The organism is Klebsiella sp. YJ (assembly GCF_002108615.1).
GTDB lineage: Bacteria > Pseudomonadota > Gammaproteobacteria > Enterobacterales > Enterobacteriaceae > Klebsiella > Klebsiella planticola.
The window spans coordinates 1-57,671 of record NZ_MTEG01000011.1 but is presented as its reverse complement, the minus strand read 5'-3'; the positions used below and the strand labels follow the sequence as shown (position 1 = coordinate 57,671).

Genomic DNA, 57,671 nt, shown 5'->3' with positions numbered 1-57,671 from the left:
GGATCATAAAGGTGGCCGTTCCGTGGTTGAAGCATTCCGCAAGGTTTGGGCAAGAAGCTTCTTCGCACACGGAGTGCAAACCGTTCTTACGCATCGCTGCTTTGATTCCCTGGATACGGGACGAGTCAGCCGGAAGTTTGATTTTCATCCATTCCGGTTTTCTGAGCAGAGCTTCACGCTCAGTTGCCACGTTTTTCACCGGGATAAGGGCCATTTTATCGGCGTCGCGGTACTTAACACCGCGTTCCATCACAATGGGTTTACTCATAGCGTGCGTGTTCCAGTTGCGAGTCACGAAGGAAAGCGAATCAATTCAAGGAAATGTTGTAATTATCAACTATTTTTGAATTAAGGACAGGCAGTATACCATTGATATGGGACAGAAAGCAGCCTACCTGTTCGGCAAATTGTAAAATAGTTGTTGTTTTATGCTTATCCTCACGTGCTTTATTGTTTAAACAACTGGCAAACCACCGCGATGACCTGATTCAGCAACGGTTCCTGCGCGCTCAGCCGGTAACATCTCAATGCGCTCTTCGGGTCATTCAGCGTCTCGAGCCTTGCCAGCGACCCCGTTCGCGCCAGCAAAAAAACATCCGCTCCGGCATCAGCCCGAACATATCGCTTTGGCTCACCAGCGGCGCCGCGCATGACATTTAATTGCAGAGATAAGGGCTTAACTAGCGATAATGCGGATGTCGCGCCCCTGTGACAGGGGCGCGAGCCGGCGGGAGTTAAGCGGCGGCAATCATCTCGTGAGGCGGGTTACCGAGTAGGGCCAGCAGGTTGGCTACCAGATGAGGCGCCACCATCTGCGGTTGAATATCCGGCTGCCACTGGCGCATTTGGGCCATCTCCATTCCGGCATAGCCGCAGGGGTTGATCCGCAGGAACGGCGACAGGTCCATCGCAATATTCAGCGCCAGCCCGTGAAACGAACAACCTTTCCGGATACGCAAACCCAGAGAGCAGATTTTTTGCTCGCCAACATAGACACCGGGCGCATCGGCGCGTGGATGTGATTCAATCGCGTATTCCGCCAGCGTATTAACCACGGTCTGTTCCAGCAGTGTCACCAGTTCGCGCACGCCCAGTTTCCGGCGCTTGAGGTTCAGCAGAACATACATCACCTGTTGCCCTGGCCCGTGGTAGGTCACCTGGCCGCCGCGATCGCTTTGAATGACCGGAATATCTCCCGGAACCAGCACGTGTTCGGCTTTTCCCGCCTGGCCTTGAGTAAAGACCGGAGGGTGTTCTACCAGCCAGATTTCGTCCAGCGTGCTGTCGTCGCGGGTATCGGTAAATTCATGCATCGCCTGCGAGACCGGTTCGTAAGGTTGCAGGCCAAGTTGACGGATAAGGATTTTGTTATGCTGCAAAACAACGTCTCCGCAGAGAGAGAAGTGACTTGAGGGGGGAGTATATCACAGCACAGCGGGGAGAGATGACCCGGCGCAGGACCGGGTCTGGGAATGGGTTACAGCACCATCCGGACGATATCGATATTGCCCAGCTCTTCGTACAGGGTTTCGACCTGCTCGATATGGGTTGCGTTGATGGTGATAGAAACTGAGTGGTAGTTCCCTTTGCTGCTCGGTTTTACCTGTGGAGAGTAATCACCCGGCGCATGGCGCTGTACCACTTCCACCACCTGATCAACCAGCTCAGGCAACGCCTGCCCCATTACTTTGTAAGTAAATGGAGTAGGGAATTCAAGCAGTTCGTTAAGTTTGGTTTTCATGTCAGCTCCGGTGTTACGACAAAAAATAATAACTCCCACGAAGCGTGGGAGTTATCAGGTTACTTTGATGATTAGTATATGGGGATGTAAATCACACTTTCAAGCGTTCGATTTTTAACCAAACCAGTGGTGGAACATTAACTTGATGTAATCAATCATTTTTCCGAAGAAATTGCCTTCAGGAATTTCTTGCAGGACCACCAGAGGGCGCTGATCGATGGTTTTACCATCCAGCTGGAAGTTAATGGTGCCGACAACCTGGTTTTTCTGCAGCGGGGCGTGCAGTTCGGTATTGTTCAGCACATAGCTGGCTTTCAGATCTTTCATGCGGCCACGAGGGATAGTCAGATAAACGTCTTTATCGACACCCAGCGAAGCGCGATCGCTGTCGCCAAACCAGGCCGGTTCGGAAGAGAACTCTTTCCCGGCTTTTAGCGGATTGACGGTTTCGAAGAAGCGGAAGCCCCAGGTCAGCAGCTTTTTGCTTTCGGATTCGCGACCTTTATAGGTGCGGCCGCCCATGACGGCGGAGATCAGACGCATCTGGCCTTCGGTCGCCGAGGCCACGAGGTTATAGCCCGCTTTGTCGGTATGCCCGGTTTTAATCCCGTCGACGTTCAGGCTGTTATCCCACAGCAGACCATTACGGTTCAACTGACGAATGCCGTTAAAGGTGAACTCTTTTTCTTTATAGATGGTGTATTCGTTCGGTACATCGCGGATCAGCGCCTGGCCAATCAGCGCCATATCGCGCGCAGAACTGTACTGGCCGTCGGCATCAAGGCCGTGAACGGTCTGGAAGTGGCTGTTTTTCAGGCCCAGCGCATTGACGTAGCTGTTCATCAGGCTGACGAAGGCATCCTGGCTGCCAGCAACATAGTCGGCCATGGCGACGCAGGCATCGTTACCTGACTGCAGGTTGATGCCGCGGATCAGCTGAGAAACCGGAACCTGCATACCCGGCTTGAGGAACATCAGTGAAGAGCCTTTAAACACCGGGTTACCGGTTGCCCACGCATCGTTACCCACCGTCACCAGGTCGGTTTCTTTAAATTTTCCCGCTTTCATGGCCTGACCGATGACGTAGCTGGTCATCATTTTGGTCAGACTCGCCGGGTCGCGGCGGGAATCAGCGTTATTCTCCGCCAGCACTTTGCCCGAATTGTAATCAATAATAATCCAGGATTCGGCATCAATCTGCGGCGCGCCTGGGATCATGGTTTTGAGATTCAGGTCATCGGCGTGGGCAGCGGAGGAGAGCGCTGCAACGGAGAGGGCCGTAACGAGTAAACGTGCGGTGAAAGAGGTCTTCATGGTCAGAACAACGGCATCCGTGATGGAGTTAAAAAAAGTGCCTTACTATAACAAATGCTCTGTGGACCGGCATCCGACATTGCGCATGACTTTGTTAATGACTTTTTCATGCGCATCACAGTACGGACCACGACCCTGGCTGTTTAGTTGGCGTGAGTAATAAATGATTGCAGCTGAGCTTCGCTTTGCAGGCGCTGTTGTACCGTGCTGGCCTGCGATTTACTGGCGAACGGCCCGAGCTGAATGCGCCACACTGCGCCGTTCTGCACGACGCGGCCAGGCACGGAAAACTGCTGGCTCAGACGCTGCTGATATTGCTGCGCGCGGGCCCGATCGCTGACGGCACCGACCTGGACGACAAAATCGCCGCTGGCGCTTGCCGAAGAAGCGGCGACAGCCGCGGTCGCAGCAGCAGCCGGCGCTGCCGGCGTGACGCTGCCTTGTACAGAACCAGGCGCGGTAACCGGCGCGCTTTGGGTAGCAGTCTGCACCGCAGGCTCGCTGCTTTCCAGCACGCCGCTATTCAGGGGCGTCGGCGCGCCGAGGAAGCCGCTGCTGTTCACCGGGGCGCCAACGTTGTCTTCCGGTTTCAGCGTGGCATTGCTGATCGGGCGAACGTCGGTTTGCGCCGTCGGTTCGCTGGAAACACCCGCGCCGCCGTCAAGATCCGGACGGGCAGGTAGCGCATAGGTTTGTTTGGCGACGGTAGTACAGGCCATACCCGGGCCGGAAAGCGACCCGTCCGCTGCGACGATGATCGGATCGATACGCACTTTGGTGTTATTGGAGGTGTTCAGGCGATCGGCAGAGGCGCGAGAAAGCGAAATCACGCGATCGGTGCCGTACGGGCCGCGATCGTTAATGCGCACGACGATCATGCGGCCATTCGCCACGTTCGTCACGCGCACGTAGCTTGGAATCGGCAGCGTCGGGTGCGCTGCGGTAAGCTGCGTCGGGTCGAAGGCTTCGCCGGATGCCGTCAGGTTGCTGTTGGGTTCCGCATCATAAATGGCGGCCAGACCGGTCTGAGTAAAGTTAGACGGATCCTGGACGATTTTATAACTTTTACCATCGCGCTCGTAATCCTGATTCGCCGTGGCATTTGGCGTCTCATAATGCGGATCGGCGCCGCTGATTTCCACGCTTGGGCCATTACAGACGGCCGGCTGTGGAGTGCTGACCGTCTTCTGTTGCACGTCTTCACCCGAACATGCCGCCAGCAGCCCCGCTGCTATGCAGATCCCCAGCCATTGCTTACGCATCGCGAACCCCTTAAACGCTTTTCGACAACATTTTTCTGTGGGTGTGGATCGACATCACGATACCAAACCCGGCCATCAATACGATCAGGGCTGAGCCCCCGTAGCTGACCAGCGGCAACGGTACCCCCACCACTGGTAAAATACCACTCACCATACCAATATTTACGAAGACATAAACGAATAAAATCAACATTAAACCACCGGCCATCACGCGACCGAAGGTGGTCTGCGCCTGGGCGGCGATCCACAGCCCGCGCATGATGAGCAAAATATAGAGCGCCAGCAGAATCAGCACGCCAATCAGGCCGAGCTCTTCTGCCAGGACCGCAAAGATAAAGTCGGTATGGCGTTCCGGCAGGAATTCCAGCTGCGACTGGGTGCCGTGCAGCCAGCCTTTACCGCGTAATCCGCCGGAGCCAATGGCGATTTTCGACTGGATAATATGATAGCCGGCGCCCAGCGGATCGGTCTCCGGGTCGAGCAACATCATGACGCGCTGACGCTGATAATCATGCATCAGGAAGAACCATAAAATCGGAATAAACGCCGCAACCAGCACCACCGCCACGCCGATAAGACGCCAGCTCAGCCCGGAAAGGAACAGCACGAACAGGCCAGACAACGCAATCAGAATCGATGTCCCGAGGTCGGGCTGGGCGGCAACCAGCAGGGTTGGCAGGAAAATCAGCACCAGCGCAATGGCGGTATTCTTCAGCGAGGGTGGGCAAACGTCGCGGTTGATAAAGCGCGCGACCATCAGCGGGACGGCGATTTTGGCAATTTCCGACGGCTGAAAGCGCACGACGCCAAGATCCAGCCAGCGCTGGGCGCCTTTGGAAATCGCGCCGAAAGCGTCAACCGCCACCAGCAAAATGATACAGAAGATATAGAGATAGGGCGCCCAGCCTTCATACACCCGCGGCGGGATTTGCGCCATCACGATCATGATCACCACGCCCATGGCGATCTGGCCTATTTTGCGCTCCATCATCCCGATGTCCTGGCCGCTGGCGCTCCAGATAACCAGCGCGCTGTAGGTCAGCAGCGCCAGCAGAATCAGCACCATGGTCGGATCGAGATGGATTTTATCCCATAGTGATTTTTTATTCGGATTATCGGTCATTATTGATCCTCACCCGCCGTGACCGCCGGGTTCTCACTCGGCAGGTTTGTGTTGTTATCACCCAGCATAATGTGGTCGAGAATCTGGCGCATAATCGTGCCGACCGCCGGGCCAGCGCCGCCGTTCTCAAGAATGATGGCAACAGCAACCTGGGGATTGTTATAAGGGGCAAACGCCGTCATGAGTTTATGGTCACGCAGACGTTCTGCGATTCGGTGCGCGTTATAGGTTTCATTGGCTTTCAGACCAAACACCTGGGCCGTACCGGATTTCGCCGCAATTTTATACGGCGCGCTGGCGAAGTATTTATGCGCGGTCCCGTTACCACGGTTGGCGACGCCGAACATCCCGTCCTTGGCGATTTCCCAGAAGCCGGAGTGAATATCGCCGACCGGCGGCTCGTGCGGTTGAACCCAGGGAACCTGCTTACCATCTTCGACGGTGCTTTGCAGCAGATGCGGCACTTTCACCAGACCGTCGTTTATCAGGATCATCAGCGCTTTGTTCATCTGAATCGGCGTTGCGGTCCAGTAGCCCTGGCCGATCCCGACCGGGATGGTGTCACCCTGGTACCAGGGCTTCTTAAAGCGTTTCAGCTTCCATTCGCGGGTCGGCATATTCCCGGAACGCTCTTCCGACAGATCGATACCGGTATAGTGGCCGTAACCGAATTTGCTCATCCATTCAGAGAGGCGGTCGATCCCCATATCATAGGCGACCTGATAGAAGTAGGTATCCGCAGACTCTTCGAGCGCTTTGGTCACATTCAGGTGCCCGTGGCCCCATTTTTTCCAGTCGCGGTAGCGTTTGTCAGAGCCCGGCAGCTGCCACCAACCCGGGTCGAACAGGCTGGTATTACGGGTGATGACGTTCGCGCTGAGGGCCGATACGGCGACATAAGGCTTGACCGTCGACGCCGGCGGGTAGACCCCCTGGGTCGCGCGATTGACCAGCGGAGTATTCGGGTCGTTCAGCAGGGCGGAGTAGTCTTTACTGGAGATGCCGTCCACAAACAGGTTCGGGTCGTAGCTCGGCGTGGAGACCAGCGCGAGGATGCTGCCGGTACGCGGGTCGGTGACGACCACGGCAGCGCGGCTGCCGGCGAGCAGGGTCTCAATGTACTGCTGAAGCTTGAGATCGAGGGTCAAATAGATATCGCGCCCGGCCTGCGGCGGCACCTCTTTGAGCTGGCGAATGACGCGGCCGCGGTTATTGACCTCGACCTCTTCATAGCCGGTCTGACCGTGCAGTACGTCTTCGTAATAGCGCTCGATTCCCAGCTTGCCAATGTCATGCGTGGAGGCATAGTTGGCCAGCTTGCCCTCTTTATCGAGGCGATCGACGTCTTTATCGTTAATTTTCGAGACGTAGCCGATAACGTGGGTCAGCGCGGAATTATAGGGGTAGTAGCGGCGTTTATAGCCTTTCACTTCGACACCGGGGAAGCGGTACTGGTTAACCGCAAAACGAGCCACCTGGACTTCGCTCAGGTTGACCTTGACGGGAATCGAGGTGAAGCGATGGGAACGCGAGCGTTCTTTCTTGAAGTTTGCAATGTCATCATCGGTCAGATCGATGACGTCGCGTAACGCATCCAGCGTTTGCTGCACGTTATCGACTTTCTCCGGCATCATCTCCAGCTGGTAGATGGTGCGGTTCAGCGCCAGCGGCGTACCGTTGCGGTCATAGATAATGCCGCGACTGGGCGGAATGGGAACCAGCTTGATACGGTTTTCGTTGGAACGCGTTTGATAGTCGGTGTAGCGAACAATCTGCACGTTATAAAGATTGGCAACCAGTATGCCGGTAAGCAGCAAAATCCCCAAAAAAGCGACCAGCGCCCGGCGCACGAACAGCGAGGATTCAGCCGTATAGTCGCGGAAAGAATTCTGTAATTTCATTCGCTGCTTAGTCTACCCTGGTCATCATTATTCACGGTGGTAAGGGTGGTTGGTGGTAATACTCCACGCACGATACAGGCTCTCAGCGACCAGTACGCGTACCAGCGGGTGAGGCAACGTGAGGGTGGAGAGTGACCAACTCTGTTCCGCTGCTGCTTTACAAGCCGGAGAGAGCCCCTCGGGACCGCCGATGAGCAGGCTGACGTCGCGGCCATCCTGTTTCCAGCGCTCCAGCTCTCGTGCCAGCTGCGGCGTATCCCACGGTTTTCCCGGAATATCCAGGGTCACGATGCGATTTTTGCCTGCGGCTGCCAGCATCATTTCCCCTTCTTTGTCGAGGATTCGTTTGATGTCGGCATTTTTACCGCGTTTACCGGCAGGGATTTCCAGCAGCTCGAACGGCATATCTTTTGGAAAACGGCGCAAATATTCACTAAAGCCGGTCTGAACCCAGTCCGGCATTTTGGTGCCAACGGCCACCAGCTGCAGCTTCACGCATTAACTCCAGAGTTTTTCCAGCTCGTACAGACGACGGCTCTCTTCCTGCATCACGTGAACCATGACGTCGCCAAGATCGACAACAATCCAGTCGGCGGCGCTTTCACCTTCAACGCCAAGCGGCAGCATGCCTGCGGCGCGAGACTCTTGTACTACGTGGTCGGCGATGGACATTACATGGCGCGTAGAGGTGCCGGTGCAAATAATCATGCAATCTGTAATGCTGGATTTGCCATGAACGTCAATGGCAACGATGTCCTGACCTTTCAGGTCATCAATTTTGTCGATAACAAAATCCTGGAGTGCTTTACCCTGCAAGAGTTCCCCCTGGGTGAGTGAAGATTGATAATAATAAACAGCCTGACAGTATACCTGAACTCGTCGAAAAGTCGGGATAAATGTCGGTCAGCAAGCGATGGCGGCGGCTATCATCCCATCCATCGCCCGTGATTGCATCGCCATTTTTGTAAAACAATTTCTGGAAACATCGTTTAGCCGATACGTCCAGGCTGCGGAGAATAACAGCCTGCTCTGACCTGTCAATGGTCTGCACGGAATTCTTGTTCCTTCTGCCAGCGCGCCTGGCTATTTAATACCCGCAGCGTGGCAAAATCAGCGTGCAGTTCGAGTTCACTCCATGTGCCATGGGCGACGGGAAAATGCCACATGGCTTCCGCCGGCAGCTTCAGCAACAGCGCGATGAGCAGACTCAGTCCACCTTTATGGCCCACGATCAGCAGATGGTCTGGCTGCGGATGGTGCGTCAGCTTCTCCGCAAACGTACGGACGCGATGGGTGAAGTGCTGAAAACTTTCGCCGTTGGTGGGCGCCGCATGCTGCCAGTCCGCGCACCAGGCGGCATAGTTTTCGGCGTCTTCGAGCCGTAAGTCCCGATGATGGCGCATTTCCCAGTCGCCAAAAAACATCTCGTTGAGTTCGGGGACAATCTGCCGGGGGATATTCCGTGTGCCGAGCAGCAGGTCGGCGGTGATGTGGGTGCGTTCCAGCTCACTGCAAAGCACGCGATCGAACGCTACCGCCTGCAGCAGCTGGCCGAGCGTTTGCGCCTGCATCATGCCGCGCTCGGTTAGCGGGGTCGGAGCGTGTCCGCTGTAAAGGCCGGCAACATTGGCCTCAGTTTCACCATGTCGAACTAACCATAATTTCACTGAATATACGCCTTCTGACATCGTCAAGGGATGGGGAGAGTATAAGCGAATCGGCGCTCTGCTATCGCATCCGGCGTCACGAACGTTGGGGCAACGGCCGGTTAACAGTAGAGTTTTTGCTGATGGATATACGTCAGTACCGCGGCCGGCAGCATGTCAGCGCAGGATTCCCCGCGTTCAAGGCGCTGGCGGATAAGCGTTGCCGAAATATCAAACCACGGAGTTTCCGCCAGATAGATGACCCCGGCGGGACGGCTGTGCAGCTGTTCGGCGTCGTGCGTTAAATGTTTGTCCAGCCACCGCTGATCCTCTTCCCGTTTCATCACCAGCGGATATCCCGGGCGTCGGCAGACGATCAGATGCGCATTATCGAGAATCGTGGCGTAATTGTGCCAGGTCGGGAAGGTGAGCAGCGAGTCCTGACCAATAATGAACGCCAGCGGCTGGTCAGGCCCTTGTTCCTGTCGCCACTCTTCAAGGGTTTGCGCGGTCCAGGAGGGCGTCTGCCGCTGCAGCTCGCGCTCATCAAGCACGAACAGGGGTTTATCGGCGATGGCCAGTTCCAGCATCTGTTTGCGCTGGGCGCTGGTCGCCTCAGGCTGCGGGCGGTGTGGCGGAACATTGTTTGGGACGATAATGACTTTGCCAAGGCCTATCTGATTCGCCAGAACCTCAACCGGTTTGAGGTGACCATAGTGCACCGGATCGAAGGTGCCACCGTACATTGCCTGCAACTGAGTCATATCAACCATCAATAAACACGTCTGCCAGCGCTTTATGGCAGAGCAACAAAGAAAGGCTCTCTAATTCCGGCCAGATGGCGCTGCCGTAATCCTGCTTAAAGGTGAGCTCCGCTCGGGTCAGCAGAGTGACGGCCTGGCGTAACTGATCCGTGCTGAGGCGCGCGAGCGCATCGCTTAACAGCTGTCGACGGTTCTGCCATACCCGATGCTTATCGAAGAGCGTACGCAGCGGCGTATGGACCGACTGGCGTTTCAGGTTAACCAGCAGCAGCAACTCCCGCTGGAGCGTACGCAGCAGAATCGCCGGTTCGCTTCCTTCCAGACGTAACTGCTGCAGGATATGCAGCACCCGTTTGCTTTTACCAGCCAGCAGCGCATCCACCCAGTGATAGGGAGTGAAGTGGGCGGCATCGTTTACCGCCTGCTCGACGCGTGGCAGCGTGAGCTTGCCGTCCGGCCACAGCAGAGAGAGACGCTCCAGTGCCTGCGCCAGCGCCAGCAGGTTGCCTTCGTAGCAGTAGCACAGCAGTTGACTGGCGGCGTCATCAAGCTGCAAATGGTGCTGTTTTGCTCGCGCCGCCAGCCAGCGCGGCAGCTGCGCATATTCCGGCGTCTGACAGCTCACCTGAACCGCGCGGCTGGCCAGGGCGGTTACCCAGGCGGCATTTTCCTGCGCTTTGGTGAGCTTATTACCGCGAACGATTAACAGCAGGTCGTCATGGAGCATGCTGACCAGGGTGGCAAGCTGTTCGTTAATCGCCGCGTTAGGGCCGTTTTCCGGCAGGACCAGAAGCAGCGTCTGACGGCTGGCGAACAGGCTCATGGCCTGGCTGAGTGAGAAGAGGGCGGGCCAGTCGGTGCTGGCGTCGAGGGTCGCGGTATGGTGTTCGGTAAAGCCCTGGGTAGCAGCGGCTTCGCGAATCGCGTCCTGACTTTCCTGCAACAGCAACGGATCGCTGCCGAGTAATAAATAGGCCGCACGCAGCCCTTCGGTGAGCTGCGCGCGGAGTTGTTCTGGGTACAGCCGAATCATCAGTTACCCAGCGTGGTGGAGACGCGATTGCCAGAGGTTGCGGAAGCGGGGGTCGGCGTGACCGTCTTCTCTTCCCCTTTCGTGGCTTCGACATCAGCAACGTGGACGCTTGGCAGCTTACGAATCAGCTGTTCAGCGGCTTTGTCATACATCTCCTGGACGATCATATCCTGCTCGGCGTCTTTCGCTAACGCTGCCTGCGGGTTATCGAAGAACGAGCGGTAGACTTTCGTCGAGATCGGATAGATATCATGACCCGGGATTAGCACGCTTGCCTGCACCGTCAGCACCATCTGATATTCAGCCGTACGACCATCCTGGAAAATAGAGGCCGTATCTTTCTGAATGGATGACGCATCCAGACGCAGGGACGGAATATCCTTGCGCAGCGTGCTGCCGTCGACGATCTCGACGCCATTCAGACGCAGCTGATTACGCACCGAACGACTTAACGGACCATTCGGATCGCTCGACTGAAAGATCATGGTTTTCATCGCGGTGGGAACCTGAGTGGTACTCCGCAGATGCCAACCGCATCCGGCGGTGATGAGCACCGCCAGAGATAACAACAATGTTGCCAGATATCGCACGCTTCCTCCTGCGCTTAGCCAACGACCAGGTTGAGCAGTTTACCCGGGACGTAAATCACTTTACGTACGGTGACACCGTCGAGATACTTCGCGACCAGATGTTCCTGACCCGCACGTGCACGAACCTGTTCTTCGGTTGCATCGACCGGAACGGTAATTTTACCACGGACTTTACCATTAACCTGAACAACAACCAGGGTGGTATTTTCAACCATGGCGCTTTCATCGGCGACCGGCCACGGCGCGTTGTCGATATCGCCTTCGCCGCCCAGCTCCTGCCACAGCGTGAAGCAGGCGTGCGGGGTGAACGGATTGAGCATACGCACAACCGCCAGCAGAGCCTCACGCATCAGCGCGCGATCCTGTTCGTTTTCCTGCGGCGCTTTCGCCAGTTTGTTCATCAGCTCCATGATCGCGGCGATCGCGGTGTTGAAGGTCTGACGACGACCGATATCATCGGTCACTTTGGCGATCGTTTTGTGCACATCGCGACGCAGCGCCTGCTGATCTTCGCTCAGGCTGGCAACGTCCAGTGCGGCAACCGGGCCCTGAGTCGTGTGCTCATAAACCAGTTTCCAGACACGTTTCAGGAAGCGGTTTGCCCCTTCAACGCCGGACTCCTGCCATTCCAGAGTCATATCTGCCGGAGAGGCGAACATCATGAACAGACGAACGGTATCCGCGCCGTAGCGTTCAACCATCACCTGCGGGTCGATGCCGTTGTTCTTCGACTTGGACATTTTGCTCATGCCGGTGTACACCAGCTCGCGACCCTGCGGATCGTAGGCTTTGACGATACGGCCTTTTTCATCGCGCTCCACGGTGGCATCAACCGGAGAAACCCAGTTGCGCTCGCCGTTTTCACCAACGTAATAGAAGGCGTCAGCCAGTACCATCCCCTGGCACAGCAGCTGTTTCGCCGGCTCGTCGGAGTTAACCATACCCGCGTCGCGCATCAGCTTATGGAAGAAGCGGAAGTACAGCAGGTGCATAATCGCATGTTCGATCCCGCCGATGTAAATATCGACCGGCAGCCAGTAGTTGGCGGCGTCTGGATCCAGCATTCCGTCATTGTACTGCGGGCAGGTATAGCGCGCGTAGTACCAGGAGGATTCCATAAAGGTATCGAAAGTGTCGGTTTCGCGCAGCGCAGGCTGACCGTTAACGGTGGTTTTTGCCCACTCCGGATCGGCCTTGATTGGGCTGGTGATGCCGTCCATGACCACATCTTCCGGCAGAATGACCGGCAGCTGATCTTCCGGTGTCGGCATGACGGTACCGTCTTCGAGGGTGACCATTGGAATCGGTGCGCCCCAGTAACGCTGACGGGAAACGCCCCAGTCGCGAAGGCGATAGTTAATTTTGCGTTCGCCAACGCCCATGGCCGCCAGTTTGTCGGCAATAGCGTTGAAGCCCGCTTCGTAGCTCAGGCCGTCGAACTCGCCGGAGTTGAACAGGGTGCCTTTTTCAGTCAGCGCCTGCTCGGACAGATCCGGTGCTGAGCCGTCTGCCGCCAGAATAACCGGCTTAATGTTCAGACCATATTTGCTGGCAAATTCGTAGTCGCGTTGATCGTGACCCGGAACGGCCATGACGGCGCCGGTGCCGTATTCCATCAGCACGAAGTTTGCCGCCCAGACCGGAATCTCTTCGCCGGTCAGCGGGTGAATCGCTTTGTAGCCGGTATCGACGCCTTTTTTCTCCATCGTCGCCATTTCTGCTTCGGCGACTTTGGTGTTACGGCATTCGTCGATAAACGCAGCCAGCTCCGGGTTGTTCGCTGCCGCCTGCTGCGCCAGCGGATGACCCGCGGCTACGGCCAGGTAGGTACAGCCCATGAAGGTGTCCGGACGGGTGGTGTAGACGGTCAGCTTGTCGGCATACTCGTTAACGTTGAAGGAGATTTCTACCCCTTCAGAACGGCCGATCCAGTTGCGCTGCATGGTCTTAACGGTATCAGGCCAGTGATCCAGCTTATCCAGATCGTTGAGCAGCTCGTCGGCGTAGGCGGTGATTTTGATAAACCACTGCGGGATCTCTTTACGCTCAACTTTGGTATCGCAGCGCCAGCAGCAACCGTCAATAACCTGTTCGTTGGCGAGAACGGTCTGGTCGTTAGGGCACCAGTTCACCGCAGACGTTTTTTTGTACACCAGGCCTTTTTTATACAGCTCGGTGAAGAACTTTTGCTCCCAGCGGTAGTATTCCGGGGTGCAGGTCGCCACTTCACGGCTCCAGTCATAGCCAAAGCCCAGCTTTTTCAGCTGGTTTTTCATGTAGGCAATATTGTCGTAGGTCCACGGGGCCGGCGCGGTGTTGTTTTTTACCGCGGCGCCTTCCGCCGGCAGACCAAACGCATCCCAGCCGATCGGCTGCAGAACGTTTTTGCCGAGCATACGCTGGTAGCGGGCAATGACGTCGCCGATGGTGTAGTTACGCACGTGACCCATGTGTAGTCGACCAGAAGGATAAGGAAGCATCGACAGGCAGTAATACTTCTCTTTGCTCTCGTCTTCAGTTACTTCAAATGTACGATGATCGTCCCAGTGAAGCTGGACTTTCGATTCTATCTCTTCCGGGCGGTATTGCTCTTGCATGGCAGCCAGTGGTCCTGTTTTCAATACAGCTACAAAATGTAGCCAATGGATGTGTTATCAGATCGGCATAGCATAGCCCAAACGCCCACGTCAAAACAGCCTTTCGCACATTAACATCGGCAAAAGCGGCGGAGACTATTTCGCGACTCTGTGGGCTAACTGGCAAAGCAGATGGCAAATAAGGTCTATTATTAGAAGAAGTTAACCACACCGGAGGCGAAATGATGAACAAGGTTGCTCAATTCTACCGTGAACTGGTGTCGACGCTCAGTGAACGGCTGCGCAATGGAGAACGCGATATTGACGCGCTGGTGGAACAGGCGCGGGTGAAAATTAGCCAGTCTGGTGAGTTAACGCAGCGCGAAGTGGAGTCGCTGACCACCGCGGTCAGACGCGATCTCGAAGAGTTCGCGCGCAGTTATGAAGAGAGTCAGGACGAACTGACGGACAGCGTGTTTATGCGGGTGATCAAAGAGAGCCTGTGGCAGGAGCTGGCGGATATTACCGATAAAACCCAGCTGGAATGGCGCGAAGTGTTCCAGGATCTCAACCACCACGGGGTTTACCATAGTGGCGAAGTGGTGGGGCTGGGAAACCTGGTGTGCGAACACTGCCATTATCACCTGGCGGTCTATACCCCGGATATTCTGCCGCGTTGCCCGAAATGCGGCCACGACCAGTTCCAGCGTCGTCCCTTTGAGCCTTGATACGCCGCGCTGAGGTGGCTGAATGAAACCCGACGCGCACCTGCTGATGCGCGTCGGCAAGGCGACCGTTAATGCAGAATTTTGGCGAGGAAGTCTTTTGCGCGATCGGATTGCGGATTGGCGAAAAAGGCTTCTTTGTCAGAGTCTTCGACAATTTTCCCTTCATCCATAAAGATCACCCGGTTGGCGACCTTCCGGGCAAAGCCCATTTCGTGCGTCACCACCATCATCGTCATGCCTTCGTTGGCCAGTTCGACCATGACATCCAGCACTTCGTTGATCATTTCCGGATCCAGCGCGGAAGTCGGTTCGTCAAACAGCATCGCAATCGGATCCATACAGAGCGCACGGGCGATAGCCACGCGCTGCTGCTGACCGCCGGAGAGTTGGGCCGGGTATTTATCGGCATGGGCGGAGAGCCCTACGCGTTCCAGCAGCTTCAGGCCTTTTGCCCGGGAAGCGGCTTTGTCGCGGTTAAGCACTTTGACCTGCGCCAGCGTCAGGTTATCGATAATCGACAGATGCGGAAACAGTTCAAAGTGCTGGAACACCATCCCGACGCGGGAGCGCAGTTTGGCAAGGTTGGTTTTTTTATCGTTGACCCGGGTACCATCTACGGTGATCTCACCCTGTTGAATAGGCTCCAGGCCGTTGACGGTTTTAATCAACGTTGATTTGCCTGAGCCGGAAGGCCCGCACACCACCACCACTTCACCTTTTTTCACTTCCGTGGAGCAATCGGTCAGCACCTGAAAGTGACCATACCATTTTGAAACGTTTTTCAGGGTAATCATTACACAGTCCTTTTCTTCAACCAGCTGACCAACAGCGATGCGCTGAGACTAATGACAAAATAAACGGCGCCTGCGAACAGGATCATCTCGACCTGGGTTCCGTCGCGCTCGCCGATGGTGGAGGCGGTACGGAAGAAGTCGGCCAGGCTCAGAACGTAAACCAGAGAGGTGTCCTGGAACAGAACGATCCCCTGGGTGAGCAGCAGCGGTACCATGGCTCGAAACGCCTGCGGCAGAATAATCAGCTTCATGGATTGCCACTGGGTCATCCCCAGCGCCAGCGCGGCGCTCGACTGGCCGCGAGAGATACTCTGGATACCCGCGCGGATAATTTCCGAATAGTACGCCGCTTCAAACATCGAAAAGGCCACCATCGCGGAGATCAAGCGGATATCGCTCTTCGGCGACAGGCCAAGAACGTTCTGCAGGAAGCCGGGAACAATCAGATAAAACCACAGCAGGACCATCACCAGCGGGATCGAGCGGAACACGTTGACGTAGGTCTTCGCAAACCACGCCAGCGGCAGGAAGCTGGACAGACGCATAACCGCCAGCAGGGTGCCCCAGACGATACCAAAAATGATGGCGGTCACGGTGATTTTCAGGGTGATAACCAGCCCGGCCAGCAGGTAGGGCATCGATGGAACGATAGAACTCCAGTCAAAATCGTACATGATTATTTGCCTCCCATATTGCCCGGCAGGCGGACCTTGCGTTCAACCACATACATCACCAGCATAATCACCGCATTAATAAACACATAGGCGAGGGTAATCGCGGTAAAGGATTCCCAGGCGTGGGCCGAGTAATCCAGCAGCTTGCCTGCCTGTGCCGCCATATCCGCCAGCCCGATGGTTGAGGCGATGGCCGAGTTTTTCACCAGGTTCATCATCTCAGAGGTCATCGGCGGCACAATCACCCGATAGGCGTTGGGCAGCAGGACGTAACGATAGGTCTGCGGCAGCGTCAGGCCCATCGCCAGCCCGGCGTTTTTCTGCCCGCGCGGCAGTGACTGAATGGCGGCGCGCACCTGTTCGCATACGCGAGCGGCGGTAAACAGCCCCAGACACATCATCGAAGAGAGGAAGAACTGAATATTCGGATCGAGCTCGGATTTAAACCACATGCCGATGTTTTCCGGCAGCAGCTCCGGCACCACCAGGTACCAGGTGAAGAACTGAACGATCAGCGGGACATTACGGAACAGTTCGACGTAGCAGGTCCCGATGCTGGATAACCAGCGGTTGGGGGCGGTGCGTAAGATGCCGAACAGCGAGCCGACGAAAAAAGCGATAATCCAGGCGCTAATCGACAGGGCGATGGTGACCTGAAAGCCGCTCCAGAGCCAACCCAGATAGGTGGTATTGCCGAACGGGGCCTGTTGCAGGAAGATTCCCCAGTTCCAGTCTATTGACATAAATGACTCCTGGAAAAAAAAGGGTAGCATCGCTACCCTCGAAGATCATTGTGCAGCCTGTTTCGGTATTCGCGGCGGCTGGGGAACGACCAGCCACCGTATAGTCTGTCCGTGCTGTCACAACAATCGGGAGGGCAGGGTGTCCTGCCCCTTGTTTTTTTAATTAGTTCAGAGCTTTGTCGTTAGGGGTCTTGAACAGCGTCTTCATGTCGTCGGAGAGTTCGAAGTTCATATTCAGATTTTTCGGCGGAATTGGGTTTTTGAACCATTTATCAAACCATTTTTCCGCTTCGCCGGAGGTCTGGGCCGTGGCGACGGTGTCATCAATCAGCTTTTTAAACTGCGGATCATCTTTACGCAGCATACAGCCGTAGGCTTCTTTCGACTGTGCCGTACCGACGATCTCCCAGTTATCCGGTTTCTTCGCTTTCGCGCGTTCGCCAGCCAGCAGCGCATCGTCCATCATAAAGGCCACCGCGCGACCGCTTTCCAGAGTACGGAAGGAGTCGCCGTGGTCTTTGGCGCTGATAATGCGCATGTTCATTTTCTTCTCGTCATTCAACTTATGCAGCAGAACTTCGGAAGTGGTACCGGAAGTGACGACAACCGCTTTGTCTTTCAGATCCGGGAAATCTTTAATCGCCCCGCCTTTTTTCACCAGCAGGCGGGTACCCACGACGAAAATGGTATCGGAGAAGGCGGCTTGCTTCTGACGTTCAAGGTTATTGGTCGTGGAGCCGCACTCGAAGTCATAAGTCCCGTTCTGCAGCAGCGGAATACGGTTTTGCGAGGTCACCGGAACCAGTTTTACCTGCAGGTCAGGCTTATTCAGCTGTTTCTTGATGGCGTCAACGATAGCGTTGGAGTAGTCCTGAGAGTAACCGACCACTTTTTGTTGATTGTCGTAGTAAGAGAACGGTACGGAGGATTCACGGTGGCCGACGACGATAACGCCGTTTTTAGCGATTTTGTCCAGTGTGCTGCCTGCTGCCGGGGCGGCATCTTCCGCATGCGCCAGACCGGCGGTCATGCCCATGACCAGCATCGCTGTGGCCAGTTTACGTAATTGCATATCCAACTCCTTATCCTCAGCGTCACTGACGCTTTTGATACCCATTGTGAATGTGTGTGTGCGTTATTATGGCTGCGACGCTGACGCGCAGCATTTGTATGTGTTTGTTAGCATTTAGTTTGGCTTAATGTAAAGATTTTGCTGCTTTATTGTTTATTTTTGCGAAGTGCTCCGCACCATTTAAAGGCAAAAATCGTCCATTGCACCAGGTTAGTGCTTGAGGCGAGCGATGCTGGTGCAACCGGGTTATACCAGCAATAAATGTCGCCGCGACCTGAGAATATTAAGCAATGGGCGTGCCAGGTTGGCGAGTGGCGAGAAGGAAGCATGGAGAGAAAGGCGGCCCCGGCGACGGCTGCCGGCCGGGGCTATGCGGATCGACACTCAGATCCGCAGGCTGTAACGATTAGCGACGACGCTGGCGCAGACTCATGATCAGCGCGCCAAAACCCAACAGCGCGGTCAGCGCCCACAGCGGCCAGTTACCGGTACGGGCGTACGGGGTCAGGCCGGACGTCGGAGTGACTTTGGTGGTCAGCACTGCACGGGTAAACTGCGGGATCATATCCTGAATTTCCCCACGCGGACCGATGACGGCGGTAATACCGTTATTGGTGCTGCGCAGCAGCGGACGCGCCAGCTCCAGGGCACGCATCCGCGCCATCTGGAAGTGCTGCCACGGACCGATGGACTTGCCAAACCAGGCATCGTTGGAGATGGTCAGCAGGTAGTCGGTATCCGGGCGGAAGTTATCCCGCACCTGCTCGCCGAGAATAATCTCGTAGCAGATAGCCGCCGTCAGCTTCATGTTATGTGCCACCAGCTGCGGCTGGACGTACGGACCGCGGCTGAATGAGGACATCGGTAAATCGAAGAACGGAGCCAGCGGGCGCAGAATGGACTCCAGCGGCACGAATTCACCAAACGGCACCAGATGATTCTTGTTGTAGCGATCTTTGGAATCGTAGCTGTAGGGATTATCTTTGCCCAGCGTAATGATGGTGTTGTAGGTATTGTAACGGTTCTGCTTGTTAAGCCGGGCGTCGACAATACCGGTAATCAACGAGCTGTCTTTCGCGCGCAGCAGGTCGTCCATCATACTCAGGAAATTCTGCTGGTTGATTTCCAGATCCGGGATCGCCGATTCTGGCCAGACGATCAGCTGGGAGGAACCCATATGCGGCTGCGTCAAATCCAGATAGGTTTTCAGCGTATTCACCAGCTGGTTTTCATCCCATTTCAGCGCCTGGGGAATATCGCCCTGCACCAAAGATACCTGGGTTGCCCGCTCCGGCAGCAGCTGATACCACTGGATGTAGCGCAGCGGGAAGGGCAGCGCAAACAGCACGATGGCGGCAACCAACGGTTTCCAGCTGCGTTGAATGAGCGCAAGAACCAGCAGGCCGCTAACCACCATCAACAGGAAGTTAATGGCTTCAACGCCCATCACGGGCGCCAGCCCTTTCAACGGGCCGTCAATCTGGCTGTAGCCAAACTGCAGCCACGGGAAGCCGGTCAGCACCCAGCCGCGCAGGAATTCGCTGATTTGCCAGACGACCGGGGCGGCGACCGCGACACGTATCCAGTTTGTTCTGGGCCACAGGCGCGACAGCAGACCGGCGAACAGTCCGGTATACAGCGACATATATGCCGCCAGCAGTACCACAAGGAATACGTTGACCGGGCCGGGCATGCCGCCGAACTGGGCAATGCTGACATAGACCCAGTTGATGCCGGAACCGAACAGCCCCATCCCCCAGAAAAAGCCGATCCAGGCGCTTTGCAGCGGACGTCGGTTAAGGGTCAACCCCTGCAGGCCGATTAACGAAACAATCGCCGCCGGCCAGATGTCATAAGGAGAAAAAGCCAGCGTTCCGCTGGCTCCGAATAATAGCGCCAGCAGCAGACGTACGCGCTGGCGTTCGATTAGAGAGGCAAATACCATTTAGGTTAATCGTCCCGTGTAATTAATCTTCCAGCTTCGGCTGCGGTGCGTCATCAGGAAGTTTGACATGTACCTGGATGATACGTCGGCTATCGGCCATGGCGACTTTGAATTGGTAACCATCGATGTCAATAGACTCACCGCGCGCCGGCAGATGGCCAAAGGCCTGCATCACCAGCCCGCCAATGGTATCCACCTCCTCATCGCTGAAGTGAGTGCCATAGGCTTCGTTGAAGTCTTCAATGGAGGCCAGGGCGCGCACCGTCCAAGTGTGGCGGCTCAGTTGACGAAAATCGATATCTTCTTCTTCATCGTATTCGTCTTCTATCTCGCCGACGATAAGCTCGAGAATGTCTTCAATGGTCACCAGACCGGAGACGCCGCCGAACTCATCGATCACGATAGCCATATGGTAACGCTGGGAGCGGAACTCTTTCAGCATGCGGTCAACCCGCTTACTTTCAGGCACGACAACCGCCGGGCGTAACACTTTTTCCATGCTGAATGCCTCGGAATCGCTGCGCATAAACGGCAGCAGGTCCTTGGCCATCAGAATCCCTTCAATGTGATCTTTATCTTCGCTGATGACCGGGAAACGCGAGTGGGCGGACTCGATGATCACATCGAGGCATTCGTCCAGGGTCTGATTGCGTTTCAGGGTAATCATCTGCGAGCGGGGGATCATGATATCGCGGACGCGCTGGTCGGCGATGTCCATTACCCCTTCGAGCATATCGCGCGTATCTTCGTCGATAAGGTCGTTTTGCCCGGAATCACGGATCAGCTCCAGCAGTTCATCACGGTTTTTCGGTTCTCCGTGAAAAAGCTGGCTGAGTAACAGGGAGAAGAATCCCTTTTTGCTGTTTACTGTGTCACTACTGTGTGAATTGTCGTCGCTCATGGCGTCGTGTGGGTTCTCATGTCAGTTAATTTGTCGCTCGTCGCGCGTGTGTTCAGCGCCGGACGGCATGGGGGCCGCTCGCCGGTTAAACCGGCGGCAGGCTATTCCTTCTCGGCAATGTACGGATCCTCATAGCCCAGAGCAAGCATTATCTCTGTTTCGAGGCCTTCCATCTCTTCCGCTTCTTCATCAATGATATGGTCATAGCCCAGCAGGTGCAGACTGCCGTGAATCACCATATGCGCCCAGTGCGCTTCCAGCGGTTTGTCTTGCTCTTTGGCTTCCTGTTCAACGACCTGACGGCAGATGATCAGGTCGCCAAGCAGCGGCAGTTCGATACCCGGCGGCGCTTCAAACGGGAACGACAGCACGTTTGTCGGCTTATCCTTGCCGCGATAGGTCAGATTCAGCTCATGGCTTTCGGCTTCGTCTACCAGGCGTACGGTCACTTCTGACTCCTCCTGGAACTGAGGAATGACGGCATCGACCCAGCGTTGAAACTGGGCTTCATCCGGCAACCCCGCGTTATCTTCGCAAGCCAGCTGTAAATCGAGAATAACCTGACTCATTTCTGCTCCTGTTCCTGGGCTTCGCGTTTGCGCTCGGCGGCCAGTTCTGCTTTACGTTTTTGGTCAGCTTCTTCCCACGCTTCATACGCATTCACGATGCGAGCTACCACCGGGTGGCGTACCACATCTTCGCTATGGAAGAAATTGAAGCTGATTTCATCAACTTCCGCCAGCACCTCAATGGCGTGGCGCAGGCCGGATTTGGTGCTGCGCGGCAGGTCTATCTGAGTGACGTCGCCGGTGATCACCGCTTTTGAGTTAAAACCGATACGGGTCAGGAACATCTTCATCTGTTCGATGGTGGTGTTCTGGCTTTCATCGAGAATAATAAACGCATCGTTCAGCGTACGGCCGCGCATATAGGCCAGCGGTGCGACTTCGATAACGTTGCGCTCAATCAGCTTCTCGACCTTCTCAAAGCCGAGCATTTCGAACAGCGCATCGTACAGCGGGCGCAGGTACGGATCGACTTTCTGACTCAGGTCGCCGGGCAGGAAACCGAGCTTTTCCCCGGCTTCGACGGCAGGGCGGGTCAGCAGAATACGGCGTACGTCCTGGCGTTCGAGCGCGTCGACCGCCGCGGCAACCGCCAGATAGGTTTTCCCGGTCCCGGCAGGGCCGACGCCGAAGGTAATATCATGATCGAGAATGTTGGCGATGTACTGCGCCTGGTTTGGCGTACGCGGCTTAATCACGCCACGCCTGGTCTTAATATTGACGGCCTTACCGTACTCCGGCACGCTCTCGGCGCTTTGTTCCAGCACCCGCGCCTCTTTAATGGCCAGATGAATCTGTTCCGGTTCAATATCCTGAATCTGTCCGCGCATCGGCGCAGTATCGACGTACAGGCTGCGCAGGATATCGGCTGCCGCGTTCACGCATATCATGCGCCCGGTCAGTTTAAAGTGATTGTCACGGCGATTAATTTCGATGCCTAATCGGCGTTCCAGCTGTTTGATGTTGTCGTCAAACGGGCCACACAGCCCCAGCAGGCGTGCGTTATCCGCTGGCTCCAGGGTAATTTCACGGGTTTCTATGTTCAAGCTGTTCCTCTTTACACGTTTTGCCGGACAGCGAACGTCTCCGGCCAGTAAGGAAATTATTCACGTCATGGGAATATGGCGCAAGCATTGCGATGAATATTGGGCCGGGGAGAGGAAATACAAGGCCTGCCGGGGGCGGCAGGCCTGAACGGATCACGGCTGATAGGTTCCGACGCCGAGGTCGTTTTCTTTGCGGGTGCGGGCGATAACGGATTCCGGAGATTCCGCGATACGCAGTCCCATTTCCTCTTCGGTACGCACAATTTTACCGCGCAGCGAGTTGGTGTAGACGTCAACGATTTCGACATCGACAAACTTACCGACCATATCCGGGGTGCCTTCGAAGTTGACTACCCGATTGTTCTCGGTGCGCCCTGAGAGCTCCATGATGCTTTTGCGGGAGGTGCCTTCAACCAGAATGCGTTGGGTAGTGCCAAGCATGCGGCGGCTCCAGGCCATAGCCTGCTGGTTGATGCGCTCCTGCAGAATATACAGGCGCTGCTTCTTGTCCTTTTCCGGGACGTCGTCGACCATATCCGCCGCCGGCGTTCCCGGACGGGCAGAGAAGATAAAGCTGTAGCTCATATCGAGATTCACATCGGCAATCAGCTTCATGGTCTTCTCGAAATCTTCGTTGGTTTCGCCAGGGAAGCCGACGATAAAGTCGGAGCTAATCTGGATATTCGGGCGCGCTTCGTACAGCTTGCGGATAATCGCTTTGTATTCCAGCGCCGTGTGGGTACGTCCCATCAGGTTCAGCACCCGGTCGGAACCGCTCTGCACCGGTAAATGCAGGAAGCTCACCAGCTCCGGCGTATCGCGATAGACATCAATGATGTCATCGGTAAACTCGATCGGGTGGCTGGTGGTAAAGCGAATGCGGTCGATACCGTCGATCGCCGCGACCAGACGCAGCAGATCGGCAAAACTGCCGGTCGTTCCGTCGTAGTTCTCGCCGCGCCAGGCATTGACGTTTTGACCCAGCAGGTTGACTTCACGGACCCCCTGAGCGGCCAGCTGAGCGATTTCAAACAGAATATCGTCGCAGGGGCGGCTGACTTCTTCACCGCGGGTGTAAGGCACCACGCAGTAAGTACAGTATTTATTGCAGCCTTCCATAATCGAGACGAATGCCGTTGGGCCTTCGGCGCGCGGTTCCGGCAGACGATCGAATTTTTCGATTTCGGGGAAACTGACGTCCACCACCGGACTGCGGTTGCCGCGAACGGAGTTGATCATCTCCGGCAGACGATGCAGCGTCTGCGGCCCGAAAATAATATCGACGTAGTGGGCGCGTTGGCGAATATGGTGGCCTTCCTGAGAGGCGACACAACCGCCGACGCCAATAATCAGGTCGGGGTTCTTCTCTTTCAGTAGCTTCCAGCGGCCTAACTGATGGAAGACTTTTTCCTGAGCCTTCTCACGGATTGAGCAGGTATTGAGCAGCAGCACATCCGCTTCTTCCGCCACTTCGGTCAGTTGATACCCGTGCGTGGCATCCAGCAGATCGGCCATCTTTGATGAATCATATTCGTTCATCTGACAGCCCCAGGTTTTAATATGGAGTTTTTTTGTCATCGACTTGCTCATGCTTAAGTATATATACCCAAAGCTATTTTCTTCACCGGGAATGACTCTGCAATGTGAAGGATAGCGGGTATAAAGCCAGGATTGCAGGGCGCGTATTGTAATGCTTTGGTCGCGCCCTGACCAGTGCGAGCGTTATCACCCCGAGGTGGGGAAAAATCCGGTAAACTTAACGGATTCAGGTTTAAGGATAATTGCCATGACAATTCATGCAACAGATGTCGCCATTGTGGGTGGCGGAATGGTTGGCGGAGCCCTGGCGCTGGGGCTGGCGCAGCACGGTTTTACGGTAACGGTCATCGAGCCATCGGCACCGCCGGCATTTGCGCCTTCAGCGCCGCCGGATGTCCGTATTTCGGCGATTAGCGCCGCTTCCGTCGGGTTACTGAAAAGCCTTGGCGTCTGGGATGCGGTGCGCGCCATGCGTGCGCATCCCTATCGCCGGCTGGAGACCTGGGAATGGGAGGACGCGCATGTGACCTTTGATGCCGTCGAGCTGAAGCTGCCTGAGCTGGGTTATATGGTGGAGAACAATGTTCTGCAGCTCGCCCTATGGCAGGCGCTGACGGCGCATGAGGCCGTCAAGCTGCAGGTTGGCGCCTCGTTACAGGAGATGCAGCGGGGGGAGACCTGCACGACGTTGCGTCTGACCAATGGCGGCGAGTGTGCGGCCAGCCTGGTTATCGGCGCGGATGGCGCCAACTCGCAGGTGCGCCAGTTGGCAGGCATTGGCGTTCACGCGTGGCAGTATCAGCAATCCTGCATGTTGATTAGCGTGCAGTGCGTGCAGGAGCCTGGCAACAGCACCTGGCAGCAGTTTACGCCATCGGGCCCGCGCGCGTTTCTGCCGCTGTTCGACAAGTGGGCATCGCTGGTGTGGTATGACACGCCCGCGCGTATTCGCCAGCTGCAGGGCATGAGTATGCCGCAGCTACAGCAGGAGATTGCGCGCCACTTCCCGTCCCGACTGGGTCAGGTCACGCCGCTGAGTGCCGGGGCGTTTCCACTGACCCGTCGCCATGCGCTGCAGTATGTACAGCCGGGACTGGCGCTGGTGGGGGATGCCGCGCATACCATTCATCCGCTGGCGGGGCAGGGGGTGAATCTGGGTTATCGCGATGTTGACGCGCTGCTGGATATTTTGAGCGAGGCGAAAAGCCAGGGGGAAGCATGGGCAAGCCTGCCGGTGCTGAAACGCTACCAGGCGCGACGCAGAGCGGATAATTTTATTATGCAGTCGGGTATGGATCTGTTTTATGCCGGTTTCAGCAACGATCTGGCGCCGGTGCGCGTGCTGCGCAATATCGGCTTAATGGCTGCGGCACATGCGGGCGTTTTAAAGCGCCAGGCGCTGAAATACGCCTTGGGATTGTAAACCCGGTTCCCGGCTGGCGCGCCGCTTAGCCGGGATATCACCGCAGCGCCTTGTACATCGCCTGAATATGACGTTAACACCGTGATGCGAATTGAAGCGAATGCAGAAAACAAAAAAGCTCGCCGAAGCGAGCTTTTTTGTTATTGAGTGGCTGGGGTACGAGGATTCGAACCTCGGAATGCTGGTATCAGAAACCAGAGCCTTACCGCTTGGCGATACCCCAACGGGTGCGTCCACAGTGTGAACGACTTTTTAAAATTGGCTGGGGTACGAGGATTCGAACCTCGGAATGCCGGAATCAGAATCCGGTGCCTTACCGCTTGGCGATACCCCAACAATTCTTTCTGGATTTATCGAAATGAATCAATAAGTCCTTTATATGGTGGCTACGACGGGATTCGAACCTGTGACCCCATCATTATGAGTGATGTGCTCTAACCAGCTGAGCTACGTAGCCAAGTTTATCATGTTCTTCGATGGCTGGGGTACCTGGATTCGAACCAGGGAATGCCGGTATCAAAAACCGGTGCCTTACCGCTTGGCGATACCCCAATAACCGTCGCGGTGAACCGCAAACATCGAAGAAAATGGCTGGGGTACCTGGATTCGAACCAGGGAATGCCGGTATCAAAAACCGGTGCCTTACCGCTTGGCGATACCCCAACAAAAAATCTTTTACTTCCAGATGAGGTTATCTACAAACTTATTACGGCAGCCTTAATGGCTATCTTACAGCCTAGATATACCCCATCCGTGCAACGCTTTGGGTGAATGGTGCGGGAGGCGAGACTTGAACTCGCACACCTTGCGGCGCCAGAACCTAAATCTGGTGCGTCTACCAATTTCGCCACTCCCGCAAAAAAAGATGGTGGCTACGACGGGATTCGAACCTGTGACCCCATCATTATGAGTGATGTGCTCTAACCAGCTGAGCTACGTAGCCATCTTTTTTTCGCGTTACCTTATCGGCGTTGCGGGGCGCATTATGCGTATTGGGCCTGCGAGCGTCAACCCCTTTTTCAATGAAAATCGCCGGAATGTGACTGTTTGGTTAGGTTGCGAACAGCGTGATGGAATAATCGGCAATTATTGGTTATTTATCGCTTTTCTGCAGTAAAAAAAGCAATAAAAAAACGGACCCCGAGGGGTCCGCCGATCGTACAAAGTGATTATTTATAAGCTGACTGGTGAACGCCCACGGCGCGTCCTGACGGATCGTTCATGGTTTTGAACGCTTCGTCCCACTCAATCGCCTTAGCCGATGAACAGGCGACTGACGGGCCGCCAGGTACGCATTCGGCAGCGCTAGGAACCGGGAACAGCTCCTCGAAGATTTCACGATACAGATACGCTTCTTTGGAAGACGGCGTGTTGTACGGGAAACGGAAGCTGGCGGTTTCCAGCTGCTGGTCGGAGACCTGTTTTGCCGCCACCTCTTTTAACGTATCGATCCAGCTGTAGCCTACGCCGTCAGAGAACTGCTCTTTCTGGCGCCATGCGACGCTGGCCGGCAGATAGGATTCAAAACATTCACGCAGTATATGTTTTTCCATTTTGCCGTTACCACACATTTTGTCCTGCGGGTTAATACGCATCGCAACGTCAAGGAACTGCTTGTCGAGGAACGGGACGCGCGCTTCCACACCCCAGGCTGACATGGCTTTGTTTGCCCGGGCGCAGTCAAACATATGCAGCGCCTGCAGCTTACGAACGGTCTCTTCATGCAGCTCTTTAGCGTTTGGCGCTTTATGGAAATAGAGATAGCCGCCGAACACCTCATCAGAACCTTCGCCTGACAACACCATTTTGATACCCATCGCTTTGATTTTACGCGACATTAAATACATCGGCGTCGAGGCGCGGATGGTGGTCACATCGTAGGTTTCGATGTGATAGATAACGTCGCGGATGGCATCAAGGCCTTCCTGCACGGTGAAGTGGATCTCGTGGTGGACGGTACCCAGATGGTTCGCCACTTCCTGCGCGGCTTTCAGATCCGGCGAGCCCTGCAGGCCGACGGCAAAAGAGTGCAGCTGCGGCCACCAGGCTTCGCTGCGTTCCTGATCTTCAACCCGGCGAGCGGCGAATTTTTTGGTGATGGCGGAGATAACCGACGAATCGAGACCACCGGACAGCAGCACGCCATAAGGCACATCAGACATCAGATGGCTTTTGACGGACTCTTCCAGTGCCTGACGCAGTTCGTTTTTATCCGTGACGTTGTCTTTAACCGCATCATAGTCGAACCAGTCACGCTGATAGTACTGACGGATCTCGCCGTCTTTGCTCCACAGGTAGCTACCTGCCGGGAATTCTTTGATTGTGCGGCAGACCGGTACCAGCGCTTTCATTTCTGAGGCGACGTAGAAGTTGCCGTGCTCGTCGTGACCCATATACAGCGGAATGATGCCGATATGGTCGCGACCAATCAGATACGCGTCCTGCTCGCTATCGTACAGGGCGAAGGCGAACATCCCCTGCAGATCGTCGAGGAATGCCGGGCCTTTTTCCTGGTACAGGGCGAGGATAACTTCGCAGTCGGAGCCGGTCTGGAAGGTATAGCGGTCGCCATATTCCGCACGCAGCGCCTGATGGTTGTAAATTTCGCCGTTTACCGCCAGCGCGTGGGTTTTTTGCGCGTTGTACAACGGCTGGGCCCCGGCGTTCACGTCGACGATAGACAGACGCTCATGGACCAAAATGGCTTTATCGCTGGCGTAGACGCCGGACCAGTCCGGACCGCGGTGGCGCATCAGGCGGGAAAGTTCCAGTGCCTTTTTACGCAGCTCGACCGCGTCAGTTTTAATATCCAGTACGCCGAAAATTGAACACATAACCTTCTCCATTACCCTGTCGTGTTGTGATGTTGTGCAGACGTCGTCTTATCGCGAGGTCTCAGTGCATGTCTAAGAAAATGCCGCAAAGGAGAGGGAGGCGCAAGAGATTTACGGTCAGTAAAAGAAAAAACGCAATGGCGATTGCTGAATATTAAAAAAAGAACATGTTTTGAGCATCTTTATTGATGAATATGCAGTGACATGGCGTTTTTATTAGATGCGTCTCTTTTTTGAAGTGCGATAAATGAAAAACCACGTCCTGGGACGTGGTTTTGTTCAGAAAATATCAATTTCGGCAACGGACGGATAGATCCACGAAGGGCGGAACGGCAGGCTGTCGATATCGTCGAGCGTCGACACGCCGGAGAGAACCAAAATGGTTTCCAGACCGGCCTGGAAACCGGCCAGGATATCGGTACGCAGGTTGTCGCCGACGATAACCGTCTGCTCGGAGTGCGCCTGCATCTTATTCAGCGCAGAACGGATAATCCACGGGCTGGGTTTTCCCACGTAGAACGGCTTGCGGCCGGAGATCTTCTCAATTCCGGCACAGAGAGCGCCGCAGGCCGGATAGAAGCCGCGGCCGTGAGTATCCGGATTGGTGGCAATGAAGCGCGCGCCGTTGGCGACAAAGAAGGCTGCTTTATGCATCATCTCCCAGTTAAAGGAGCGGGTTTCACCGACGATAACAAAATCCGGGTTGACGTCGGTAATGGTAAAGCCGGCTTTATAAAGCTCGTGAATCAGCGCGCCTTCCCCGACCACGTAGGCTTTCTTGCCTTCCTGGCGGCGCAGGAAATCAGCGGTGGCCATCGCGGAGGTATAAAAGGCGCTATCCGGCACGTCGATCCCGGCGGTCGCAAAGCGGTTTGCCAGGTCCTGCCCGGTCTGGGAAGGGTAGTTGGTCAACATCACCAACGGCATATCTTTCTCAAGAATGCGTTTGATAAATTCAGCAGCGCCCGGCACGGCCACATTGTCGTGCATCAGCACGCCGTCAATATCACAGATTACGTTTTGAATGGTCATGGACAGTCCGACATCGTTGAAGAAAGGCGAAACTATATAGCCGCGTTAGCTTTCCAGCAAACGCTGGAGCAGTATACCGTTGAGCATGGCGCGTTTCACCAGCGCAAAAGCGCCGATTGCGGAGCGGTGATCTAACGTGGAGCGAACGACCGGCAGATTCTTGCGAAACGCCTTCAGTGCCTGAGCGTTAATGCAGCCTTCAATCGCCGGTAACAGCACCTTCTCTGCTTCGACAATTTCGCCGGCGATCACCACTTTTTGTGGATTAAACAGGTTAATGGCGATAGCAATGGTTTTACCCAGGTGACGTCCCACATATTCGATGACCTCGCAGGCCAGGGCGTCGCCTTTGTTAGCGGCTTTGCAGATAGCTTTGATCGTGCACTCATCCGCAGTCAGTTTACTCTGGTAGCCCTGTTCAAGAAGGTGGCGCACGCGTTGTTCGATGGCGGCGTTCGCCGCGACGGTCTCCAGGCAGCCAAAATTCCCGCAGTGACAGCGTTCGCCCAGCGGATCGACCTGAATATGACCTATCTCGCCGACGTTGCCGTTACGACCGATAAAAATGCGTCCGTTGGAGATGATTCCCGCGCCGGTACCGCGATGGACGCGCACCAGAATAGAGTCTTCGCAATCCTGACTTGCACCAAAATAGTGCTCTGCCAGCGCAAGGCTGCGAATATCGTGGCCAACAAAGCAGGTGACTTTAAAGCGTTTTTCCAACGCTTCAACCAGCCCCCAGTTCTCGACCTGAATATGCGGCATATAGCGAATCACACCGCTTTCCGGGTCAACGAGTCCGGGTAAGATCACGGAGATAGCGATAAGTTCGCGGATCTTGCGCTGGCAGCGTTCAGTAAAGGCCGCAATGATATTCAGCAGCGCATGTTCCAGCGTCTCCTGGGTACGTTCCGGCAGCGGAAAATGTTCTTCTTCCAGCGTCTTGCTGCTTAAATCATACAGGGTCAGGGTCGCGTCATAGCGGCCAAGGCGCACGCCGATAGCATGGAAGTTGCGGGTTTCCGCAATAATAGAGATGGCGCGGCGGCCCCCGGTGGAGGCCTGCTGATCGACTTCTTTGATCAGCCCGCGTTCAATCAGTTGACGCGTGATTTTAGTCACGCTGGCAGGGGCAAGCTGGCTTTGTTCCGCGATCTGAATGCGCGAAATGGGGCCGTGCTGGTCAATGAGCCGATACACGGCCGCGCTGTTCAGCTGTTTTACGAGATCAACGTTACCAATTTGAGCATGTCCGCCTGCTGTCATTCTTTACTTACTCAGTGACGACCTCGTTACCATTAACGATGGTCTTGATGATTTTATAATCGCGGGTAAAGGCGGTCAGGTTAGCGACCATTCCCGGTGCGATGCTGCCGAGCTGTTTCTCTACGCCAATGGCGCGCGCGGGGTAGAGGGTTGCCATACGCAACACTTCGTCCAGTGCGATACCGCAATGCTCGACGAGATTGCGAACGCCTTCAATCATGGTCAGCGAAGAACCGCTGAGGGTACCATTTTCATCCACGCACAGCCCGTTACGGTAGTATATTGTTTTACCAGCAAAAATGAACTGGTCAATATGCGCGCCAGCCGGGGCGGTTGCGTCAGTGACGAGGCACAGCTTGTCGCCTTTCAGGCGTTTTGCATTCCGCACGTTAGCATAATCGACATGCATACCGTCGACGATAATACCGCAGTAAACGTCCGGTTCGTCGAAAATCGCGCCAGCCAGGCCCGGTTCACGCCCGGTGATGTACGGCATGGCGTTGTACAGATGGGTGGCGAAGGTAATGCCCGCGCGAAAACCGATTTTCGCTTCTTTCAGCGTGGCATTGGAGTGGCCTGCGGAAACCACGATCCCGGCAGCCACCAGTTTACGAATCACTTCGGTACTGACGCGCTCAGGGGCGAGAGTCACTTTGGTTATTACATCCGCGTTTTCACACAGGAAATCGACCAGCGCAGCGTCCGGCTTACGCACGTAGTCCGGGTTGTGCGTGCCTTTTTTCACGATGTTCAGCCACGGGCCTTCAAGGTGCAGACCCAGCGCCTGGTTCGGATGTTTTTGCAGGTACTCGCGCATGACGCGCACGCCCTGTTTCATCAAATCATCGCTGGAGGTAATCAGCGTCGGCAGATAGCTGGTGCAGCCGGAACGTTCGTTAGCCTTTTGCATAATTTCCAGCGTTTCGACGGTAACTGCGTCAGGGCTGTCGTTAAACTGCACGCCGCCACAACCGTTCAGCTGGACGTCGATAAAACCGGGGGCCAGAATGGCGCCATTGACCGAGCGTTGCTCAATCTCAGACGGTAAATCAGCCAGTGAACAGATACGTTCGATAAGGCCATCAGCGATGATAATCGCATGGTCATCCAGAATTTCATGACCGGTATAAATCCGGCCTTGGGTTAATGCATACATTACGACCCCCGGTTCACACGCGCTCTGCTGCAGGCTGGCTTCTGTATGGTTGCTCTGATGCCGCCTGGCGGAGCTGGTGTAGCAAAAAAATGAAATGTCCTGCGGACAGGCCGCAGGACGAGACTACCTTACAGCCCTTTGACGTTTTCGGCTTCTAATTCATTGAAGTATTTCAACGTCTTCACTTTCAGCTCCATGGTGGACGGCTCGTCGCAGACGATCACCGCTTTCGGGTGCAGCTGCAGACAGGTAATGGTCCACATATGGTTGACGTTGCCTTCAACCGCTGCCTGCAGCGCCAGCGCTTTCTGGTGACCCAGTACCAGAATCATCACTTCTTCCGCATCCAGCAGGGTGCCCACGCCCACGGTCAGCGCATATTTCGGCACCAGATCCACGTCGCCGTCGAAGAAACGGGAGTTTGCCACGCGGGTTTCATGGGTCAGGGTTTTAATACGGGTACGGGAGGCCAGTGAAGAGGCCGGTTCGTTGAAGGCGATATGCCCGTCGTTGCCAACGCCGCCCATAAACAGGTTGATTTTACCGTAGGAGCGGATTTTTTCTTCATAACGGCGGCATTCTGCATCGATATCTGGCGCATTGCCGTTCAGCAGGTTAATGTTTTCCGCCGGAATATCAACGTGATCAAAGAAATTACGATGCATGAAGCTATGATAGCTTTCCGGATGCTCTTTCGGCAGACCGACATATTCGTCCATGTTGAAGGTCACAACATGTTTAAAGCTAACCTGGCCTGATTTGTGCATTTCAACCAGCGCTTTGTAAGCGGTCAGAGGCGTACCACCGGTAGGCAGACCCAGGACAAACGGACGGTCCGCCGTCGGTTTGAACGCGTTAATGCGGTTAACGATGTGGCGAGCGGCCCATTTGCCGACTTGTTCAGCGGTTACCAGGGGGATCAGTCTCATTCTTCACCTCTATAGTTAAATTAGAACCTGGCGGATTGGCGCCGGCATACTATTAAGAGTATTACAGTCACTACGACGAGCGGGGTCAATCCGTGTTGATTTTTTGAATGATAAAATAAGTTTTCGATGTTAGCCAGTCGCAGGGAGGGGTTAATACGATATTTGGTGATTATAGTCACAAAAAATACGCATTTAATTTGCGATACGAATTAATTTTCCACACACTTTGCAAGTAAGTTAAAAAACCAACCTGGTTACACAATAAAAAAGTGGCTTTGAATGAGCCTTATCGGGGTCTCATAGGGGGAATAAAGTGAGTATTCTAGGTTATCTACAAAAGGTTGGCCGCGCGCTTATGGTGCCGGTCGCCACGCTGCCGGCGGCAGCGATATTAATGGGTGTCGGTTACTGGATTGACCCGGTAGGCTGGGGTGGAGACAACGCGCTGGCGGCGTTCTTCATTAAATCCGGTTCCGCGATCATCGACAACATGTCCGTACTATTTGCCATTGGTGTGGCTTATGGTATGTCCAAAGATAAAGACGGCGCTGCGGCGCTAACCGGTTTTGTGGGCTTCCTCGTGTTGACCACGCTCTGCTCTCCGGCTGCGGTTTCCATGATCCAGAAGATTCCGGCGGATCAGGTTCCGGCTGCATTCGGGAAAATCAGCAACCAGTTCGTGGGGATCCTCGTAGGGATCATTTCCGCGGAGCTGTATAACCGCTTTAGCAGCGTTGAACTGCCGAAAGCGCTCTCCTTCTTCAGCGGCCGCCGACTGGTGCCGATCCTCACCTCTTTTGTGATGATTGTTGTCGCGTTCATCATGATGTACATCTGGCCGGTTATCTTCGACGGTCTGGTGAACTTCGGTGAGCATATCCAGAAACTGGGTTCCGTCGGTGCGGGCGTGTATGCGTTCTTCAACCGTCTGCTCATTCCGGTCGGTCTGCACCACGCGCTGAACTCCGTGTTCTGGTTTGACGTTGCCGGTATTAACGATATCCCTAACTTCCTCGGCGGCGCTCAGTCCATCGAAGCAGGTAAAGCGGTTGTGGGAATCACCGGTCGTTACCAGGCGGGCTTCTTCCCGATCATGATGTTTGGTTTACCGGGTGCGGCGCTGGCTATCTACCACTGCGCGCGTCCTGAGAACAAGGCAAAAGTGCTGGGTATTATGATGGCGGGCGCCTTTGCCGCCTTCTTTACCGGGATCACTGAACCGCTGGAGTTCTCCTTCATGTTCGTGGCGCCGGTGCTGTATGTCATTCACGCCGTGCTGACCGGTATCTCCGTGTTCATCGCTGCCAGCATGCACTGGATTGCCGGTTTCGGCTTCAGCGCCGGTCTGGTGGATATGGTGCTGTCGTCCCGTAACCCGCTGGCGGTCCACTGGTGGATGCTGATCCCGCAGGGTCTGGTCTTCTTTGTTATTTACTACGTGGTCTTCCGCTTCACCATCACCAAATTCAACCTGATGACCCCGGGTCGCGAACTGGCCGTTGCCGGTAGTGAAGCGGATGGCCAGGATGTGAATGTCAGCAGCGGCAGCGAGCAGGATGTTGCAGGGCTGGCACGTCAGTACATCGCTGCAGTCGGCGGTTCTGACAACCTGACCGGTATCGATGCGTGCATCACCCGTTTGCGTCTGAACGTTAAGGACTCTTCACTGGTGAACGAAGCGCTGGCGAAACGTCTGGGCGCGTCTGGCGTTATTCGCCTGAACAAAACCAGCGTACAGATCATTGTCGGCTTCGTGGCGGAAAAAATCGCTAACGCGATGAAAACGACGGGACCCGTGGCGGCGGCAGAAGCCAACGCGGCACCGGCCGCGGCCGCTCCGACTGCAAAACCGCAGGCCGTGGCTAACGCCAAAACCATCGCCGCGCTGGTATCGCCGATTACCGGTGATATCGTTGCGCTGGAGCAGGTGCCTGATGAAGCCTTCGCCAGCAAAGCGGTCGGCGATGGTGTGGCGGTGAAACCGACCGACAAAACCGTCGTGGCTCCGGCTGCCGGTACTGTCGTGAAGATCTTCAACACCAACCACGCGTTCTGTCTGGAAACGGAAAATGGCGCGGAAATCGTCGTCCATATGGGCATCGATACCGTGGCGCTGAACGGCCAGGGCTTCAAACGTCTGGTTGAAGAAGGCGCGGAAGTGCAGGCTGGCCAGCCGATTCTGGAAATGGATCTGGACTTCCTGAATGCCAATGCCCGTTCCATGATCAGCCCGGTCGTGTGCAGCAACAGCGACGATTACAGTGCGCTGGTGATTCTGGCAACCGGTAAGGTTGTGGCAGGTCAGACGCCGCTGTATGAGATTAAAGGCAAGTAAGGCTCCTGAGTAGCGTTTATGCCTGAGCGGCGGGGGGAAACCTCCGCCGCTTTTTTTTCGCCCATCTGACCCCATAATCTTCTTCAGATACGTATTTTCAGTAACTAATAGTTGTCTCTACGCCCCGCTTGTAAGATCATGTGCCGTTATACGTTGTTTACGCTTTGAGGAACCCACGATGAGTGAGGCAGAAGCCCGCCCGACTAACTTTATTCGTCAGATCATCGATGAAGATCTGGCTACTGGTAAGCACACCACCGTTCATACTCGTTTCCCGCCGGAACCGAACGGTTATCTGCACATTGGCCATGCGAAGTCTATTTGCCTGAACTTTGGTATTGCTCAGGATTATCAAGGCCAATGCAACCTGCGTTTCGATGACACCAACCCGGTGAAAGAAGATATCGAATACGTGGAGTCGATTAAAAACGACGTGCAGTGGTTAGGTTTCCACTGGTCCGGGGATGTTTGCTACTCGTCTGATTATTTTGACCAGCTGCACCAGTATGCCGTTGAGCTGATTAACAAAGGCCTGGCCTATGTTGACGAACTGTCGGCGGATGAAATTCGCGAATATCGCGGTTCGCTGAAAGCGCCGGGTAAAAACAGCCCGTATCGCGATCGCAGCGTGGAAGAGAACCTGGCGCTGTTTGAAAAAATGCGTGCCGGTGGTTTTGAAGAGGGGAAGGCCTGCCTGCGTGCGAAAATCGATATGGCCTCGCCGTTTATCGTCATGCGCGATCCGGTACTGTACCGCATTAAATTTGCCGATCATCATCAGACCGGCAGCAAGTGGTGCATCTATCCGATGTACGACTTCACGCACTGCATTAGCGATGCGCTGGAAGGCATTACGCACTCCCTGTGTACCCTGGAGTTCCAGGACAACCGTCGCCTGTATGACTGGGTACTGGACAACATCAGCATCCCGGTTCACCCGCGTCAGTACGAATTCTCGCGTCTGAATCTCGAATATACCGTGATGTCCAAGCGTAAACTGAACCAGCTGGTTACCGAGAAGCACGTAGAAGGCTGGGATGACCCGCGTATGCCGACCATTTCCGGTCTGCGTCGTCGCGGCTATACCGCCAGTTCTATTCGTGAATTCTGCAAACGCATTGGCGTGACCAAGCAGGACAACACCATTGAGATGGCGTCACTGGAATCCTGCATCCGCGAAGATCTCAACGAAAACGCTCCGCGCGCCATGGCCGTTATCGACCCGGTTAAGCTGGTCATCGAAAACTACCCGCAGGATGCAAGCGAGATGGTGACGATGCCGAATCATCCGAATAAACCGGAGATGGGCAGCCGTGAAGTTCCGTTCAGCGCGGAGATCTGGATCGACCGTGCCGACTTCCGTGAAGAAGCGAATAAGCAGTACAAGCGTCTGGTGCTGGGTAAAGAAGTTCGCCTGCGTAATGCCTACGTGATCAAGGCCGAGCGCGTAGAGAAGGATGAAGAGGGCACGATCACCACCATCTTCTGTATCTATGACGCCGATACGCTGAGCAAAGATCCTGCCGATGGTCGCAAGGTGAAGGGCGTTATCCATTGGGTCAGCGCGGCGCACGCGCTGCCGGTGGAAATCCGTCTGTACGATCGCCTGTTCAGCGTGCCGAATCCAGGAGCGGAAGAAGACTTCCTGACGGTGATGAACCCTGAATCGTTGGTGATCAAGCAGGGCTTCGCTGAGCCGAGCCTGGCCGCAGCGGAGGCCAGCAAAGCCTATCAGTTTGAGCGTGAAGGCTATTTCTGTCTCGATAGCCGCTATGCAACCGCAACGCATCTGGTGTTTAACCGCACCGTTGGTCTGCGTGATACCTGGGCTAAAGTCGGCGAGTAAATTTTTCGTCGCGGCCTGGCCGTCGTCTCTGTGTAAAAACGCCGCATGTAGCGGCGTTTTTTTTTATTTTGGAATCAGTGAATTAAGTTCGTTATTTTCGCGATGCGAATTAATCTTGTTTGCTGTTTGTCATATCTGCCAGACCTGCCACTCCTCCCGCCGGTACCTAAAACGGCTGTAAGCGCTTTCATTCGTTATTTTCTTTCGATTTAGTAATTACTTACGCGTAAAAAGTATGAGACCTGATATTGTTACAAAAAGAAATAGAATATGTGCGCTTTGTCATAATCTTAAGCTTTGATCGGCGAAAGAGATTGATAATTCGCGTCACGAAAAATAGTCTATCAGCAGTGGTTACGCGGCTTTTACCGCTCCACCTTTTTAGCAGTCTTATTTATTTTTTCGCGGCTTGCCTTTGGCTCCGCGTTTTTAAAACGTCAAAGAGGATATGCACATGCGTACGTTTAGTGGCAAACGTAGTACGCTGGCGCTGGCTATTGCCGCCGTCACCGCGATGTCGGGCTGGATCGTTGTTCCGCAGGCCAGCGCAGCAGGTTTTATTGATGATTCCACCTTAACCGGCGGCATTTACTACTGGCAGCGTGAGCGCGACCGGAAAGATGTGACCGACGGCGATAAATACAAAACCAACCTTTCCCATTCGACCTGGAACGCCAATCTGGATTTCCAGTCCGGCTATGCCGCTGATATGTTTGGTATTGACGTGGCTGCCTTCACCGCGATTGAAATGGCGGAAAGCAGCGAAAGCGGTCACCCGAACGAAATTGCCTTCTCCTCAAAAAATAAAGCCTACGACGAAGATTACTCTGGCGATAAGAGCGGGATCAGCCTGTATAAAGCTGCGGCGAAATTTAAATATGGCCCGGTATGGGCTCGCGGCGGTTATATCCAGCCAACCGGGCAAACGCTGCTGGCTCCGCACTGGAGCTTTATGCCGGGTACTTACCAGGGTGCTGAAGCCGGCGCCAATTTTGATTACGGCGATGCCGGCGCGCTGAGTTTCTCCTATATGTGGACGAACGAATACAAAGCGCCATGGCACATTGAGATGGATAAGTTCTACCAGAACGACAAGAAAACCAAAGTCGATTATCTGCACTCACTGGGTGCCAAATACGATTTTAAAAATGACCTCGTGCTGGAAGCGGCGTTTGGTCAGGCTGAAGGCTATATCGACCAGTATTTTGCCAAAGCCAGCTATAAATTTGATATTGCCGGAACGCCGTTAAATACCAGCTACCAGTTCTACGGCACCCGCGACAAAGTCAGTAACGGCGGTACGAACGATATCTACGACGGTACCGCCTGGCTGCAGGCGCTGACCTTTGGCTACAAGGTTGCTGATGTCCTCGATCTGCGTCTGGAAGGCACCTGGGTGAAAGCTGAAGGCCAGCAGGGCTACTTCCTGCAGCGTATGACTCCGACCTATGCTTCCTCCAACGGTCGTCTTGATATCTGGTGGGATAACCGCTCTGACTTCAACGCCAACGGTGAAAAAGCGGTATTCTTCGGTGCGATGTATGACATGAAGAACTGGAATATGCCGGGCTGGGCGTTCGGCGCGTCATACGTGTACGCGTGGGATGCTAAACCGGGCAAAATGTCCACGCCGGACGCTTACTACAACCCGGACAAACGTCTGGAAGAGTCCGCCTATAGCCTCGATGCCATGTACACCGTCCAGGACGGCCGCGCGAAAGGGACGTTGTTCAAACTGCACTTTACCCAATACGACAACCACTCCGATATCCCGAGCTGGAGCGGTGGCTATGGCAACATCTTCCAGGACGAGCGTGACGTGAAGTTCATGGTTATTGCCCCGTTCACTATTTTCTGATGCCGCAGCGGCAGGCGTAAACCTGCCGCAAGCCTGAGAGGTCGAATATGAAGAAGCTATTACTCATCGCGGTTATGGCATCGGGCCTGGTAGCCTGCACGCAGTCCCCCGCACCGAAGGAAGATACGAAGTTAAAAGATGCTTATAGCGCCTGTATCAATACGGCGGAAGGGAACCCGGACAAAGTGGAGGCCTGCCAGAGCGTGCTGGACGTGCTGAAAGAAGAGAAACAGCATCAAGCGTTTGCCAACCAGGAAAGCGTGCGCGTTCTGGATTACCAACAATGTATTCAGGCGACCCGTACCGGCAATGACCAGGCGGTGAAAGCACGTTGCGATCGCATCTGGAAGGAGATTCGCAGCAACAACACGCAGCCCTGATCGCAGGCGCCAGACATCGTCAATAAAAACGCCTGATGGTTAACATCAGGCGTTTTTCATGGCGCGATCCTGTTTACAGCGGCGCGACCGGAGCAGGGGACTGATCGTAACCGCCCCAGACGGACTGATCGAACTCAATCACCGATCCGGTCATTAACCCGGACTCATCGCTGGCGAGGAAGGCGACCGCGCGCGCAACCTCTTCCGGCTGAATCAGACGGCCAAAGGGCTGTGAGGCGGCGGCTTTTTCCAGCCAGTCATCCTGCGCACCGTGATAGGTCTTCATGATGCGGTCTTCACCTTCCGAGGCCATCCAGCCGATATTCAGCCCGTTTACGCGGATCCGGTTGCGTAACAGCGCGTAGGCGGTGTTGCGGGTTAACGTCGCGAGGGCGCCTTTTGATGAGCAATAGGCGGCAATAAACGGCTGGCCGGCCAATGATGACATGGAGCAGATATTGACGATGCTACCGGTAATGTTTTCCCGGCGCATAATTTTGATCGTCTCCTGCATCAGAAAGAACGGGCCGCGTACATTGGTGGCGAAAATGCTGTCAAAGCGCTCCGGCGTGGTATCAAGAATCGATCCCCGGTCGGTCATTCCGCCTGCGTTGACCAACACATCCACCCGCTTGAATAACTCATCTGCTTTGGCGATCACCGCGCGACAATCGTCTACCGAAGAGAGATCGGCACGCACAAACGTCACCTGGGCTGCCGTACGGCTCATAATCTCGTCGGCGACGAGACGTCCTTTTTCCTGGTTTCGACCACAGATGATGATGCCGCTGGCACCATTTTCGGCCAGCTGACGAGCGATAGCAGCACCCACACCCTGGGTGCCACCGGTGATAACGGCGACTTTGCCGGCGAAATTATTCATGGTTATGCCTCTTTATCTACGTGTTGTGTTGTGGTCAGAAGCCGACACGTTGCTGCTGGCGTCCGGTAAGATGTTCGGTGTAAGCCTGGTTCACGGATTCACGGGCGCTGACTTCCGGCACCCCGACATCCCACCAGGCATCCCCTGGTGTCCAGCTACAGGGATGAGTGGCGATAGAGATGACGGTCGTACGGTCATTTCCTTTCGCCCACTGAATGGCCGCTTCCAGCTCTGTCAGCGTATTAACCTTGCGGGCGCAGGCACCCATCGATTGCGCGTGAGCGACAAAATCAACATGAAAAGGCTCCTGCACCCGGCAATCTTTCAGCAGGTTATTAAACGATGCGCCGCCCTTGGCGTTTTGCAGGCGGTTGATCACCGCATATCCCCCGTTATCGCAGACGATCAGGATGAATTTATGCCCGGAGAGGACGCTGGAGTAGATATCCGAGTTCATCATCATGTAGGTGCCGTCGCCGATCATCACGATGACATCGCGATCGAGCCCCGCCATTGCGACCCCCCAGCCCGCGGAAAGCTCGTAACCCATGCAGGAGAAGCCGAACTCACAGTCGAAGGTACCCGGATTTTTCACCCGCCAGCCTTTGACCAGCTCGCCCGGTAGCCCGCCGGCGGCGCTGATGATGTAGTCTTCCGGCGCCGCCTGCGCATTGACGATACCCACGACCTGGGCGTAGGTCGGGTCATCTTCCGCCGGAGTCGGCTCCTGTTTTTCGGCGATCAGCGCATTCCACTTCACGAAAGCCTGACGTCCTCTCTCCAGCCACGCGGCGTCTGCCCGCCAGTTGCCCAGCGCCGCGTGTAAATCATTGAGCCCTTCGCGAGCGTCGCACACCAGCGGCAGCGACAGGTGCTTATGCGCGTCGAAACGCGCGGCGTTGAGGGTAATAAACTGCGCGTCATGGCTGAATACGGTCCATGAGCCGGTGACAAAATCCATCAGCCGGGTGCCGATAGCGAGGATCACATCGGCATTGGCCGCCAGCTCATTGGCGGAAGTGGAGCCGAGAATGCCAATCGGGCCCATATGCAGCGGATGGTGATGAGTGAAAGTGCCTTTGCCGGCAATGGTTTCCACCACCGGGATCCCATGTTCTGTGGCGAAATTTTCCAGCGCGCTTTCTGCCTGCGAATAACGCACTCCGCCACCGGCGATAATCAACGGACGTTGCGCCCGCTGCAGCCGTTCTGCGGCGAGGGCCAGCTGTACCCGATCGGCCCGTGGGCGCGCCGTCAGATGCACCCGCGGCTGAAAGAAGGCGTCCGGATAGTCATACGCCATCTCCTGCACATCCTGGCAGATACCGATAAACGCCGGACCACAGTCGCCGGGATCGAGCATGGTGGCGACCGCCTGCGGCAGAGAGGAGAGGAGCTGCTCCGGGTAGGTAATGCGATCCCAGTAGCGGCTGACGGCTTTGAACGCGTCGTTAACCGTTTGGGTTGGGTCGTTAAAGTGTTCTACCTGCTGCATCACCGGATCCGGACGACGGCGGGCGAAGCTATCGCCACAGATCATCAGCAGGGGTAAGCGGCTGGTATGGGCGACACCTGCCGCCGTCAACAGGTTAGTCGTGCCCGGTCCGATGGACGCGGTGACTACCATAATCTGCCGCCGAACCATCGCTTTAGCAAAACCGACGGCGGCAAAAGCCATGGACTGTTCATTCTGTCCACGCCAGGTCGGGAGGGTTTCCTGTGCGGCTTCCAGGGCTTCACCTAAGCAGGTGACGTTACCATGACCAAAAATGCCATAGACCCCCGGAAAGAGAGGAACCTGTTTCCCGTCCACCTCTGTAAACTGATTGCTCAGATAACGGACGATTGCCTGAGCCGCCGTACAACGAACAGTAGCCATGCTTTTACTCACTCTAAAAGGGGATGCCGTCTAAGGACATCCTGGTTACGGGTGACAGCTTTTATTGCTTTATGTGCTTGTCTAGCAATAAAAGTTGCAAAAAAAGGCTGTGGTTACCCCTTCCCGGCAGACCGGGAGAGGGGGATATCTCATTCTCCATCAGTCGCGCTGGCGTTTACGTCCCATGCTCGCGTGCTGGGCTTGCTCAGTCAGCGTTTCTAGCCGTGGTTCTGCTTCCTCAGGCGAGAGCGCCGACGCTAATGCCATCGCAATGCTTTGTGCCAGGCACACCGGGGCCGCCAGCGACCGCGAGAAGCTGTACTCTTCTTCGGGGATGGTAAACAGAACCCGGGCATTTTTGGCCAACGGCGAAAGCGGGCTATCGGTCATGGCGATGACAGGGATCTGCCGGATAGCCGCTTCATCGGCGATGGCAATCACCTCTTTGGCGTAATGGCGAAAAGAGATGGCAAGCAGTACGTCGCCTTCACGCATATTGCTGGCTATCTGTTGGGCCAGCCCCCCGGAGGAGTCCAGCAGGCAAACCCGGCGATTCAGCATGGTCAGCAGATAGCGCATGAGCTGCGCTACCGGTTCCGAACGTAACTGACCGGCGATAAAAATCGTATCTGCCTCTTTTAACAACCGGGCGGTAACATCCAGGTCCCGCTCGCTGACATTGCTTAATAGCTCCTGCAGGGTGGCGATATCACGGATCACCAGGCTTTGCAGAAAACCCAGATTGCCCTGGTGCTGATTTTTTTTCAGGTCGTTTTCCAGCGCGGTAATCCGCTCATTATATCCCGGTGCCGCCGTCGCCAGCCGGGTCTGGAAGACGCTCTGCATCTGTTTAAATCCGCTGTAGCCGAACGCCTGGGCAAAACGGACCAGCACCGAAGGGTGCATACCGCATTTCGCGGCTATGGCGTTAATCGACTCCAGCGCCACGGTATTGGGGTTTTGCGTAATGTAACGCGCGGCCTGTTGAAAGCGCTCCGACAGCTGGGGATAGCGGCGGGTGATTTCATTCACGATCTGCTCATAGTTGCGATGAGGGATCGTGTTATCCGGCAGCTGGTTGTGTTTTTTCTGACTCATTTGATGGTCTTCCTGGACAGTACACCGTTATGCCTGCACGTTACTGCAATAAAAATTGTGAGTAAAAGCTCATCTGCAATTATTTCTATCCGATCGTTCGGCTGCAGGGAAAAAACTTGGATGAAATTTGTGATTGCTATCGTAAAAATAAATTTTCATTTTTATTTATTTTGAAATAAACGTTGCGATTTCGTTTTTTATCTCACTGATTTTTATTGATTAAATACACATCCCCCTCGTTTGTTTTGTCATAAATCCCCTTGTTGCAATTTTTGTTGCTTATAACCTATGTTTGCAATTAATGGTGATTTTAAGGCAGGAAAGCAGCCGGAGGCATGACGACAATGTACGACGATTATGGGCAGTTTATTGCGGGAGAGTGGCGTCGGGGGAGCGGTCCGCAATCGATCGCGGTATGCGATCCGGGCAATGGGCAGATTATCGGCCAGATTACGGCGGCGGCAGAAAGCGATACTCAGGATGCGCTGCGTAGTGCCGGGCAGGGACTGGCGCTTTGGCGAGAAACCCTTGCCTGGCAACGTGCCGATATCCTGCAGGCCGTGGCGCGAGAAATGGTGGCGATGGCGCCGGAGGCCGCGCTGACGATCTCCCGGGAAAGCGGTAAACCGTTGGCACAAGCGAAACGTGAGTGGGAGCTGTCGGTCGATCAGTTTGTCTGGTATGCCGAAGAGGCGCGGCGTATCTACGGTCGCATTATTGAAAGCCGCGTACCGGGCGGGCGTCTGGAGGTACACCATGAGCCGGTGGGGATCGTTGCCGCGTTCACCGCCTGGAATTTTCCGGTGGTGCTGGTGGCGCGTAAGCTGGCTCCTGCCCTGGCGGCCGGTTGTGCGGTGGTGCTGCGTCCCTCCAGCGAAGTTCCTGGTTCGGCGATGATGATTTTTGAGTGCTTACGCCGGGCGGGTCTGCCCGCCGGCGTGGCGAATCTGGTGATCGGGCCGACCTCTGCTACCTACGAGCCGCTGGTCAGTTCGCCGCTGGTGAAGAAGATCTCGCTCACCGGGTCGACCCGGCTGGGGCAGCAGATGATCCGCGACTCCGCCGCCACAATCAAACGCCTGAGTATGGAGCTGGGGGGGAACGCACCGGTGATCGTCTGGCCGGATGCCGACATCGATAAGGCGCTGGATCTCTCGGTAGCCACCAAATTTGCCAACAGCGGCCAGGTGTGTGTGACCTGCGATCGTTTCTATGTCCATGAGAGCTGCTATGCCGCGTTTGTCGACGGCTTTGCCGCGCGCGCCAGCAGACTGAAGGTCGGCTATGGTCTGGAGCCGGATACGCAAATGGGGCCGTTGATTCATCCCCGCCGTCTGGAGGAGATGGCAAGCATCGTTGAGGATGCCAGGCGTAAAGGCGGCCGGGTGGTGACCGGTGGACGGCGTATCGAGTGCAATGGCGGCTATTTCTTCGAACCGACGGTGATTGCCGACCTGCCGGATGAGGCGCGGGCGCTGGCCGAAGAAAACTTTGGCCCGATTGCCGCCATCACCTCTTTTGGCGATGACGATGATCTGTGGGCGCGGGTCAACAATAGCGGCTTTGCGCTTTCCGCCTATGCCTTCACTCGTGACCCGGCCAGGATGCGTGAAACCGTCGCCCGTTTCGAATCCGGTATGGTAGGGATCAACAGCTATGCGCTGGCGGCGGCTGAAGCGCCGTTTGGCGGGATCAAAGCCAGTGGCATGGGGCGGGAAGGGGGAAGCGAAGGTCTCCTCGACTATATGAATGTCAAGCTGGCACAAATTGTGGTGTAAGGAGCAGCGATGAAAACGAATAACATCAAAGCCTGCTGGGCGGCGGGGATACCGGTGCTGAACGGGTGGCTGAGTATCGCCAGCGCTTTCAGTGCCGAAATCATGGCGGAGCAGGGTTACGACGCGTTGACGATCGATCTGCAGCACGGTTTTGTCGGGTATGACGATGCCAGGCCGATGCTGCAGGCGATGCGCGCCAGCGGCGTGGCGCCGATGGTACGCGTGCCGTGGCTGGATCCTGGGATGATTATGAAGGCGCTGGACGCCGGCGCCTGGGGGATCATCTGCCCGATGATTAACACTGCGGAGCAGGCGCGCGAGCTGGTCTCCTGCGTACGCTACCCGCCTGCCGGTAGCCGCAGCTTTGGCCCAACGCGCGTGACGTTTTCCGCCGGCCAGGATTACGGCCAGCATGCCGATGAGCAGGTCGTCTGCTTCGCCATGATTGAGACCGCAGAAGCCGTACGCAATCTTGACGCGATTCTCGATACCCCCGGTCTGGATGGCGTTTACATCGGCCCGGCGGATTTAACCCTCGGTCTGACCGGACGTCGATACCGCACCGGCTTCGATCGTGAAGAACCGGAGATCGTCGCGGCAATCCAGCAAATTCTCGCGGCGGCCCACCGCGCCGGAAAGCGCGCCGGTTTGCATAACGGCACGCCAGAGTACGCGGCGAAGGCCGTCAGCTGGGGATTCGATCTGGTCACCGTCTCTAATGATGTCCAGCTGCTGCGTTCCGCGGCCGCCGCCAGCGTTCAACGCTTTCACCAGCTGCAGGGGAACACCTCGCCGGCCGGGAGCGTTTCGCCGAAGGGAGGTTACTGATGCCGCATGTTCTGGTGGCCGGGAAAATTCATCCCGCAGGAATTGAGCTGTTGCGTAGTGCGCCGGGAATTACCGTCGAACTGATTTCGCCGGTGAGCGTCGACAGCTATGCGCCGTTTTTGCCGCAGGCCGATGCCTTATTGATTCGTACCCAGCCGCTGACCGCCGTAGAGATTGCGAGCGCCCGGCAGTTGAAGATCGTCTCACGTCACGGCGTAGGTTATGACTCGGTCGATATCGCAGCGCTGAGCGCCCGGCACATTCCGCTGGCGGTGGTGGGCGATGTGAATTCGCGTTCGGTGGCGGAGCATACCCTCGCGCTGCTGCTCGCGTTGGCGAAGCGGGTCTGTTACTTCGACCAGGCGATTCGTGCAGGAGACTGGAACAGTCGTAATACCTTTTCTGCCGTCGAACTGGCGGAGAGAACGCTGTTTATCCTCGGATTCGGCCGTATTGGCAGGGAGGTTGCCCGACTGGCGCAGGCTTTTCGCATGAAGGTGGTGGCCTGGGATCCTTACGTGGCCGACAGCGCGTTTGCCGATCTCGGCGTTGCCCGGGTTCGGGATATTGACGCCGGGCTGCAGGAAGCGGATGCCGTCACTGTACATCTGCCGCGGGTAGGCGATCGGCCGCTGATCGGCCGGGCGGAACTGGCGCTGCTCAAACCCGGGGCATTGATTATTAATACCGCCCGGGGGGGAATTATTGATGAGGACGCGCTGGCCGGCGCGCTGGCCGCTAATCATCTCGGCGGGGCGGCGCTGGATGTTCTGGAATGCGAACCGGCGGATCTGGCCTCCGCGCTGCTGGAACAAAAAGAACGCCTGATCCTGACGCCGCACAGCGCCGGGTTGACCGGCGAAGCGGCGATGCGCATGTCGGTGTCGGCGGCGCAGAATATTATCGATTATTTCAACGAATGCCTGGAACCGTCGCTGGTCGTCAACCCTGAAGTGCTGGCGATCAATGCGGTGATGAACCCATTACCTTGAAGCCTGAAGATCCTGTGGAGAATACCATGATAAACGTTGCAGTCCTTGGCGCCGGGCGTATCGGCCATGTCCATGCGGCTAATGTAGCCGGTCATTGCGATGCTGTGCTGGCGGTGGTTGCCGATCCCTTTATTGAGAATGCGCAGAAACTGACGGCGGCATATGGCGGAAGAGCGATAAGCGATCCGCTGGAGGCTATCGCCGACCCGACCATCGACGCGGTGGTGATCGGGACGCCGACGGATACCCACGTGAGCCTGATGCTGGCGGCAGCCCAGGCTGGGAAGGCGGTGTTATGTGAAAAGCCGGTCGATCTGGATATTCAAAAAGCGCGTGAAGCCCAGCGGGTGCTTGGAGAACGCGCCTCCCGGGTGATGTTGGGGTTTAACCGCCGTTTTGACCCGGGTTTTAGCGAAATTCACCAGCGTCTGCGGGCGGGAGAGATTGGCGAGCTACATCAGCTGCTGATTACCAGCCGCGATCCTGGCCTGGCCCCGATGAACTACCTCAAACATTCCGGGGGCATATTTCGCGATATGGCGATCCATGATTTCGATCTTGCGCGCTGGATCCTTGGCGAGGAGCCGGTGGAAGTCTTTGCCAGCGGTAGCCGGCTGTTTGCGCCCGAACTGGAGGCGTTGGGCGACTACGATACCGTGATGGTGCAGCTGCGTACCGCTTCCGGCAAGCAGTGTCAGATTAACTGCAGCCGACAGGCGGTATATGGCTACGACCAGAGGATTGAAGCCTTTGGCGCCGGCGGCATGTTGCTTAACGACAATCAGCGTGAGACCAGCGTACGCCGCTACGGCGCACAAGAGACGGAAGTTCGTGGCCCGCTGCTTAATTTCTTTATGCAACGCTATACCGACGCCTATCGTCTGGAGATGGCGGCATTTATCCGTGCGGTAAAACAAGGGGGAGATGTACCGGTGAATATTCACGATGGCTGTGCGGCATTAGCGCTGGCAGACGCTGCACAATTATCGGCGGATACCCGGCAGGTCGTACAATTGAATTAACAGTTTTCTACAAAATATATCTGGATGAGTTGATGCCGCTGGCTATTTCCCCATGGTGGGACGGTGAACGCTTTGCTGAATATAGCCATTCAACGTAACCTGCCGGAAATTTTATTTATATTTTCGGCACACATTTAAAGCTAATCATTTATCTGGAAGATGAACATGAAAAAAATAACCTTACTGTGCCTTGCCTCGTTATTAGCCAGTCCTGCCGCCATGGCTCTTCAGGTTGGCGTAACGATGGCGCAAATGGATGATGTTTTCCTTTCACGGCTGCGCGGTTATATTGCCGAACGGGCAAAAACCTATCCCGATATGAAGGTGCAATTTGAAGATGCTCAGGGGGCGGTCGATAAATCGCTTGGCCAGGTGCAAAGTTTTATTAATGCGAAAGTCGACGTCATTATCGTTAATCCGGTCGATACTCAGGGGACAAAGAATATTACCGATGCGGCTCGCGCCGCGAAAATCCCGCTCATCTATCTCAACCGTATGCCCTCTGATTCGAAAATGGGCGATGGCGTAAGCTATATCGGCAGCGACGAGATCGAAGCCGGACGCATGCAGATGCAGTATCTCGCTGACATGGTGAAGGATCGCAAAAGCGTCAACGTCGCGATTATGAAAGGGCTGTTAAACAATGACGCTACCCGTTTCAGAACCCAGGGGGCGAAAGAGGTGATTGCTAAACACCCGAATATGCATGTGGTGCTCGAAGATACCGCGAAATGGATGCGTGAAGATGGTATGAATCTGATGAATAACTGGATACTTACCGGCGAGAAAATCGATATTCTTTCTGCTAACGCTGATGAAATGGCCATCGGCGCGGCGATGGCCATTAAAAGTAATGGCATGAAGGTGGGTAAAGATATTCTGGTGGGTGGGACCGATGGCGGAAATAATGGCCTGCAGGCCATGAAAACCGGCATGATGACCGTGACCGTATTTCAGGATGCCAAAGCCCAGGCCTTCGGGGCCGTCGATATGGCTGAGAAAATATCGAAAGGGGAAAAGGTAAAAGATATTGAATTTATCCCCTTCCAGTTAATTACCCCAGAAAATTATCAAAAATTCATGAACCATTAATAATGGATTGTCCGACGGTCAATGAGTGCACTGGTGATATTCACAAGTGCACATTTTATGACGGAGTTTTTATGCTTACGATGAAAGGTCCAGGCGTTTTTCTTGCGCAGTTTGCTCGCGATGAAGCGCCTTTTCATTCTCTGAACGCGATCGCCGGTTGGGCGGCGGAAAAAGGGTTTAAAGGGGTGGAGATTCCCAGCTGGGATGCGCGCCTGATTAACCTTGAGCGCGCGGCGGAGAGCCAGACCTATGCCGATGAAGTGCTGGGCATCCTCGATGAACACGGGCTGGCGTTGACCGACCTCGCCAGCCACCTGCAGGGACAGCTGGTGGCGCTGCATCCGGCCTTCGATCTGCCTGCCGATAGCTTTGCCCCGGCGGCGCTGCGCAATAATCCCCGGGAGCGCCAGCAGTGGGCAAGCGAGCAGCTGCTGCTGGCGGCAAAAGCTTCACGGCGGCTGGGCCTGACGAAGCATGTCACCTTTTCCGGTACCCTGCTGTGGCCCTATCTCTACCCCTATCCGCAGTGGCCGGAAGGGTTGATTGAAGAGGGGTTTACCGAGCTGGCCCGCCGCTGGACGCCGATCCTCAATGCCTTTGACCAACAAGGCATCGATCTGTGCTACGAAATTCATCCCACCGAAGACCTTCATGATGGGCTGACCTTTGAGCGCTTTCTGGAAAAAACCGGCAACCACCCGCGCTGCAACATCATGTACGACCCGAGCCATCTGATCTTGCAGGGAATGGATTACCTGACCTACATCAACCATTACCACGAGCGCATTAAAGCATTTCACGTTAAGGATGCCGAGTTTCGCCCGGACGGCAAAACCGGCGCCTACGGCGGCTATCAGCCGTGGAGTCGCCGGGCGGGACGCTTTCGTTCACCGGGAGACGGGCAGATCGACTTCGGGGCGATCTTTTCAAAACTGACCGGTTATGACTTTGACGGCTGGGCGGTTCTGGAATGGGAGTGCTGTTTTAAGAATCCGGAAGATGGCGCCCGGGAAGGGGCGCAGTTTATCGCGGAACACATCATCAAGGTGACCGATCAATCCTTTGATGATTTCTGTAAATCCTATGCCGATCGTTCGGTAAACCGAAGCATTCTCGGACTATAAGAGGGCAAAATGAGCAGACAAACTTTGCAGGGACGGCGTATTCGCTTAGGAATGGTGGGCGGCGGAGAGGGGGCTTATATCGGCGGAATTCATCGCTTTGCCGCCCGGCTTGACGATCGCTACGAGCTGGTGGCTGGCGCATTTGACGTCGATGCGGAAAGGGGACGGGCGTTTGCTCTCGACAATTTGATCGCCGAGGATCGTGCCTATACCGACTATCAGAGCATGGTTGCCGCCGAAGCGGCCCGCGAGGACGGTGTCGATATCATCGCTATCTGTACGCCGAATTTTACCCATTTCCCGATAGCCCGCGCCTGCCTTGAAGCGGGGATAGATGTCATTTGCGAAAAGCCGCTCACCACCACCCTGGCGGAAGCGGAGGCGCTGCAGGAGATCGTGGCGCGAACCGGGCGCTTCCTCGGCGTGACCTATACCTATTCGGGTTACCCGATGGTTGTGGAGGCGCGTGCGCGGATCGCGGCAGGTCTGCTGGGCAAGGTACGTACTGTACAGGTGGAATATCCGCTGGAGTGGATGGCCACCGGCGTGGAAATGAAGAATAATCAGCAGGCGGCCTGGCGGGTCGATCCGCTGAAAAACGGCCGCGGCGGATCGATTGGCGATATCGGTACCCACGCCTATCATCTGGCGGGCTATGTCACAGGGTTGAAGGCGCAGAGCGTGCTGGCTGACTTAGCCACTTTCGTTGAAGGCCGTGCTCTGGATGATAATGCCCATGTGCTGATCCGCTATGAAGGCGGCGCGCGTGGAATGCTGTGGTCTTCGCAGGTGGCGATCGGCTGCGCCAACGCGCTGCGTCTGCGGGTATTTGGCGAAAAAGGCAGTTTGATCTGGTCCCAGGAGCAGCCCAACGAACTGGTTTTCACTCCGTTAGAAGGGGTGACGCAAATCATTAAGCGCGGGCGCGCGGATCTGGATGCGCTCACGCAAGCGCGTACCCGCACGCCGCCGGGCCATCCTGAAGGCTATATCGAGGCGTTCAGCAACCTCTACAGCGGCTTCGCCGCAGCCTTGCATAGCCGTGAGGCGCAGCAGGCGCTCAGCCTGACGGGTGCCGCGGTACCGCAGGTGTATGATGGTCTTAAAGGCGTGGCGTTTGTCGAGGCGGTTGTCGACAGCCATGAGCAGGGGTCGCTGTGGGTCACGCCAGCATACCGCTGAGGCGATGTGGATGCGCACTCTTCACCGACTGCGCATCTTCCTTTCAGGTATACATATTGAACCGGGTGATGATGTTGATCCGTGAATAGGGTTTGAGCGAGTCGCCCTCAGGGATAAAACCGTGGAAGGCCAGCAAAGAGCGGAATGCGGTCTGCGCATCCAGCTGCAGATTGTGTTCTATCAGCGCATCGATTTTCCCCGCCTGCATCAGTGCCCGGTTTTCCCGGTCAAAATCATGGCCGATAAAGGTCTTTATGCGTCGGTTTCTCTCGGCGAAGGCGCGGATAATCCCCGCGTTACCGCCGCCGACGGTATAGACCGCTTCGGTATGCGGATGAGCATCAAGGTACTGGCACAGACAGGCGTACATCTGATGGTCAATGCCCAGTCCGCCGGCGACGACATTGATGCTGTTGCGCGGGGCAAACTGTTCAATTCCCGAGATAAATCCGGCAATACGCTCCCGCTCTCCGATGAAATCATTGCTGCCGGTGACGGCGGCGATTTGAGTGCTGTCGGCGCCCAGCCACTTTGACATCAAAAATGCCGCGGCTTTGCCCGCATCAACATTATCCATGCCGATGTAGCGCAGACGGGCGCTGGACGGAATGTCGGTGACGATGGTGACAACCGGCACGCGGCGTTTGAGCAAAGCGTCGATGGTGGAAACCAGCGAGGGGGAGTTCATGGCCTTTAAAATCACGCCGTGGCTGCTGAGCGCGCATTTTTTCAGCAGCGCGTTCATCTCTCGCTCGCTGATGTCCTCGTAACAGTGGAAGCGGAGCTGAATGCGAAAGGGGTTAAAGCTGGCTAACTGGCTGCTGAGCGCCTCCCTGACCAGCTCGCTAAAGCGTTCAGGGGTATGCATGATGACATCGAAATAGATCGTTCTTCCCTGGGCGAGCCCGGACTTTTGCAGCAGTTCCAGATCGGCCAGAGCCTGCTGAATGCGATGCAGCGTTTGCGGGTGTACCTGCCCCCGATGATGTAGCGCCCGGTCGATCGTGGCGAGACTCAGTCCTGACTGAGCGGCTATCTGCTTTTGGGTAAATTTTGCCATCGATCACATGAGGTTTTTATGAGGTTTTTTTGAGGTTCTTGATGTGGAGTCTAGCTGCTAAGTTATTTCTTAACAACGTTCGTTTTCGAGACGTTGAACAAAAAAATAACCGCCGTCTGGCACCCTTACCCCGTGGAGCTACTCATGACATCGCAATATTTTGTCCGACCCGATCGGGCCTCAGTTGAGGATTTCAACATCTTCTGTCAGCAGCAGGTGAACAAACAAGACTATCCGCTGGTCAGCGAAGTCGCTGAGGAAGTTCTGATTTACGACCATGACGTGTTAGCGCAGGCCGCGGCGACCAATAAACATGCGGTATTAAGCGAGCTACATCAGGGGCTCTCTTACGGTCCCGGCGTGCTGGTGGTACGCGGGCTTTATCAGGATATGGATGTCATCGACCGCGCTTCGGCGGTGTTTGAAACCATCATGGCCGATGAGTCTCGCACCCGGGTTCAGGCTGACCACTTTTCTCGCGCGGGGAACAATGGCCGGATCTGGAATGCGTTACAAAAGCTGGCGGAGCGTAGCCCGCAGACCTTCTGCGACTACTATGCTAATGAAATGCTTGGGTTAATTTGTCAGGCGTGGTTGGGACCTGCGTGGCGAATGACCGCTCAGGTTAACCAGGTACGCCCTGGCGGCGAAGCGCAGCAGCCCCATCGCGATTATCATCTCGGCTTTCAGCAGGGCGAGTTTGTTGCCGAGTTTCCCATCCCTGCGCAGATTCTGTCGCAGTATTTGACGTTACAAGGGGCGGTTGCGCACAGCGATATGCCGCTGGCGTCAGGGCCTACGCGCCTGCTGCCGTTTTCGCATCAGTATGAGCTCGGCTACATGGCCTACCGCCAGCCGGAGTTCGTCGACTACTTTAACCAGCACTATGTTCAGTTGCCGCTGCAAAAAGGCGACGGGCTGTTTTTTAACCCGGCGTTGTTTCATGCCGCCGGGAACAACACGACGACTGATCATGTTCGCACCGCTAATCTTTTGCAGATCTCCTCGGCGTTCGGCGTCCCGATGGAAGATGTGAACCATGAGCTGGTGTTGAAAAAAATCTATCCCCAGCTTCAGGACGGGCAATATCGCGCGGGCGATTTTCAGGCACTGATTGCCGTGGCTGCCCGGGGCTACTCATTCCCCACCAATCTTGATACCGACCCGCCATTAGGTGGAATGGTCCCGAAAACCCAACAGACTCTGGTGCGGGAAGCGCTGGCAAACCGGTGGGATGAGGAACAGTTTACCCGTGCTCTCGACGAGCATACCGCGCGCAGAAAAGGGTAGGCGTTTGCACATAAAAAAAGCCAACCGTCAGGTTGGCTTTTTGTGGTCCGCGCGGTGGGAAATTACTTTTCCAGCGCGTCGTGTGCATGTTCATCTTCGCGGCAGTCGCCTTCCGCACAGTGGCCGTAAAGATACAGGCTGTGGTTGGTCAGACGGATGCCATGGCGGTGGGCGATTTCACGCTGACGCGCTTCGATAGACTCATCGCTGAATTCGATCACTTTGCCACAATCGAGGCAAATAAGGTGATCGTGATGGTGCTGCTGGGTCAGTTCGAAAACAGATTTACCGCCTTCGAAGTTGTGACGAGTCACAATGCCAGCATCATCAAACTGGTTCAGCACGCGATAAACAGTAGCGAGACCAATTTCTTCACCCATGTCGATCAGGCGCTTGTATAAATCTTCCGCACTGACGTGATGGTTATCCGGTTCCTGCAGGACTTCCAGGATCTTTAATCGTGGAAGTGTGACTTTCAGGCCAGCCTTCTTTAATGCGGTATTGTTGTCAGTCATGCGGAATCTGTCCTGTTGCTAAACGATCTACTTCCATCAGCGGAAGTAATACAGAGAATCACCCGATGCAATGCGTCTCATTATAGAACTGCCATCGTTAAATGAAAACTGCAAGTATCGGGCCTTGTATGCTGTCAAAAACGAGGTCCCAGCTACAAACTGCGTCACCTGACCTCGTTAAATCAGAGGACATTGTACAGATATGTGATTAAAAGTTAAAAACTTGTAGCTATTAGTTTGATTGCTTCTATCTATTAATGCGGCGAAATTTAACGGTAACGCCGCACAATCATCAGGCGTTTTTGATTTCTTCGAGATGCAGCTCTTCAGAGACCTGCTTAACCCACTTAGTCACGCGTTCGTTGGTCAGCTCCGGCTGGCGGTCTTCATCGATAGCCAGACCGACGAAGTGATCGTCATCCGCCAGGCCTTTAGAAGCTTCAAAATGATAGCCCGCAGTCGGCCAGTGGCCAACGATGGTGGCGCCGCGCGGTTCAATGATGTCGCGGATGGTGCCCAGCGCGTCACAGAAGTATTCCGCGTAGTCTTCCTGATCGCCGCAGCCAAACAGCGCAACCAGTTTACCGTTAAAGTCGACCTCTTCCAGCGTCGGGAAAAAGTCATCCCAGTCGCACTGAGCTTCACCGTAGTACCAGGTCGGAATGCCGAGCAGCAGGATGTCGTAGGCTTCCAGATCTTCTTTGCTGCTCTTGGCAATGTCGTGAACATCAGCAACATCTTTACCAAGCTGCTTCTGAATCATTTTTGCAATATTCTCGGTGTTGCCCGTGTCGCTGCCAAAAAAGATGCCGATGATTGCCATGAGTAAAATAACCTCTTGAAACTTAATGATGTGGTAGTGGCGTAATGCCCGCAGATAACGGCAATCATAGCAGAACAGGAGAGGGCGCGGAAACAGCAATCACGCCCGACTGCACACTCTGCTACATGAAAGTGTTTTTTTGAGGATTTTCAGGCTTTATCCCGGCTGTGCAGGGTTGCCAGCTGGTTCATCAGCATCTCTTCGATCAAATCGCTGCGGTTCATATTGCGAGCTTCCGCCAGTTCGTTGAGCGCATCAACCGCTTCAGCGTTGAGTTTTAACTCCACACGCTTCAGGCCGCGAACTTTATCGCGTTTGAGCTGATTGCGTTTATTTATGCGCAGTTGTTCATCGCGCGAAAGCGGATTGGTCTTTGGTCTACCCGGGCGACGCTCGGTTGCGAACAAATCTAATGTCGTACGGTCCGTTTGTTCTTTTGCCATGATTCAGAGTGACTTCGGGGAAACAAGTTGCCGGGCTATAGCCGACACAGATAGCGCGCCATAATACATCAGGCGAACCGCTGCGCCAACGACCGCGGGCATTCTGCAGCGCGGTCGGGCAGTTTTTAGCCAGTTAAGCCTGCAAAGCGGTCAGATAGCGACGAATGGCGCGCAGGACGGCTTCCGGTTTCTCCGCATGTACCCAGTGGCCGGCGCCGGCGATGACGTGCGCCCGCGCCTGTGGGAACTGGGCGAGCAGGGTATCGCGATAGTCATCGGTGACGTAGGGGGAGTTGCCTCCCGGGATGAACAGGGTTGGATGAGGCCAGGCAGGAACCGTTTGCCAGCCCACGATGTGCGGATATTGATCCCATAACACCGGCACGTTGAAGCGCCACTGGCCATCAACGAAGGATTTCAGCAGAAACTGAATCACGCCTTCTTCCTGTAGATGTTCGCGCATCACCGTGGCCGCCTGCTGACGGGACGCGGCGCCGGCGTCGGTGACGGCATTGATGGCGTTGAAAATTTCATCATGACGACGCACGTGATAGTCCACCGGAGCAATATCAATGGCGACCAGGCCAGCGATGCGCTCCGGCGCCAGCGCGGTGAGCGCCATGACCGCTTTTCCGCCCATCGAATGACCAATAAAGGTGGCTTTCTCTATCTGCCGATCGTCAAGAGTATCGAGCAGATCCTGCGCCATCGCCGCGTAGGTCATCTCCGGCGAACGGGGAGAAAGACCGTGGTTACGCATATCAACCTGCAAAATATCGTAGTCGTTCACCAGGTCGCGGGCGAGGATGCCCAGGTTGTCGAGACTGCCAAACAGACCGTGGACCAGGACAACCGGGGAATTATTGTGCGGATTTTGTGCAGATTGCGTGCGGCTATTTAATTTCATGGCAAAGTTCTTTTTTTCGCTTCGTCGGGTTAGGGTATTATGTTGGACATTCTGCCATCCGGCTGCAAGACCCAGAGCTATCTGAGTTTTACCGCCATCCTGGTTTGACGCTATCCGCGGTCAGGATTTGTCCTTATAATCCTGACAACTTGTATTCAGAATAAGATATCGCACTGGATTAAGATGAAAACAATTGAAGTTGATGATGATCTCTATCGCTATATTGCCAGCCACACCCAGCATATTGGCGAGAGTGCATCCGACATTTTACGGCGCATGCTGAAATTTTCCGCCGTTTCCCAGACTGCCGCACCGGCTGTAAAAACCGCTCCGGCGCCGGCAGCGACGCCTGCCGTCGAAGCGAAGCCCGTGAATCCGGCGAAAGATAAAGTCCGCGCGATGCGCGAGCTGCTGTTATCTGATGAATACGCCGAACAAAAACGCGCGGTGAACCGCTTCATGCTGGTCCTGACCACGCTGTACTCCTTAGATAACAAAGCGTTTGCTGAGGCCACCGAGTCTCTGCACGGGCGCACCCGCGTTTACTTTGCCGAAGATTCGCGGATCCTGCTAAAAAGTGGTAACCAGACCAAACCCAAACAGGTTCCTGGTACACCGTGGTGGGTTATCACCAATACGAATACCGGTCGTAAGTGCAGCATGATCGAACACATCATGCAGTCGATGCAGTTCCCAGCGGAATTAATTGAGAAGGTCTGCGGCACGATCTAGTTTTATTCACCTTGCATCAGAAGGATCAGGCAATGGCAATCGATAAGCGTGCGGGTCAGCCTGCACAACAGAGTGATTTGATTAACGTCGCTCAGCTGACCGCGCAGTACTACGTACTGAAGCCGGAAGCGGGCAACGCGGAGCATGCGGTGAAGTTTGGCACCTCTGGCCATCGTGGCAGCGCAGGGCGCCATAACTTCAATGAGCAGCATATTCTGGCGATCGCTCAGGCGATTGCGGAAGACCGCGCGAAGAACGGGATTACCGGTCCCTGCTACGTGGGTAAAGATACCCACGCGCTCTCCGAACCGGCCTTTATTTCGGTTCTGGAAGTGCTGGCAGCCAACGGCGTTGATGTTATCGTGCAGGAAAACAACGGTTTCACCCCGACGCCGGCCATTTCCAATGCCATCCTGGTGCACAACAAAAAAGGCGGTCCGCTGGCGGACGGCATCGTGATTACGCCGTCGCATAACCCGCCGGAAGATGGCGGTATCAAGTACAACCCGCCGAACGGCGGCCCGGCGGATACCAACGTCACCAAAGTGGTCGAAAATCGCGCCAACGAACTGCTGGCCTCGGGTCTGCAGGGCGTCAGGCGCCTCTCCCTCGACGCGGCACTGGCATCCGGTCATGTCAAAGAGCAGGATCTGGTGCAGCCGTTTATCGAAGGACTGGCGGATATCGTCGACATGGCGGCGATTCAGAAAGCCGGCCTGAAGCTCGGTGTCGATCCGTTAGGGGGTTCCGGTATCGAATACTGGAAACGCATCGCCGAGTACTACAAACTCGATCTGACTATCGTCAACGATCACGTCGATCAAACCTTCCGCTTTATGCACCTCGATAAAGACGGCGCCATTCGCATGGACTGCTCTTCGGAGTGCGCGATGGCAGGGCTGCTGGCGCTGCGCGATAAGTTCGATCTGGCGTTCGCTAACGATCCGGATTATGACCGTCACGGCATCGTCACGCCGGCAGGTCTGATGAACCCGAACCACTATCT

52 protein-coding genes and 7 tRNA genes (1 of these 59 running past the window's edge) are annotated in these 57,671 nt (G+C 55.4%); 16 read left to right on the top strand and 43 right to left on the bottom strand.

The genetic code is table 11. From position 1 onward, the window contains the following. The 14 genes from lipA to leuS form a co-directional block, all read right to left on the bottom strand. Window positions 1-268, bottom strand: the 5' portion of a protein-coding gene (gene lipA, locus BV390_RS12765) for a lipoyl synthase (RefSeq protein WP_085396997.1). Its footprint begins 698 nt before the window's first position; the window shows 268 of its 966 coding nt (coding positions 1-268); it begins with the start codon at window positions 266-268; the stop codon falls past the left edge of the window. A gap of 466 nt (window positions 269-734) precedes the next feature. Further along, the gene (gene lipB / locus BV390_RS12750; RefSeq protein WP_032688884.1) at window positions 735-1,379 is read right to left on the bottom strand and encodes a lipoyl(octanoyl) transferase LipB; all 645 of its coding nucleotides are present in this window, start codon (window positions 1,377-1,379) and stop codon (window positions 735-737) included. 98 nt (window positions 1,380-1,477) lie between these two features. Next, a complete protein-coding gene (gene ybeD, locus BV390_RS12745) occupies window positions 1,478-1,741 on the bottom strand; it encodes a DUF493 family protein YbeD (RefSeq protein WP_004859527.1) in 264 nt (87 codons plus the stop codon). 114 nt (window positions 1,742-1,855) lie between these two features. Then, window positions 1,856-3,055, bottom strand: a complete 1,200-nt coding sequence (gene dacA, locus BV390_RS12740) for a D-alanyl-D-alanine carboxypeptidase DacA (RefSeq protein ID WP_085396996.1) — start codon at window positions 3,053-3,055, stop codon at window positions 1,856-1,858. Window positions 3,056-3,198: 143 nt separating this feature from the next. Next, window positions 3,199-4,317: an endolytic peptidoglycan transglycosylase RlpA gene (rlpA, locus tag BV390_RS12735; RefSeq protein ID WP_032688882.1), complete on the bottom strand. Its 1,119-nt coding sequence runs from the start codon at window positions 4,315-4,317 to the stop codon at window positions 3,199-3,201. A 10-nt stretch (window positions 4,318-4,327) separates the two neighbouring features. Next, complete coding sequence (gene mrdB / locus BV390_RS12730) at window positions 4,328-5,440, bottom strand: peptidoglycan glycosyltransferase MrdB (protein WP_004859537.1); 1,113 nt, start codon at window positions 5,438-5,440, stop codon at window positions 4,328-4,330. Then, window positions 5,440-7,341, bottom strand: a complete 1,902-nt coding sequence (gene mrdA / locus BV390_RS12725; RefSeq protein WP_004859539.1) for a peptidoglycan DD-transpeptidase MrdA — start codon at window positions 7,339-7,341, stop codon at window positions 5,440-5,442. Before mrdA ends, mrdB begins: the two co-directional genes overlap by 1 nt. Window positions 7,342-7,368: 27 nt before the next feature. Next, window positions 7,369-7,836, bottom strand: a complete 468-nt coding sequence (gene rlmH, locus BV390_RS12720) for a 23S rRNA (pseudouridine(1915)-N(3))-methyltransferase RlmH (RefSeq protein ID WP_015584895.1) — start codon at window positions 7,834-7,836, stop codon at window positions 7,369-7,371. Between the two features lie 3 nt (window positions 7,837-7,839). Then, a complete protein-coding gene (gene rsfS, locus BV390_RS12715) occupies window positions 7,840-8,157 on the bottom strand; it encodes a ribosome silencing factor (protein WP_004859547.1) in 318 nt (105 codons plus the stop codon). Between the two features lie 221 nt (window positions 8,158-8,378). Beyond that, window positions 8,379-9,008, bottom strand: a complete 630-nt coding sequence (locus BV390_RS12705; RefSeq protein WP_032688880.1) for an adenosylcobalamin/alpha-ribazole phosphatase — start codon at window positions 9,006-9,008, stop codon at window positions 8,379-8,381. 101 nt (window positions 9,009-9,109) lie between these two features. After that, complete coding sequence (nadD, locus tag BV390_RS12700) at window positions 9,110-9,760, bottom strand: nicotinate-nucleotide adenylyltransferase (protein WP_032688877.1); 651 nt, start codon at window positions 9,758-9,760, stop codon at window positions 9,110-9,112. Then, window positions 9,753-10,784 (bottom strand): DNA polymerase III subunit delta, encoded by a 1,032-nt coding sequence (holA, locus tag BV390_RS12695; protein WP_032688875.1) that lies wholly within the window; start codon window positions 10,782-10,784, stop codon window positions 9,753-9,755. The genes nadD and holA overlap by 8 nt, the downstream gene beginning before the upstream one ends. Continuing rightward, window positions 10,784-11,374 (bottom strand): LPS assembly lipoprotein LptE, encoded by a 591-nt coding sequence (lptE, locus tag BV390_RS12690; protein ID WP_032688873.1) that lies wholly within the window; start codon window positions 11,372-11,374, stop codon window positions 10,784-10,786. Before lptE ends, holA begins: the two co-directional genes overlap by 1 nt. A 14-nt stretch (window positions 11,375-11,388) precedes the next feature. Next, window positions 11,389-13,971, bottom strand: coding sequence for a leucine--tRNA ligase (leuS, locus tag BV390_RS12685; RefSeq protein WP_049268233.1), 2,583 nt, complete (start codon window positions 13,969-13,971; stop codon window positions 11,389-11,391). Between the two features lie 221 nt (window positions 13,972-14,192). Here leuS and BV390_RS12680 point away from each other — a divergent pair, with 221 nt between their 5' ends. Then, window positions 14,193-14,678, top strand: coding sequence for a zinc ribbon-containing protein (locus BV390_RS12680; protein WP_172958370.1), 486 nt, complete (start codon window positions 14,193-14,195; stop codon window positions 14,676-14,678). Window positions 14,679-14,746: 68 nt separating this feature from the next. On the opposite strand, the gene BV390_RS12675 is transcribed toward BV390_RS12680, so the two are convergent. From BV390_RS12675 to miaB, 9 genes are all read right to left on the bottom strand, one after another. Continuing rightward, complete coding sequence (locus tag BV390_RS12675) at window positions 14,747-15,472, bottom strand: amino acid ABC transporter ATP-binding protein (RefSeq protein WP_032688870.1); 726 nt, start codon at window positions 15,470-15,472, stop codon at window positions 14,747-14,749. After that, the gene (gene gltK / locus BV390_RS12670) at window positions 15,472-16,146 is read right to left on the bottom strand and encodes a glutamate/aspartate ABC transporter permease GltK (protein WP_004859564.1); all 675 of its coding nucleotides are present in this window, start codon (window positions 16,144-16,146) and stop codon (window positions 15,472-15,474) included. Before gltK ends, BV390_RS12675 begins: the two co-directional genes overlap by 1 nt. A 2-nt stretch (window positions 16,147-16,148) precedes the next feature. Beyond that, a complete protein-coding gene (locus BV390_RS12665) occupies window positions 16,149-16,889 on the bottom strand; it encodes an amino acid ABC transporter permease (protein ID WP_004859566.1) in 741 nt (246 codons plus the stop codon). A 163-nt stretch (window positions 16,890-17,052) separates the two neighbouring features. Continuing rightward, a complete protein-coding gene (locus BV390_RS12660) occupies window positions 17,053-17,961 on the bottom strand; it encodes an amino acid ABC transporter substrate-binding protein (RefSeq protein ID WP_032688868.1) in 909 nt (302 codons plus the stop codon). 406 nt (window positions 17,962-18,367) lie between these two features. Further along, a complete protein-coding gene (lnt, locus tag BV390_RS12655; protein WP_032688865.1) occupies window positions 18,368-19,906 on the bottom strand; it encodes an apolipoprotein N-acyltransferase in 1,539 nt (512 codons plus the stop codon). 22 nt (window positions 19,907-19,928) lie between these two features. After that, the gene (gene corC / locus BV390_RS12650; RefSeq protein WP_004859572.1) at window positions 19,929-20,807 is read right to left on the bottom strand and encodes a CNNM family magnesium/cobalt transport protein CorC; all 879 of its coding nucleotides are present in this window, start codon (window positions 20,805-20,807) and stop codon (window positions 19,929-19,931) included. Window positions 20,808-20,908: 101 nt separating this feature from the next. Beyond that, on the bottom strand, window positions 20,909-21,376 hold the full coding sequence (ybeY, locus tag BV390_RS12645) for an rRNA maturation RNase YbeY (RefSeq protein ID WP_032688862.1): 468 nt from the start codon (window positions 21,374-21,376) through the stop codon (window positions 20,909-20,911). Continuing rightward, window positions 21,373-22,419 carry a PhoH family protein gene (locus BV390_RS12640; protein WP_004859576.1) on the bottom strand — a complete coding sequence of 349 codons (1,047 nt, stop codon included), beginning with the start codon at window positions 22,417-22,419 and terminating at the stop codon, window positions 21,373-21,375. Before BV390_RS12640 ends, ybeY begins: the two co-directional genes overlap by 4 nt. A 153-nt stretch (window positions 22,420-22,572) precedes the next feature. Next, window positions 22,573-23,997, bottom strand: a complete 1,425-nt coding sequence (gene miaB / locus BV390_RS12635; protein ID WP_032696397.1) for a tRNA (N6-isopentenyl adenosine(37)-C2)-methylthiotransferase MiaB — start codon at window positions 23,995-23,997, stop codon at window positions 22,573-22,575. Between the two features lie 208 nt (window positions 23,998-24,205). On the opposite strand from miaB, the gene ubiF reads away from it, so the two are divergent. Continuing rightward, window positions 24,206-25,381, top strand: coding sequence for a 3-demethoxyubiquinol 3-hydroxylase (ubiF, locus tag BV390_RS12630; RefSeq protein WP_085396995.1), 1,176 nt, complete (start codon window positions 24,206-24,208; stop codon window positions 25,379-25,381). A gap of 148 nt (window positions 25,382-25,529) precedes the next feature. On the opposite strand, the gene BV390_RS12625 is transcribed toward ubiF, so the two are convergent. The 12 genes from BV390_RS12625 to nagB all read right to left on the bottom strand — a co-directional run bounded on the left by BV390_RS12625 (window position 25,530) and on the right by nagB (window position 32,598). Continuing rightward, window positions 25,530-25,604: transfer RNA gene (locus BV390_RS12625), tRNA-Gln, on the bottom strand. Between the two features lie 36 nt (window positions 25,605-25,640). Next, window positions 25,641-25,715, bottom strand: a tRNA-Gln gene (locus tag BV390_RS12620). A gap of 46 nt (window positions 25,716-25,761) precedes the next feature. Beyond that, window positions 25,762-25,838, bottom strand: a tRNA-Met gene (locus BV390_RS12615). Window positions 25,839-25,858: 20 nt separating this feature from the next. Beyond that, window positions 25,859-25,933: transfer RNA gene (locus BV390_RS12610), tRNA-Gln, on the bottom strand. A 36-nt stretch (window positions 25,934-25,969) separates the two neighbouring features. Beyond that, a tRNA-Gln gene (locus BV390_RS12605) sits at window positions 25,970-26,044 on the bottom strand. A gap of 109 nt (window positions 26,045-26,153) precedes the next feature. Next, window positions 26,154-26,238: transfer RNA gene (locus BV390_RS12600), tRNA-Leu, on the bottom strand. Window positions 26,239-26,247: 9 nt separating this feature from the next. Then, window positions 26,248-26,324 (bottom strand) — tRNA-Met (locus tag BV390_RS12595). Window positions 26,325-26,550: 226 nt separating this feature from the next. Next, window positions 26,551-28,215 carry an asparagine synthase B gene (gene asnB, locus BV390_RS12590; RefSeq protein WP_004859583.1) on the bottom strand — a complete coding sequence of 555 codons (1,665 nt, stop codon included), beginning with the start codon at window positions 28,213-28,215 and terminating at the stop codon, window positions 26,551-26,553. Between the two features lie 279 nt (window positions 28,216-28,494). Then, window positions 28,495-29,247: an HAD-IIA family hydrolase gene (locus tag BV390_RS12585; RefSeq protein WP_015584887.1), complete on the bottom strand. Its 753-nt coding sequence runs from the start codon at window positions 29,245-29,247 to the stop codon at window positions 28,495-28,497. Between the two features lie 45 nt (window positions 29,248-29,292). Continuing rightward, window positions 29,293-30,513, bottom strand: a complete 1,221-nt coding sequence (gene nagC / locus BV390_RS12580) for a DNA-binding transcriptional regulator NagC (protein ID WP_004859587.1) — start codon at window positions 30,511-30,513, stop codon at window positions 29,293-29,295. Window positions 30,514-30,520: 7 nt separating this feature from the next. Next, entirely contained in the window at window positions 30,521-31,669 is a 1,149-nt protein-coding gene (gene nagA / locus BV390_RS12575; protein WP_032688842.1) for an N-acetylglucosamine-6-phosphate deacetylase, read from the bottom strand. 128 nt (window positions 31,670-31,797) lie between these two features. After that, window positions 31,798-32,598, bottom strand: coding sequence for a glucosamine-6-phosphate deaminase (gene nagB, locus BV390_RS12570; protein ID WP_004859594.1), 801 nt, complete (start codon window positions 32,596-32,598; stop codon window positions 31,798-31,800). Window positions 32,599-32,911: 313 nt separating this feature from the next. Here nagB and nagE point away from each other — a divergent pair, with 313 nt between their 5' ends. The 4 genes from nagE (at window position 32,912) to BV390_RS12545 (ending at window position 39,017) form a co-directional block, all read left to right on the top strand. Continuing rightward, window positions 32,912-34,933: an N-acetylglucosamine-specific PTS transporter subunit IIBC gene (nagE, locus tag BV390_RS12565; protein WP_032696394.1), complete on the top strand. Its 2,022-nt coding sequence runs from the start codon at window positions 32,912-32,914 to the stop codon at window positions 34,931-34,933. Window positions 34,934-35,111: 178 nt separating this feature from the next. Further along, complete coding sequence (glnS, locus tag BV390_RS12560) at window positions 35,112-36,779, top strand: glutamine--tRNA ligase (protein ID WP_085396994.1); 1,668 nt, start codon at window positions 35,112-35,114, stop codon at window positions 36,777-36,779. 454 nt (window positions 36,780-37,233) lie between these two features. Beyond that, window positions 37,234-38,637: a chitoporin ChiP gene (chiP, locus tag BV390_RS12550; RefSeq protein ID WP_032688837.1), complete on the top strand. Its 1,404-nt coding sequence runs from the start codon at window positions 37,234-37,236 to the stop codon at window positions 38,635-38,637. Between the two features lie 47 nt (window positions 38,638-38,684). Beyond that, window positions 38,685-39,017, top strand: a complete 333-nt coding sequence (locus BV390_RS12545) for a ChiQ/YbfN family lipoprotein (protein ID WP_032688836.1) — start codon at window positions 38,685-38,687, stop codon at window positions 39,015-39,017. Between the two features lie 73 nt (window positions 39,018-39,090). Here BV390_RS12545 and BV390_RS12540 read toward each other — a convergent pair whose 3' ends face one another. The 3 genes from BV390_RS12540 to BV390_RS12530 form a co-directional block, all read right to left on the bottom strand. Further along, window positions 39,091-39,900, bottom strand: coding sequence for an SDR family oxidoreductase (locus tag BV390_RS12540; RefSeq protein ID WP_032688835.1), 810 nt, complete (start codon window positions 39,898-39,900; stop codon window positions 39,091-39,093). A 34-nt stretch (window positions 39,901-39,934) separates the two neighbouring features. Then, on the bottom strand, window positions 39,935-41,779 hold the full coding sequence (gene iolD, locus BV390_RS12535; protein ID WP_085397020.1) for a 3D-(3,5/4)-trihydroxycyclohexane-1,2-dione acylhydrolase (decyclizing): 1,845 nt from the start codon (window positions 41,777-41,779) through the stop codon (window positions 39,935-39,937). Between the two features lie 159 nt (window positions 41,780-41,938). Next, window positions 41,939-42,877 carry a MurR/RpiR family transcriptional regulator gene (locus tag BV390_RS12530; RefSeq protein ID WP_046852940.1) on the bottom strand — a complete coding sequence of 313 codons (939 nt, stop codon included), beginning with the start codon at window positions 42,875-42,877 and terminating at the stop codon, window positions 41,939-41,941. A 335-nt stretch (window positions 42,878-43,212) separates the two neighbouring features. Between BV390_RS12530 and BV390_RS12525 the strand changes: the two genes are divergently transcribed. From BV390_RS12525 to BV390_RS12495, 7 genes are all read left to right on the top strand, one after another. Further along, window positions 43,213-44,655: an NAD-dependent succinate-semialdehyde dehydrogenase gene (locus BV390_RS12525; protein ID WP_223849364.1), complete on the top strand. Its 1,443-nt coding sequence runs from the start codon at window positions 43,213-43,215 to the stop codon at window positions 44,653-44,655. A gap of 9 nt (window positions 44,656-44,664) precedes the next feature. Next, complete coding sequence (locus BV390_RS12520) at window positions 44,665-45,483, top strand: HpcH/HpaI aldolase family protein (RefSeq protein ID WP_032688833.1); 819 nt, start codon at window positions 44,665-44,667, stop codon at window positions 45,481-45,483. Continuing rightward, window positions 45,483-46,475 carry a hydroxyacid dehydrogenase gene (locus BV390_RS12515; protein WP_085396993.1) on the top strand — a complete coding sequence of 331 codons (993 nt, stop codon included), beginning with the start codon at window positions 45,483-45,485 and terminating at the stop codon, window positions 46,473-46,475. Before BV390_RS12520 ends, BV390_RS12515 begins: the two co-directional genes overlap by 1 nt. 26 nt (window positions 46,476-46,501) lie before the next feature. Continuing rightward, window positions 46,502-47,497 (top strand): inositol 2-dehydrogenase, encoded by a 996-nt coding sequence (gene iolG, locus BV390_RS12510; RefSeq protein ID WP_032688831.1) that lies wholly within the window; start codon window positions 46,502-46,504, stop codon window positions 47,495-47,497. 165 nt (window positions 47,498-47,662) lie between these two features. Next, the gene (locus BV390_RS12505) at window positions 47,663-48,589 is read left to right on the top strand and encodes a substrate-binding domain-containing protein (RefSeq protein ID WP_032696389.1); all 927 of its coding nucleotides are present in this window, start codon (window positions 47,663-47,665) and stop codon (window positions 48,587-48,589) included. A gap of 71 nt (window positions 48,590-48,660) precedes the next feature. Next, a complete protein-coding gene (locus BV390_RS12500; protein WP_085396992.1) occupies window positions 48,661-49,713 on the top strand; it encodes a sugar phosphate isomerase/epimerase family protein in 1,053 nt (350 codons plus the stop codon). A gap of 9 nt (window positions 49,714-49,722) precedes the next feature. Continuing rightward, window positions 49,723-50,895 (top strand): Gfo/Idh/MocA family protein, encoded by a 1,173-nt coding sequence (locus tag BV390_RS12495; RefSeq protein WP_206098729.1) that lies wholly within the window; start codon window positions 49,723-49,725, stop codon window positions 50,893-50,895. 43 nt (window positions 50,896-50,938) lie between these two features. On the opposite strand, the gene BV390_RS12490 is transcribed toward BV390_RS12495, so the two are convergent. Continuing rightward, window positions 50,939-51,955 (bottom strand): substrate-binding domain-containing protein, encoded by a 1,017-nt coding sequence (locus BV390_RS12490; protein WP_032688827.1) that lies wholly within the window; start codon window positions 51,953-51,955, stop codon window positions 50,939-50,941. A 144-nt stretch (window positions 51,956-52,099) separates the two neighbouring features. On the opposite strand from BV390_RS12490, the gene BV390_RS12485 reads away from it, so the two are divergent. Next, on the top strand, window positions 52,100-53,245 hold the full coding sequence (locus BV390_RS12485; protein WP_032688825.1) for a phytanoyl-CoA dioxygenase family protein: 1,146 nt from the start codon (window positions 52,100-52,102) through the stop codon (window positions 53,243-53,245). 62 nt (window positions 53,246-53,307) lie between these two features. Here BV390_RS12485 and fur read toward each other — a convergent pair whose 3' ends face one another. The 4 genes from fur to ybfF all read right to left on the bottom strand — a co-directional run bounded on the left by fur (window position 53,308) and on the right by ybfF (window position 55,933). Then, window positions 53,308-53,760, bottom strand: a complete 453-nt coding sequence (fur, locus tag BV390_RS12480) for a ferric iron uptake transcriptional regulator (protein ID WP_015584881.1) — start codon at window positions 53,758-53,760, stop codon at window positions 53,308-53,310. Between the two features lie 292 nt (window positions 53,761-54,052). Beyond that, the gene (gene fldA, locus BV390_RS12475) at window positions 54,053-54,583 is read right to left on the bottom strand and encodes a flavodoxin FldA (RefSeq protein WP_032696387.1); all 531 of its coding nucleotides are present in this window, start codon (window positions 54,581-54,583) and stop codon (window positions 54,053-54,055) included. Window positions 54,584-54,732: 149 nt separating this feature from the next. After that, window positions 54,733-55,026 carry a LexA regulated protein gene (ybfE, locus tag BV390_RS12470; RefSeq protein ID WP_004859608.1) on the bottom strand — a complete coding sequence of 98 codons (294 nt, stop codon included), beginning with the start codon at window positions 55,024-55,026 and terminating at the stop codon, window positions 54,733-54,735. 133 nt (window positions 55,027-55,159) lie between these two features. Beyond that, the gene (ybfF, locus tag BV390_RS12465) at window positions 55,160-55,933 is read right to left on the bottom strand and encodes an esterase (RefSeq protein ID WP_032688823.1); all 774 of its coding nucleotides are present in this window, start codon (window positions 55,931-55,933) and stop codon (window positions 55,160-55,162) included. A 183-nt stretch (window positions 55,934-56,116) separates the two neighbouring features. Here ybfF and seqA point away from each other — a divergent pair, with 183 nt between their 5' ends. Both seqA and BV390_RS12455 read left to right on the top strand, forming a co-directional pair. Continuing rightward, the gene (gene seqA, locus BV390_RS12460; RefSeq protein WP_032688822.1) at window positions 56,117-56,665 is read left to right on the top strand and encodes a replication initiation negative regulator SeqA; all 549 of its coding nucleotides are present in this window, start codon (window positions 56,117-56,119) and stop codon (window positions 56,663-56,665) included. A gap of 32 nt (window positions 56,666-56,697) precedes the next feature. Continuing rightward, window positions 56,698-57,671 (top strand): phosphohexomutase domain-containing protein (locus tag BV390_RS12455; protein ID WP_085396991.1); only part of this gene is annotated, 974 nt, incomplete at its 3' end.

Bases quoted from the DNA above. Each gene is read 5' to 3' on its own strand.
- ybeD (WP_004859527.1), bottom strand. From the start codon at position 1,741: ATGAAAACCAAACTTAACGAACTGCTTGAATTCCCTACTCCATTTACT.
- dacA (WP_085396996.1), bottom strand. From the start codon at position 3,055: ATGAAGACCTCTTTCACCGCACGTTTACTCGTTACGGCCCTCTCCGTT.
- rlpA (WP_032688882.1), bottom strand. From the start codon at position 4,317: ATGCGTAAGCAATGGCTGGGGATCTGCATAGCAGCGGGGCTGCTGGCG.
- mrdB (WP_004859537.1), bottom strand. From the start codon at position 5,440: ATGACCGATAATCCGAATAAAAAATCACTATGGGATAAAATCCATCTC.
- mrdA (WP_004859539.1), bottom strand. From the start codon at position 7,341: ATGAAATTACAGAATTCTTTCCGCGACTATACGGCTGAATCCTCGCTG.
- nadD (WP_032688877.1), bottom strand. From the start codon at position 9,760: ATGGTTGATATGACTCAGTTGCAGGCAATGTACGGTGGCACCTTCGAT.
- holA (WP_032688875.1), bottom strand. From the start codon at position 10,784: ATGATTCGGCTGTACCCAGAACAACTCCGCGCGCAGCTCACCGAAGGG.
- leuS (WP_049268233.1), bottom strand. From the start codon at position 13,971: ATGCAAGAGCAATACCGCCCGGAAGAGATAGAATCGAAAGTCCAGCTT.
- BV390_RS12680 (WP_172958370.1), top strand. From the start codon at position 14,193: ATGATGAACAAGGTTGCTCAATTCTACCGTGAACTGGTGTCGACGCTC.
- BV390_RS12675 (WP_032688870.1), bottom strand. From the start codon at position 15,472: ATGATTACCCTGAAAAACGTTTCAAAATGGTATGGTCACTTTCAGGTG.
- gltK (WP_004859564.1), bottom strand. From the start codon at position 16,146: ATGTACGATTTTGACTGGAGTTCTATCGTTCCATCGATGCCCTACCTG.
- BV390_RS12665 (WP_004859566.1), bottom strand. From the start codon at position 16,889: ATGTCAATAGACTGGAACTGGGGAATCTTCCTGCAACAGGCCCCGTTC.
- BV390_RS12660 (WP_032688868.1), bottom strand. From the start codon at position 17,961: ATGCAATTACGTAAACTGGCCACAGCGATGCTGGTCATGGGCATGACC.
- lnt (WP_032688865.1), bottom strand. From the start codon at position 19,906: ATGGTATTTGCCTCTCTAATCGAACGCCAGCGCGTACGTCTGCTGCTG.
- corC (WP_004859572.1), bottom strand. From the start codon at position 20,807: ATGAGCGACGACAATTCACACAGTAGTGACACAGTAAACAGCAAAAAG.
- ybeY (WP_032688862.1), bottom strand. From the start codon at position 21,376: ATGAGTCAGGTTATTCTCGATTTACAGCTGGCTTGCGAAGATAACGCG.
- miaB (WP_032696397.1), bottom strand. From the start codon at position 23,997: ATGACAAAAAAACTCCATATTAAAACCTGGGGCTGTCAGATGAACGAA.
- ubiF (WP_085396995.1), top strand. From the start codon at position 24,206: ATGACAATTCATGCAACAGATGTCGCCATTGTGGGTGGCGGAATGGTT.
- asnB (WP_004859583.1), bottom strand. From the start codon at position 28,215: ATGTGTTCAATTTTCGGCGTACTGGATATTAAAACTGACGCGGTCGAG.
- BV390_RS12585 (WP_015584887.1), bottom strand. From the start codon at position 29,247: ATGACCATTCAAAACGTAATCTGTGATATTGACGGCGTGCTGATGCAC.
- nagC (WP_004859587.1), bottom strand. From the start codon at position 30,513: ATGACAGCAGGCGGACATGCTCAAATTGGTAACGTTGATCTCGTAAAA.
- nagA (WP_032688842.1), bottom strand. From the start codon at position 31,669: ATGTATGCATTAACCCAAGGCCGGATTTATACCGGTCATGAAATTCTG.
- nagB (WP_004859594.1), bottom strand. From the start codon at position 32,598: ATGAGACTGATCCCCCTGGTAACCGCTGAACAAGTCGGCAAATGGGCC.
- glnS (WP_085396994.1), top strand. From the start codon at position 35,112: ATGAGTGAGGCAGAAGCCCGCCCGACTAACTTTATTCGTCAGATCATC.
- chiP (WP_032688837.1), top strand. From the start codon at position 37,234: ATGCGTACGTTTAGTGGCAAACGTAGTACGCTGGCGCTGGCTATTGCC.
- BV390_RS12545 (WP_032688836.1), top strand. From the start codon at position 38,685: ATGAAGAAGCTATTACTCATCGCGGTTATGGCATCGGGCCTGGTAGCC.
- BV390_RS12540 (WP_032688835.1), bottom strand. From the start codon at position 39,900: ATGAATAATTTCGCCGGCAAAGTCGCCGTTATCACCGGTGGCACCCAG.
- iolD (WP_085397020.1), bottom strand. From the start codon at position 41,779: ATGGCTACTGTTCGTTGTACGGCGGCTCAGGCAATCGTCCGTTATCTG.
- BV390_RS12530 (WP_046852940.1), bottom strand. From the start codon at position 42,877: ATGAGTCAGAAAAAACACAACCAGCTGCCGGATAACACGATCCCTCAT.
- BV390_RS12525 (WP_223849364.1), top strand. From the start codon at position 43,213: ATGACGACAATGTACGACGATTATGGGCAGTTTATTGCGGGAGAGTGG.
- BV390_RS12520 (WP_032688833.1), top strand. From the start codon at position 44,665: ATGAAAACGAATAACATCAAAGCCTGCTGGGCGGCGGGGATACCGGTG.
- BV390_RS12515 (WP_085396993.1), top strand. From the start codon at position 45,483: ATGCCGCATGTTCTGGTGGCCGGGAAAATTCATCCCGCAGGAATTGAG.
- iolG (WP_032688831.1), top strand. From the start codon at position 46,502: ATGATAAACGTTGCAGTCCTTGGCGCCGGGCGTATCGGCCATGTCCAT.
- BV390_RS12505 (WP_032696389.1), top strand. From the start codon at position 47,663: ATGAAAAAAATAACCTTACTGTGCCTTGCCTCGTTATTAGCCAGTCCT.
- BV390_RS12500 (WP_085396992.1), top strand. From the start codon at position 48,661: ATGCTTACGATGAAAGGTCCAGGCGTTTTTCTTGCGCAGTTTGCTCGC.
- BV390_RS12495 (WP_206098729.1), top strand. From the start codon at position 49,723: ATGAGCAGACAAACTTTGCAGGGACGGCGTATTCGCTTAGGAATGGTG.
- BV390_RS12490 (WP_032688827.1), bottom strand. From the start codon at position 51,955: ATGGCAAAATTTACCCAAAAGCAGATAGCCGCTCAGTCAGGACTGAGT.
- BV390_RS12485 (WP_032688825.1), top strand. From the start codon at position 52,100: ATGACATCGCAATATTTTGTCCGACCCGATCGGGCCTCAGTTGAGGAT.
- fur (WP_015584881.1), bottom strand. From the start codon at position 53,760: ATGACTGACAACAATACCGCATTAAAGAAGGCTGGCCTGAAAGTCACA.
- fldA (WP_032696387.1), bottom strand. From the start codon at position 54,583: ATGGCAATCATCGGCATCTTTTTTGGCAGCGACACGGGCAACACCGAG.
- ybfE (WP_004859608.1), bottom strand. From the start codon at position 55,026: ATGGCAAAAGAACAAACGGACCGTACGACATTAGATTTGTTCGCAACC.
- ybfF (WP_032688823.1), bottom strand. From the start codon at position 55,933: ATGAAATTAAATAGCCGCACGCAATCTGCACAAAATCCGCACAATAAT.
- seqA (WP_032688822.1), top strand. From the start codon at position 56,117: ATGAAAACAATTGAAGTTGATGATGATCTCTATCGCTATATTGCCAGC.